At 69.3% G+C, this 41,132-nt stretch carries 41 protein-coding genes and 1 pseudogene; 36 read left to right on the forward strand and 6 right to left on the reverse strand.

Features of this window, described 5'->3' with window-relative positions; all coding sequences use genetic code 11:
• The 3 genes from QR77_RS28315 to QR77_RS28325 form a co-directional block, all read left to right on the forward strand.
• Positions 1-594, forward strand: a 594-nt coding sequence (locus QR77_RS28315) for a hypothetical protein (RefSeq protein ID WP_236710842.1), incomplete at its 5' end; no start/stop codon positions are given.
• A gap of 88 nt (positions 595-682) precedes the next feature.
• Positions 683-1,252, forward strand: coding sequence for a hypothetical protein (locus tag QR77_RS28320; protein ID WP_150130455.1), 570 nt, complete (start codon positions 683-685; stop codon positions 1,250-1,252).
• Between the two features lie 66 nt (positions 1,253-1,318).
• Positions 1,319-2,584: a hypothetical protein gene (locus QR77_RS28325; protein WP_150130456.1), complete on the forward strand. Its 1,266-nt coding sequence runs from the start codon at positions 1,319-1,321 to the stop codon at positions 2,582-2,584.
• Positions 2,585-2,644: 60 nt separating this feature from the next.
• On the opposite strand, the gene QR77_RS28330 is transcribed toward QR77_RS28325, so the two are convergent.
• Entirely contained in the window at positions 2,645-3,451 is an 807-nt protein-coding gene (locus QR77_RS28330; RefSeq protein WP_040024859.1) for an SAM-dependent methyltransferase, read from the reverse strand.
• 291 nt (positions 3,452-3,742) lie between these two features.
• On the opposite strand from QR77_RS28330, the gene QR77_RS28335 reads away from it, so the two are divergent.
• Together QR77_RS28335 and QR77_RS28340 are read left to right on the forward strand one after the other, a co-directional pair.
• On the forward strand, positions 3,743-4,342 hold the full coding sequence (locus QR77_RS28335; RefSeq protein WP_052489115.1) for a sigma-70 family RNA polymerase sigma factor: 600 nt from the start codon (positions 3,743-3,745) through the stop codon (positions 4,340-4,342).
• Positions 4,343-4,344: 2 nt separating this feature from the next.
• The gene (locus tag QR77_RS28340) at positions 4,345-5,043 is read left to right on the forward strand and encodes a hypothetical protein (RefSeq protein WP_078877256.1); all 699 of its coding nucleotides are present in this window, start codon (positions 4,345-4,347) and stop codon (positions 5,041-5,043) included.
• 21 nt (positions 5,044-5,064) lie between these two features.
• Here QR77_RS28340 and QR77_RS28345 read toward each other — a convergent pair whose 3' ends face one another.
• On the reverse strand, positions 5,065-5,847 hold the full coding sequence (locus QR77_RS28345; protein WP_040024860.1) for a VOC family protein: 783 nt from the start codon (positions 5,845-5,847) through the stop codon (positions 5,065-5,067).
• Positions 5,848-6,080: 233 nt separating this feature from the next.
• Here QR77_RS28345 and QR77_RS28350 point away from each other — a divergent pair, with 233 nt between their 5' ends.
• From QR77_RS28350 to QR77_RS28480, 27 genes are all read left to right on the forward strand, one after another.
• On the forward strand, positions 6,081-6,449 hold the full coding sequence (locus tag QR77_RS28350) for a nuclear transport factor 2 family protein (protein ID WP_052489116.1): 369 nt from the start codon (positions 6,081-6,083) through the stop codon (positions 6,447-6,449).
• A 106-nt stretch (positions 6,450-6,555) separates the two neighbouring features.
• Positions 6,556-7,593, forward strand: coding sequence for an aldo/keto reductase (locus QR77_RS28355; RefSeq protein ID WP_040024861.1), 1,038 nt, complete (start codon positions 6,556-6,558; stop codon positions 7,591-7,593).
• Positions 7,594-7,724: 131 nt separating this feature from the next.
• Positions 7,725-8,243, forward strand: a complete 519-nt coding sequence (locus QR77_RS28360) for a response regulator (protein WP_078877258.1) — start codon at positions 7,725-7,727, stop codon at positions 8,241-8,243.
• A 100-nt stretch (positions 8,244-8,343) separates the two neighbouring features.
• Complete coding sequence (gene nrtL, locus QR77_RS28365; RefSeq protein WP_040024862.1) at positions 8,344-9,429, forward strand: ArgS-related anticodon-binding protein NrtL; 1,086 nt, start codon at positions 8,344-8,346, stop codon at positions 9,427-9,429.
• 18 nt (positions 9,430-9,447) lie between these two features.
• Positions 9,448-10,839 carry a diaminopimelate decarboxylase gene (gene lysA, locus QR77_RS28370; RefSeq protein WP_040024863.1) on the forward strand — a complete coding sequence of 464 codons (1,392 nt, stop codon included), beginning with the start codon at positions 9,448-9,450 and terminating at the stop codon, positions 10,837-10,839.
• Positions 10,840-10,935: 96 nt separating this feature from the next.
• Complete coding sequence (locus tag QR77_RS28375; RefSeq protein ID WP_040028813.1) at positions 10,936-12,225, forward strand: homoserine dehydrogenase; 1,290 nt, start codon at positions 10,936-10,938, stop codon at positions 12,223-12,225.
• Positions 12,226-12,232: 7 nt separating this feature from the next.
• On the forward strand, positions 12,233-13,315 hold the full coding sequence (gene thrC / locus QR77_RS28380; RefSeq protein WP_040024864.1) for a threonine synthase: 1,083 nt from the start codon (positions 12,233-12,235) through the stop codon (positions 13,313-13,315).
• A gap of 307 nt (positions 13,316-13,622) precedes the next feature.
• Positions 13,623-14,540: a homoserine kinase gene (thrB, locus tag QR77_RS28385; protein ID WP_040024865.1), complete on the forward strand. Its 918-nt coding sequence runs from the start codon at positions 13,623-13,625 to the stop codon at positions 14,538-14,540.
• A 414-nt stretch (positions 14,541-14,954) separates the two neighbouring features.
• Positions 14,955-17,063, forward strand: a complete 2,109-nt coding sequence (gene rho, locus QR77_RS28390) for a transcription termination factor Rho (protein ID WP_040024866.1) — start codon at positions 14,955-14,957, stop codon at positions 17,061-17,063.
• Positions 17,064-17,271: 208 nt separating this feature from the next.
• On the forward strand, positions 17,272-18,372 hold the full coding sequence (locus QR77_RS28395) for an LCP family protein (RefSeq protein ID WP_040024867.1): 1,101 nt from the start codon (positions 17,272-17,274) through the stop codon (positions 18,370-18,372).
• A gap of 151 nt (positions 18,373-18,523) precedes the next feature.
• Positions 18,524-18,748: a 50S ribosomal protein L31 gene (rpmE, locus tag QR77_RS28400; RefSeq protein ID WP_040024868.1), complete on the forward strand. Its 225-nt coding sequence runs from the start codon at positions 18,524-18,526 to the stop codon at positions 18,746-18,748.
• A 213-nt stretch (positions 18,749-18,961) separates the two neighbouring features.
• Entirely contained in the window at positions 18,962-20,041 is a 1,080-nt protein-coding gene (prfA, locus tag QR77_RS28405) for a peptide chain release factor 1 (RefSeq protein WP_040024869.1), read from the forward strand.
• Between the two features lie 104 nt (positions 20,042-20,145).
• Positions 20,146-20,985 carry a peptide chain release factor N(5)-glutamine methyltransferase gene (gene prmC, locus QR77_RS28410; protein WP_201778893.1) on the forward strand — a complete coding sequence of 280 codons (840 nt, stop codon included), beginning with the start codon at positions 20,146-20,148 and terminating at the stop codon, positions 20,983-20,985.
• 167 nt (positions 20,986-21,152) lie between these two features.
• Positions 21,153-21,800, forward strand: coding sequence for an L-threonylcarbamoyladenylate synthase (locus QR77_RS28415; RefSeq protein WP_040024871.1), 648 nt, complete (start codon positions 21,153-21,155; stop codon positions 21,798-21,800).
• On the forward strand, positions 21,797-22,456 hold the full coding sequence (locus tag QR77_RS28420) for a low molecular weight phosphatase family protein (RefSeq protein ID WP_040024872.1): 660 nt from the start codon (positions 21,797-21,799) through the stop codon (positions 22,454-22,456). The genes QR77_RS28415 and QR77_RS28420 overlap by 4 nt, the downstream gene beginning before the upstream one ends.
• A 63-nt stretch (positions 22,457-22,519) precedes the next feature.
• Positions 22,520-23,791 carry a serine hydroxymethyltransferase gene (glyA, locus tag QR77_RS28425; protein ID WP_052489117.1) on the forward strand — a complete coding sequence of 424 codons (1,272 nt, stop codon included), beginning with the start codon at positions 22,520-22,522 and terminating at the stop codon, positions 23,789-23,791.
• A 101-nt stretch (positions 23,792-23,892) separates the two neighbouring features.
• Positions 23,893-25,218, forward strand: coding sequence for an MraY family glycosyltransferase (locus QR77_RS28430; protein ID WP_040024873.1), 1,326 nt, complete (start codon positions 23,893-23,895; stop codon positions 25,216-25,218).
• A 285-nt stretch (positions 25,219-25,503) separates the two neighbouring features.
• Complete coding sequence (locus QR77_RS28435) at positions 25,504-25,941, forward strand: hypothetical protein (RefSeq protein ID WP_040024874.1); 438 nt, start codon at positions 25,504-25,506, stop codon at positions 25,939-25,941.
• A 276-nt stretch (positions 25,942-26,217) separates the two neighbouring features.
• Complete coding sequence (gene atpB / locus QR77_RS28440; protein WP_040028815.1) at positions 26,218-26,988, forward strand: F0F1 ATP synthase subunit A; 771 nt, start codon at positions 26,218-26,220, stop codon at positions 26,986-26,988.
• 74 nt (positions 26,989-27,062) lie between these two features.
• The gene (gene atpE, locus QR77_RS28445; RefSeq protein ID WP_040024875.1) at positions 27,063-27,311 is read left to right on the forward strand and encodes an ATP synthase F0 subunit C; all 249 of its coding nucleotides are present in this window, start codon (positions 27,063-27,065) and stop codon (positions 27,309-27,311) included.
• A 37-nt stretch (positions 27,312-27,348) separates the two neighbouring features.
• A complete protein-coding gene (locus QR77_RS28450) occupies positions 27,349-27,906 on the forward strand; it encodes a F0F1 ATP synthase subunit B (protein ID WP_040024876.1) in 558 nt (185 codons plus the stop codon).
• Positions 27,903-28,718: a F0F1 ATP synthase subunit delta gene (locus QR77_RS28455; protein ID WP_040024877.1), complete on the forward strand. Its 816-nt coding sequence runs from the start codon at positions 27,903-27,905 to the stop codon at positions 28,716-28,718. Before QR77_RS28450 ends, QR77_RS28455 begins: the two co-directional genes overlap by 4 nt.
• A 168-nt stretch (positions 28,719-28,886) precedes the next feature.
• Positions 28,887-30,482 (forward strand): F0F1 ATP synthase subunit alpha, encoded by a 1,596-nt coding sequence (gene atpA / locus QR77_RS28460; protein WP_040024878.1) that lies wholly within the window; start codon positions 28,887-28,889, stop codon positions 30,480-30,482.
• 20 nt (positions 30,483-30,502) lie between these two features.
• A complete protein-coding gene (locus QR77_RS28465; RefSeq protein ID WP_040024879.1) occupies positions 30,503-31,429 on the forward strand; it encodes a F0F1 ATP synthase subunit gamma in 927 nt (308 codons plus the stop codon).
• On the forward strand, positions 31,429-32,883 hold the full coding sequence (gene atpD / locus QR77_RS28470; protein WP_040024880.1) for a F0F1 ATP synthase subunit beta: 1,455 nt from the start codon (positions 31,429-31,431) through the stop codon (positions 32,881-32,883). Before QR77_RS28465 ends, atpD begins: the two co-directional genes overlap by 1 nt.
• A gap of 120 nt (positions 32,884-33,003) precedes the next feature.
• Entirely contained in the window at positions 33,004-33,378 is a 375-nt protein-coding gene (locus QR77_RS28475) for a F0F1 ATP synthase subunit epsilon (protein ID WP_040024881.1), read from the forward strand.
• Positions 33,379-33,509: 131 nt separating this feature from the next.
• A complete protein-coding gene (locus QR77_RS28480) occupies positions 33,510-33,956 on the forward strand; it encodes a DUF2550 domain-containing protein (RefSeq protein WP_040024882.1) in 447 nt (148 codons plus the stop codon).
• Positions 33,957-34,066: 110 nt separating this feature from the next.
• Here QR77_RS28480 and QR77_RS28485 read toward each other — a convergent pair whose 3' ends face one another.
• The 4 genes from QR77_RS28485 to QR77_RS28500 form a co-directional block, all read right to left on the reverse strand.
• Complete coding sequence (locus QR77_RS28485; protein WP_052489740.1) at positions 34,067-35,845, reverse strand: glycosyl hydrolase family 18 protein; 1,779 nt, start codon at positions 35,843-35,845, stop codon at positions 34,067-34,069.
• Positions 35,846-36,147: 302 nt separating this feature from the next.
• Positions 36,148-36,720 (reverse strand): cob(I)yrinic acid a,c-diamide adenosyltransferase, encoded by a 573-nt coding sequence (locus QR77_RS28490; protein ID WP_040024883.1) that lies wholly within the window; start codon positions 36,718-36,720, stop codon positions 36,148-36,150.
• A 22-nt stretch (positions 36,721-36,742) separates the two neighbouring features.
• Positions 36,743-37,531, reverse strand: a complete 789-nt coding sequence (locus QR77_RS28495) for an ABC transporter permease (protein WP_052489118.1) — start codon at positions 37,529-37,531, stop codon at positions 36,743-36,745.
• Positions 37,532-37,610: 79 nt separating this feature from the next.
• Positions 37,611-38,393 carry an ATP-binding cassette domain-containing protein gene (locus QR77_RS28500; RefSeq protein ID WP_040024884.1) on the reverse strand — a complete coding sequence of 261 codons (783 nt, stop codon included), beginning with the start codon at positions 38,391-38,393 and terminating at the stop codon, positions 37,611-37,613.
• An 81-nt stretch (positions 38,394-38,474) separates the two neighbouring features.
• Between QR77_RS28500 and QR77_RS28505 the strand changes: the two genes are divergently transcribed.
• From QR77_RS28505 to QR77_RS49190, 4 genes and pseudogenes are all read left to right on the forward strand, one after another.
• Entirely contained in the window at positions 38,475-39,113 is a 639-nt protein-coding gene (locus QR77_RS28505) for a TetR/AcrR family transcriptional regulator (protein ID WP_040024885.1), read from the forward strand.
• Positions 39,114-39,282: 169 nt separating this feature from the next.
• On the forward strand, positions 39,283-40,131 hold the full coding sequence (locus QR77_RS28510) for a 3-hydroxyacyl-CoA dehydrogenase family protein (protein WP_040024886.1): 849 nt from the start codon (positions 39,283-39,285) through the stop codon (positions 40,129-40,131).
• A gap of 150 nt (positions 40,132-40,281) precedes the next feature.
• Positions 40,282-40,605 (forward strand): STAS domain-containing protein, encoded by a 324-nt coding sequence (locus QR77_RS28515; protein ID WP_040024887.1) that lies wholly within the window; start codon positions 40,282-40,284, stop codon positions 40,603-40,605.
• A 219-nt stretch (positions 40,606-40,824) separates the two neighbouring features.
• Positions 40,825-41,132 (forward strand): annotated as a pseudogene (locus QR77_RS49190) (ATP-binding protein); the annotation flags it as partial.

The following is a 41,132-nucleotide window of genomic DNA, read 5'->3' on the forward strand; positions in this document are numbered from 1 at the left end:
GCGGAACGGCCGCCGCGCCGGATGCGGCAACGCGCTGCCCGGGTGGCGGCCGTCGTGGTCGTCGCCGCCGGGGCCGGTACGACGGTGCTCACCGTCCAGTGGTCCGACTCGACGACTCGGTCCGCCAGGCCGCCGGAACTGATGCTGGATCAGTCGACGCCGGCCCCCTCGGCGGCAATGGCGCGGATCGAGGGCCAGGCGTGGGCGGCGGTCGGGGGGCTGGAGCACATCTACGCGCTCTCAGCGGCGGAACGTGACTACAGCGCCGCGTTCAAGGCCGGGGCCGACGCCACCTCCGACGCGCGGTTCCTCACGGCGATGGGCAAGCTGAACACCACATGCGACGGGCTGACCCGGGCGACGGAGCGAGCCGGCGCGTATTTCACCGTACCCAACCCGACCGGACAGCAGATGTGGTCGCGGATGCTGACCCGCCACCAGCAGTTGGCCACCGCGTGCCGGAAGCTCGCCACGCAGCCGAGCTCCGCGACCGCCGAGGCCGCGACGGGCGCGCACCAGGACGCCGTCGACTCGACGGACGCGATGATCTACTGGCTCGCCGAGACGGGCGCGATCCGCCCCAAAAAACCGTGAACGCCCGGGACGGGCAGCCTGACAGCGGGTTCATGGCAATCACACAGAATCGTGCTCCTCCCGCCACCGGCGCCGCTAAAGTCGCCGCATGACGGATGGTCGAGTGGATACCGCTCCGCTGCGTCGTCGGCGATTACAGGGCCTGGCCGGACGGGGCGCGGTCATCGTGCTGAGCGTGAGCGGAGCGCTCGCGCTGACCGCGTGCGGCGGCGGCGGGAACGGCGACAAGAACGGCAGCGCACAGAGCAAGAAACCGGTCGAGCGCCACACCGTCGTCCTGGAGGCCACCTCCGACTACGGGCGGCCGATCGCGATCAACTACTTCGGTACGGCCACCGGCCCAGAAGGCATGACGACGATCGGCAAGGAAGGCGAGGGGGAACTCTCGGCGGAATCGCCGTGGAAGGTCACGCTCACCGTGGACGGCAAGGACCCGTGGATCAACCTGTCGGCCAACGGGACCGGCTGCGTCGGCCGGGCGATCGGGGGCGACTCCTGCGAGAGCGGGGCCATCCCCAGCCGCGAGGACATCGCGGGGACCGGCACCACCACCTGCCAGATCACCATCGACGGCAAGGTCGTGGCGAAGGAGTCCTACACCTATCCCACGATCATCCCCGTGAGCTGCCTCACCCCGCGCGGCGGGCAACCCCAATGAGGAGAGCCCCAGTGAGGAAGCCCCAGTGAGGAAGCCCCGGCGAGGAAGCGAGCGAGGCGAGGGAAGATGACTGACGACCTTGCGCGACCCGTCCCACCGGAAGACCCGCCGTCCGCCGCCGAAGGCGAGGACAGCGAGGGGCGCGACCAGAACGCCGGCGACCACTTACCCCCACCCCCACCCCGCCGCAGACGGCGGCGCGCCGTGCTCATCGGACTGGGCGCGCTCGTCGTCGCCGTCGCCCTGCTCCTGTTCATCCTCAGAATCACCGACACCGGGCCGGGCGGCGACCGCGATTCATCCGTGCGCGACGACCTGGCCCGTTCCGCGGCGATGCTGCGCGGCGCTCCGGCGCTGCACTACACGGGCACCATCCGCGTCAAGGGCCACCCCGACGCCCGACCTGACCTGGTCGTCAGCAACCCCGGTGACGCACTGGGTACGTTGACGATGCCCGGGAGCCCCTCGCTCGACTACGTGGCCATCGACGGCAAGTCGTTCGTGCGGGGAAAACCCGAGGCGTGGCGGTCGTTCGGTATGGCGGAGAAGTCCGAGGTGCTCGCGGAACACCCCTCAATGGTGGCACCGGGCGTGTTGTTCTCCCAAGACCTCGCCGCGACTCTGGCGCCTCCGGCGCTGGCGAAGACCCTGCTGCTGGAGGACGTTCCCGACGAGAAGATCACCGTCGGCGACCCCGTCCCCGTAGGCGATCACTCCTGCACGCCGATCCACGCCGACGACCTGACCATTTGCCTGGGCCAGGAACTGAAGGGCGGCGCCCGGTTCGTCGACCGCGTCAGCTTCTCCGGCGGATCGACCGTCATCAACATCGAGGCGATGACGCGGAAGGCCGTGAACCAGTTCTCCGGCGACTTCCGGTCGAAGTTCACTATGACGCACGAGGCGGTCAACCCGCAGATCAGTGTGACCACCCAGATCCTGCACGACTACGAGGGCAAATGCGCCCCGACGGCCTGCACCTTCAGCGCGCGGGTGACCCCCACGTTTCTCGGTCCCACCTCGGCTCCGGAAGCCTCCGAAGCCGTCCAGGTGAACTACCTCTGGGTCATCGACCGGGACGGGGTGCCGGTGAAGGTCGGCCCGGACTGCTCCGGCGCCGTCCTGATCAAGCCGGGCAAGTCGACGGACCTGTCATGCACCGCCACCGGCCCCTCGGTTCCCGCCGACGGGCCGAACAGCGGCGAGTACCACGGTGAGATCCACACGTCCGATCTCGCGCTCACGCAGGCGGAGTACGAGCGCCTGGTCCGCCTGGCGGCGGACAACAGCAAGAAGGTCGCGGCCCTCCCGGACCTGCCGCGCCCCCGCTGACCGCGCCGGCGCCGATGCCGGGGCGGCGGGGCTCGTCCGTGTGTCCCGGGCGGCGGCGCGTCAGGGCTTGCGGGCCACTCCCGCGAACTGCGCCGCCTCCTTGGCCGTGACCTGGCCCTCCCGGTCCTCGGCCTCGGGGTGCCAACTGTTGCTGGGGGTCAGGCCCGGGTCGATGAGGTCCCAGCCCGAGAAGAACGCCTCGATCTGCTGCCGGGTGCGGGCCGCGACGGGTGTGCCGGCCGCGCCGTACGTCGAGACGATGCCCGCCACGCCCGGGGGGTCGAACTCGGCGGTGAGGTGCGTGAGGGTGAACGTACTGCCCGAAGGCAGCGCGCTCTTCAGCTCCTCGATGATGGCGGCGGCCTGCTCGTCGTCCGGTACGAAGTGCAGCAGTGAGTTCAGGCTCAGCGCGATCGGCCGGCTGAAGTCGAGGGTGTCGCGTACCTCGGCGGCTGTCAGCAGCGCCTTCGGCGTGGTGACGTCCGCGTGGACGTACGCGGTCCGCCCCGCCGGATCGCTGTGCAGCAGGGCGCGCGCGTGCGCCAGCACGATCGGGTCGTTGTCGGTGTAGACGACGTGCGCGTGCGGCACCTCGCGCTGGGCGATCTCGTGCAGGTTGGGCGACGTGGGGATGCCCGTCCCGATGTCCAGGAACTGATCCATGCCCTGTGCGGCGAGGACATGCGTGGAACGCTGCATGAAGCGCCGGGCGATCCGGGCCGTGGCCAGGATCGAGGGGAAGGCGGCCATGGCGCGGCCCGCCGCCTCGCGGTCGGCGGGGAAGTTGGTGGTCCCGCCCAGGAAGTAGTCGTACATGCGCGCCGAATGCGCCCGGTCGAGCTCCAGATCCACTGCGTCGTTCGACACCGTACGACCCCCCCTTTTTTTCGCCTTCGGCCCGATGTGTCCCCGCGTGTACCGCGCGGCCTTGGCCTGCCCATCCCGGCGACTCGGCAACCGTGCGAGCGTACTCAACACCCTTGAGGGGCACGGCAGTCGGGGGGTGGGGTAGCCGTTCGATTACTTTCCGCAAAAAAAGTGGATGGCGCGTTGCACAACAACAGGGCTTGTCGTATTGGCTTGTGAGGGAGAGACGGGACCTCTCACACCGACACCCTCCACCCCCGGAGCGGCGCGGTGCCAAGGAACGAGACGCCTGTGAAACTCGATCCGGAACGTGTGGTCGCCGGGAGAGCCGCGGTCGGCACCAAGGACCCCGGCGCACCGCGCCGGCGGCTGGCGTTGACCTTCGACGCATTCGACACCCACCACCACAAACTGTGGCTGCGCTACGCCCACACGCAGGTCGGCAAGCAGGCGGCGGCCGAGGCCGTGGTGGACGCCACCTGCGCCCGGCTGGTGCGGAACTGGCCGCATGTCCTGTTACAGGAATCCGTGCCGCAGTACGCCTGGGCGATACTCAAGGAGGAGGTGGCGCGCTGGCTCGACGACCACGGCAAGGCGCCCGTACTGGTCGACACCGCCGCGTTCCACTCCGCCGTCCGCAAGCTGCTGTTGCACGAGATGCGCGACCAATTCGCCGTTCTGGAAGGTGAGATCGGGCTGTACGCGGCGATCGCCAGGCTGCCCGAGCGGCAGTACGACGTGGTGGTCCTGCGCTACGTCCTCCAGGTGCCGGACGACGGTGTCGCCGAGTACCTGGGCATCGAGCTGGCGACCGTCCGCTCCCATGTGCGCCACGCCAGGAGACGGTTGGCCAAAGATTTGCAGATACGGGAAACGACGGGGGAAGAGTAGACATGCACCGCACCGGAGAACCCACGCCCATCGGGAGGCTGTTGGAGGGCGCCGAGATCCTCGCCGACACGTACGAGGACTACGACACCGAGGCTGCGCGGCTGCGCGTCACCACCCGGTGGGCGCCGACCGTGACACCGTTTCCCGCGCTGCCCAGTTACCCCTCCGCGCACGAACAGGCCGCGCACGACCTCGATCTGGCCGTCGCGCTCATCGTGGACGCGCCGGAGGCCGCGGCGGGGCTGGCGCGCCTCGCCGACCAGGACCGTATCGAGCCGGAGGGCGCGGTGGTCTTCGCGGCGCTGCTGCATCTCACCGGACACAAGGAAGCGGCACTGTTCTGGTGGCAGTTCGCCGCGGGCGGCGGCAGCAGGACGGCCGCCTTCTGTCTCTACCTCGTCCACCAGCAGAGGGCCGAGTTCAGGGACGCGGAGTACTGGCGCGGGCAGTCGCGCAGACTGTCGCGGCCCGGCCACGTACGGCTCGCGCCGGCGCCCTCGACTTCGTGCCCGCTGCTGCCCGAGTCGGTCAGGCACGACCTGATCAGCCAGTGCAGGAGCGGACGCCACCCGTCGCTGCCCGCGTCGCTGGAAGCGGTCATCAACCGGCTGCGCGTCGACAGCGCCGACGAGGACTTCGGCGAGGTGCCGCAGCCGGCGGCGACGCTGACCGTCGATCTGGCGGGGGAGCCGGCCGGTTGAGGCAGGCCGCCGGGCCGTAGGTCAGCCGGACACGGCTGCGACGACGGTGAACTGGGCGCCGTCCGGATCGCGCAGTGTCGCCTTGCGCTCTGTGCGCTCTGTGCGCTCCGCGTGGTCCGTGCGCCCGTCGCGCGTACCGGCGTACGCCGTGGTGGGGGGCGCCACGACCGTGCCGCCCGCCGCCTCGGCGGCCTCGGCCGCGGCGTCGGCGTCCGGCACGCGGAACGACACATGCCAGCGGGGCCGCACCTGCGGGTCGGGCGCGCTCTCCACGGCCCCGCCGCGCAGCGCCGCGACGACGTCCCCGTTGTCGACCACGAGCACCCGGTCCTGCTCGTACCGCACGTCGCAGCTCCGGCCGTCGTCCGTGGACGCCCATCCGAGGACCTCCGCGTAGAAGATCGCGGCGGCGAACGCGTCGCGCGTACGCAGCTCAAGCCCCGCGGGTCCGGCTCCCTGCCCCACGGACCAGCCCCGGACCGTCCGGCCCTCCCAGAAGCCGAAGACCGCGCCGTCCGGGTCGGCGGCGAGCACACCACGCCCCGGCGGCAGCGCGAGCGGCCCCACGGCGACCGTCGCGCCCCGCTCCCGGACCCGGGCGGCGGTCACGTCCGCACCCTCGACACCGAAGTACGGGATCCACGCGACCGAGACCCGCAGACCGGCGGCGAGCGCACCGATCCCGGCGACCGGCGAACGGCCGTCGAAGGCGACGGTGAACTCCTCGCCCAGCGTGGTCCGCCGGAAGGTCCAGCCGAGGACGGCCGCGTAGAAATCCCGGGACCTGTCCAGGTCGCGTGCCATGAGACTGACCCAGCACGGGGCCCCGGATTCCGCATGACGTGACGCCGACATGGTTGTTGTCCGCTCCATTCCTCCGGGTACACAGCTTGATCACACATTGCCCGTGCGTGCTTCGCCACGCGTGTGGCTCGCCGATGACTTGTCACCGGAGGCGCAGTCTTTCCCTGTGTGGGCCGTATACGGCGGCCCCGGCCCGTCTCGTTCCGTCCCGTCCCGCACCAGGAGGCCACGCAATGCCGCAGCCGAACGCCGAGCGCGCCCAGCACACCGAGAACGCCGACATCGTCCGTGCCTGCATGGAGAGCTACATCGCCCAGGACCGCGACACCGCCCTGCGCCTGATCGCCGACGACTACGCCTTCACCAGCCCGCAGGACGAGCACATCGGCAAGGACGCCTTCTTCGAGCGCTGCTTCCCGACCACCGAACGGCTGCGCCGGCAGAAGATCCTCCAGGTGCTGCCGACCTCCGGTGACGACGTCTTCGTCATGTACGAGTACGAGCTGAAGACCGGCGAGCGGTACCGCAACGTCGAGGTCAGCACCGTCCGGGAGGGCCGGATCAGGCAGACGCAGGTCTTCTTCGGGGGGCGGATCGGGTAGCGGCGGGAAGAGGCAGGTGGGGGTGACCTCGACGTAGAAAGCGCTTGCTAATACGTCCGCCGAGGCCTTTACTGAAGCGTTCACCGAAGATCGAACGGAGTGCACGATGACGGAGTACCGCCCCTTCGGACGTACCGGCGTGATGGTCAGCCCGCTGTGTCTGGGCACCATGATGTTCGGCCCCCGGGGGAACCCCGACCACGACGACAGCGTCCGGATCATCCACCGCGCCCTGGACTCCGGGATCAACTTCGTCGACACCGCCGACGTCTACTCGGCCGGCGAGTCCGAGATCGTCGTCGGCAAGGCGCTGGCGGGGGCCCGGCGCGACAACGTCGTGCTGGCCACCAAGTTCCACGGCGGCATGGGCGACGACCCGAACGAGCGCGGCAACTCCCGCCGCTGGATCATCCGCGAGGTCGAGAACAGCCTGCGCCGCCTGAACACCGACTGGATCGACCTCTACCAGGTCCACCGCCCCGGACCGGAGACGGACTTCGACGAGACCCTCGGCGCGCTGTCCGACCTCGTGCACCAGGGCAAGATCCGCTACATCGGTACGTCCACCTACCAGCCCTCCGAGATCGTCGAGGGCCAGTGGATCGCCGAGCGCCGCGGCCGCGAGCGGGTGGTCAGCGAGCAGCCGCCGTACTCCGTACTGGCCCGTGGCATCGAGCGCGAGATGCTGCCCGTCGCCCAGCGCTACGGCCTCGCCGTGATCCCGTGGAGCCCGCTCGCGGGCGGCTGGCTCTCCGGCCGCTACCGCAAGGGCGCCGCGCAGCCCACCTCCAGCCGCTCCGACAACCAGCGGGAGCGCTTCGACATCGACGCCGCCGAGAACGCGGCGAAGCTCGAAGCGGCCGACGCGCTCGCCGTACTGGCCGAGGAGGCGGGGCTCACCCTCGTACAGCTCGCGCTGGCCTTTGTGCTCGAACATCCCGCGATCACCTCGGCGATCATCGGGCCGCGCACGATGGAGCAGTTGGAGACGCAGCTCGACGCGGGCGACATCCGGCTGAGCAAGGACGTACTCGACCGGATCGACGAGATCGTCCCGCCGGGCACCAACTTGTCGACGCGCGACTCGGGTTACACCCCGCCCTCCCTCAACGACCCGTCGCTGCGCCGTCGTCCTTCGCACTGAGACGTACGATCGGTGTCCGCGCGGCGCCGCTGCGTGAGCGGCGCGGCGCGGACCGCGGTCAAGGGCCGGTCGCCGGGGCCCCGGAAGTCGGTAAAGCCCGGACGCGGCACCGGAACCCGACCTACTCTCGAATGGTGTCAGGCGCGCCCGGCCGGGTGCTCGTTGTCGACGACAACAGGGTCATCAGGCAGTTGATCAGGGTCAATCTCGAGCTGGAGGGCTTCGAGGTCGTGACCGCCGCTGACGGTGCCGAATGCCTGGACGTGGTGCACGAGGTGCGGCCCGACCTGATCACTCTCGACGTGGTGATGCCCCGGATCGACGGACTGCGCGCGGCGGCCCGGCTGCGCGGTGACCCGCGTACCAGGGCGGTGCCGATCGCGATCATCAGCGCCTGCACGCGGTACGAGGTGGAGAACGGCCTCGCGGTCGGCGTGGACGCCTTTCTCACCAAACCGTTCGAGCCGTCCGAGCTGATCAGGGTCGTACGACAGCTCACGCGCCGGGAGGGCCCGCCGTCGCCGGACGGTCTGGGCGGCGGTCCGGGCGGCCTCGACGGCCTGCGCGGCTTGGGCGGGCTGCACGGTGGCCTGGACGGCGGGCTGGACGGCAGATACGGCGCCGGGTGGGCGGAGAGCGCCCGGGGCTGACGGCTCGGGGCCATGCGGAGAGGGCCACGCGAAACCTGTTCGGAATCCGTTCGCGAAACCTGTTCGCGAAGAGGCCCCCCTCCTCCCATACGCTTAGCCCGTGACCCCCGCACAGCTTTCCCTCACCGTGCGGCACGCCATGTGCCGCGCGGTCGAGAGCGGCGCGCTGACCGGCGTGTCCGTGCCCGACCGGGTACGGGTCGAGCGGCCACGGGCCGGCGGCAGCGGCGACTGGGCGACCGGCGCCGCGCTGCCGCTCGCGCGCCCCGCCGGGCGTACGCCGCGGGAGGTCGCCGGCATCCTGCGCGACCACATCGGACTGCCCGACGGGGTCACCGCCGTCGAGATCACCGGACCCGGCTTCCTCAACTTCACCCTGGCCGGGGACGGCGGCGCCGCACTGGTCCGTACGGTGCTCGCCGCCGGTATCCGCTACGGCCACGGCGACGCCCTGGCCGGTACGGCGGTCTCCTTCGCGCCCGCCACGGAACTGCGTGCCGAGGTGTGGACCGGGACCGTCGTCGCCCTGCTCCGGAGCCAGGGAGCGACGGCAGCCGTCGCGCCGGGCGGCACCGAGACCCCGCACGTCGTGCCGGCGCCCTGCGGGGACGACCTCCTCGCCAGGCTCGGCACCGACGCGGCCCGCTGGGGCCTGCTGCGCCCGGCGGCCCACGACCGGCCGCTGACCGGCGCGAGCCTGCTCGTACAGCGGGAGAGCAACCCGCTGTTCCGGGTGCGCTACGCGTACGCCCGCGCGCGCGCCCTCGCCCGCAACGCGCGGGAGCTGGGCATTACCCCCGAGACCCACGAGACCCACGAAGCATCCGAGACCCTGGGCGCCCACGAGGCCCCTGAGACCCTCGAGATCCGCGAGACGTACGAGACCCGCGAGGCCCACGAGGTCACCGCCACCCCCAGCGCCCCCGTCCTCCTCGCCGCCCTCGGCGACCACCCCGCCGTCCTCGAATCAGCCGCCCGGCTCCGCGCGCCCGACCGGCTCGCCCGGCACCTCGAACAGACGGCGGACGCGTTCCTGCGCTTCCAGGAGAGCGGTGCTCTCCTGCCGCTCGGCGACGAGAAACCCATGGCCGCCCACAGATCCCGGCTCGCGCTCGCCGCCGCAGCCGGGACCGTGCTGGCAGGCGGCCTGTCCCTGCTCGGCGTCGACGCCCCCGAACACCTCTGAGAGCAAGAGAGCCACCCGATGAGTCGTTCCGCACACCCCGCAGGTCCCCGCCACGGCGAGGTCATCGCCGACGGGCACTACACGGCGCCCGCCACCGACCTCAACCTCCTCGACGCGAAGATCTGGTCGCACACGGTCGCCAGGAACGCGGACGGCGTCGCCACCGTCGCCGGCATCGAAGTGACCCGGCTCGCCGAGGAGTTCGGCACCCCCGCCTACTTCCTCGACGAGGCCGACTTCCGGGCGCGCTGCCGCGCCTGGGCCGACGCCTTCGGCCGTAACGCCGACGTGTTCTACGCGGGCAAGGCCTTCCTCTCCCGCGCCGTCGTGCGCTGGCTCGACGAGGAGGGGCTCAACCTCGACGTGTGCTCCGAAGGGGAGCTGGTCGTCGCGCTCGCCGCCGGAATGCCCGCGGGCCGTATCGCCTACCACGGCAACAACAAGACGACCGGGGAGATCGAGCGCGCCATCGGCGCCGGGGTCGGCCGTATCGTCCTCGACTCCTTCCAGGAGATCGCCCAGGTCGCGCACATCGCGCGACGCCTCGACAAGCGCCAGCCCGTACAGATCCGCGTCACCGTCGGCGTCGAGGCGCACACCCACGAGTTCATCGCCACCGCGCACGAGGACCAGAAGTTCGGCTTCTCCCTCGCGGCGGGACAGGCCGCCGAGGCCGTCCGCAGGACCCTGGGCCTCGACGGGCTCGAACTGATCGGCATCCACTCGCACATCGGCTCGCAGATCTTCGACATGGCGGGCTTCGAGGTCTCGGCCCGCCGCGTCGTGCGGCTTCTCGCCGACATCCGCGACGAGCACGGTGTCGAACTGCCCGAGATCGACCTCGGCGGCGGCCTCGGCATCGCGTACACCTCGGAGGACGACCCGGCGGAGCCCGGCGCCATCGCCAAGTCGTTGCTGGAGATCGTCACCCGTGAGTGTGAAGCTTCGAGCCTCACCACGCCCCGTATCTCGGTCGAGCCGGGCCGGGCGATCGTCGGGCCCACGGCGTTCACGCTGTACGAGGTCGGCACGATCAAGCCGCTTGAGGGCCTGCGTACGTACGTCAGCGTCAACGGCGGCATGTCCGACAACATCCGGACCGCGCTGTACGACGCCGAGTACAGCGTCGCGCTCGTCTCGCGCCGCTCCGACGCCGAGCCGATGCTGGTCAGGGTCGTCGGCAAGCACTGCGAGAGCGGTGACATCGTCGTGCGCGACGCCTACCTCCCCGGCGACCTCGCCCCCGGGGACCTGATCGCCGTACCCGCGACCGGCGCCTACTGCCGTTCGCTGGCGAGCAACTACAACCACGCGCTCCGCCCGCCCGTCGTCGCAGTACGGGACGGGGAGGCGCGGGTCATCGTGCGGCGCGAGACGGAGGAAGATCTCCTGCGGCTCGACGTCGGCTGACGAGACAGACGTCTCACTCACCGGACGGGCGGAAGAATCTCGCGTCCGGTGAGTGAGACTGGTCCACGTTCCTGCTCAACGAAACGAGGTCGGATGATGCGTACGCGTCCGCTGAAAGTGGCGCTGCTGGGCTGCGGAGTGGTCGGCTCAGAGGTGGCGCGCATCATGACGACGCACGCCGACGACCTCGCGGCCAGGACCGGGGCCCCCCTTGAGCTGGCGGGAATCGCCGTCCGCAGGCCCTCCAAGGTGCGCGAGGGCATCGACCCCGCGCTGATCACCACCGACGCGACCGCCCTGGTGCGACGCGGCGACATCGACGTGGTGATCGAGGTCATCGGCGGCATCGAGCCCGCCAGGGCGCTCATCACCACCGCCTTCGAGCACGGCGCTTCCGTCGTCTCCGCGAACAAGGCGCTGCTGGCCACCGACGGCACCACGCTCTACGACGCGGCCGCGCTGCACGGCAAGGACCTCTACTTCGAGGCGGCGGTTGCCGGGGCGATCCCGCTGATCCGGCCGCTGCGGGAGTCGCTGGCCGGCGACACCGTCAACCGCGTGCTCGGCATCGTCAACGGCACGACGAACTTCATCCTCGACCGGATGGACTCGGCGGGCGCCGGCTACTCGGAGGCCCTCGACGAGGCCACCGCGCTCGGATACGCGGAGGCCGACCCGACCGCCGACGTCGAGGGCTTCGACGCGGCCGCCAAGGCCGCGATCCTCGCCGGGATCGCCTTCCACACCCGCGTACGCCTCGACGACGTGCACCGCGAGGGCATCTCGGACGTCACGTCGGCCGACCTCGCCTCGGCGAAACGCATGGGCTGTACGGTCAAGCTCCTCGCCATCTGCGAGCGCGCGGCCGACGGCAGATCCGTCACCGCCCGCGTCCACCCGGCGATGATCCCGCTCAGCCATCCGCTCGCCTCCGTGCGCGAGGCGTACAACGCGGTCTTCGTCGAGGCGGAGAACGCCGGACAGCTCATGTTCTACGGCCCCGGCGCGGGCGGCCCGCAGACCGCCTCCGCCGTGCTCGGCGACCTCGTCGCCGTCTGCCGCAACACACTGAGCGGAGCGAAGGGGCCGGGCGAATCCGCCTACACCCAGCTCCCCGTCAGCTCCATGGGCGAAGCGGTGACGCGCTATCACATCAGCCTCGACGTGGCCGACAAGCCGGGCGTGCTCGCCCAGGTCGCGACGGTCTTCGCCGAGCACGGCGTGTCCATCGACACCGTCCGCCAGAAGGGAAAGGACGGCGAGGCATCTCTCGTCGTCGTCACCCACCGCGCGCCTGACGCCGCCCTCTCGGCGACCGTCGAGGCGCTGCGCAAGCTCGACACCGTGCGCGGTGTCGCCAGCATCATGCGTGTTGAAGGGGAGTAAGGGACCCATGACCAGCAATGGCACCCACCAGGGCACCCATCAGTGGCGCGGCATCATCGAGGAGTACCGGGACCGCCTCCCGGTGAAGGACTCGACGTCCGTCGTCACCCTCCGGGAGGGCGGCACGCCGCTCGTACCCGCGCAGCTTCTGTCCGAGGAGACGGGCTGTGAGGTGCACCTCAAGGTCGAGGGCGCCAACCCGACGGGTTCCTTCAAGGACCGCGGCATGACCATGGCCATCACCCGGGCCAAGGAGGAGGGCGCGCAGGCCGTCATCTGCGCCTCCACCGGCAACACGTCCGCCTCGGCCGCCGCGTACGCAGTACGGGCCGGCATGGTCTGCGCCGTACTCGTCCCGCAGGGCAAGATCGCGCTCGGCAAGATGGGCCAGGCGCTGGTCCACGGCGCGAAGATCCTCCAGGTCGACGGCAACTTCGACGACTGCCTCACCCTCGCCCGCTCGCTGTCCGACAACTACCCGGTGGCGCTGGTCAATTCGGTCAACCCGGTGCGGATCGAGGGCCAGAAGACGGCGGCCTTCGAGATCGTGGACGCGCTCGGCGACGCCCCCGACATCCATGTGCTGCCCGTCGGCAACGCCGGGAACATCACGGCGTACTGGAAGGGGTACACCGAGTACGCCGCCGATGGCCCCGCCACCCGCACCCCCCGCATGTGGGGGTTCCAGGCGTCAGGTTCGGCGCCCATCGTGCGCGGCGAGGTCGTCAAGGACCCGCACACCGTCGCCACCGCCATCCGGATCGGCAACCCGGCCTCCTGGAAGTACGCGCTCGCCGCGCGCGACGAGTCCGGCGGCTTCATCGACGAGGTGACGGACCGGCAGATCCTGCGCGCCTACCGGCTGTTGGCGGCCCAGGAGGGCGTCTTCGTCGAACCGGCCTCCGCCGCTTCCGTCGCCGGTCTGCTCAAGGCCGTCGAGGAGGGCAAGGTCGACCCCGGCCAGCGGATCGTGTGTACGGTCACCGGCAACGGCCTCAAGGACCCCGACTGGGCGGTCCAGGGGGCACCGCAGCCGGTTGTCGTACCGGTCGACGCGGTCGCGGCGGCCGAGCGCCTCGGGCTGGCGTGACTTCCCGGGTGCGCCCGGGTGCGGATTTCCCTGGTGTGGCACGGCGCACACGCCACAAACGCCTCTAAGGGCGACATAGGAGCACAGGCGGCCATGCGACACGCATCATGCGCCTCCTGTGCGCCCTATGTCGGATGAGAACCTTCCTTCGATAGGCTGTACCCAACCCGCCCCGCCCCACGAGCCGGGGTGTTGTGCCGCCCTCGCGACCCCCGGGGCGTTCCGTGGGTTTTCCCGTACCTCCTCGCAGGCTCGCAGCACAGCAGGCACAAGCAATCTCGCAGGCACAAGGAGAGTCGTCAGAGCGATGGCCGGTCCAGCGTTCCGCGCCGCCGCCGTACGGGTGCGCACCCCCGCCACCAGCGCCAACCTCGGTCCTGGCTTCGACGCCTTCGGCCTGTCGCTGGGGCTCTACGACGACGTGGTGGTCCGCGTCGCCGACTCCGGCCTGCACGTCGACATCGCGGGTGAGGGCGCCGGCACGCTTCCCCGCGACGAGGAGCACCTGCTCGTACGGGCGTTGCGCACCGCCTTCGACCTGCTCGGCGGGCAGCCGCGCGGCCTCGAAGTCGTCTGCGCCAACCGCATTCCGCACGGACGCGGGCTCGGCTCGTCGTCGGCCGCCATCTGCGCGGGCATCGTCGCCGCCCGCGCGGTGACCATAGGCGGCGACGCCCGGCTCGACGACCCGGCCCTGCTCGAACTCGCCGCTGAGATCGAGGGCCACCCCGACAATGTCGCCGCCTGTCTGCTCGGCGGTTTCACACTCGCCTGGACCGACGGGGGAGCGGCGCGCGCCATCAGGATGGAGCCCGCCCATTCCGTCGTTCCGGTGGTTTTCGTGCCCGGCAGGCCGGTGCTGACGGAGACGGCCAGAGGCCTGCTCCCGCGCACCGTCCCCCATGTGGACGCCTCGGCGAACGCCGGCCGCGCCGCCCTGCTCGTCGAGGCGCTGACCAGGCGCCCCGAGCTGCTGCTGCCCGCCACCGAGGACCGTATCCACCAGGACTACCGCGCCCCGGCGATGCCGGACAGCGTGGCGCTTGTCAACCGACTGCGTGCCGACGGCGTCCCCGCTGTCATCTCCGGTGCGGGCCCCACAGTGCTCGCGCTGGCCGAGGACGGTACGGCGGACAAGGTCGCACGGCTGGCGGGTGAGGGATGGGCCGCTAATCGGCTCGCCCTCGACATGGCGGGGACGAGCGTTCTTCCGCTGGGTTCTTAGACGTGTCGGTCGGACAGAGGATTGCCGGTGAATGAGAGGGGGAATGTTTGTTGGAGCCGGTAGTGTTAAAGTCAAGTCTGCAACCGACGTCTTTGTGGCGCGGTGCTCTGTGTCCCCCTTCGGGATCACCATTCTTCCGGGAGCCTCCCCAACTGCCTGAGCAGCCTGCCTGAGCAGTTTTGAGCACGCCTCGGAACCGGCACGACACCCCTCGCTTTTCCCAGGAGTGGGCCGAGCAGGGGGACCTCGGGCCGGACCCATCGCACGTATGCAGCTAACACATTTCTCCGCCGTACCCGGCGGGACCACCGCCCCGGCGTCGGTCACCGATCGAGAAGATCAGGGACCGCTGCCGGACAGCACAACCGGTCGCCGAGCCAGAAGGCCGACGTCCGCTCCAGGGAAGGACCCTTCGTGAGCGACACCACCGATCTGATGGGCGTGACTGCCGACAAGAACGTCGACACCAACGCGCCCGCCGAAGGTGCTGCCACTGGCACCACCGCACGGCGCCGCCGCTCCGGCACCGGCCTCGAGGGCATGGTCCTGGCCGAGTTGCAGCAGGTCGCGTCCGGCCTCGGGATCCGGGGCACGGCGCGGATGCGCAAGAGCCAGTTGATCGACGTCATCAAGGAGACGCAGGCGGGTTCACCGGCCGCGTCCAAGACCGCCGAAGCGGCCGGCGCGGACGCCGAGAGCAAGCCGAAGCGGCGCGCCACGTCCAAGGCGCGTACGGGCGACACGGCCGCCGCCGCCGAGAAGCCGGACGAGACGCCCGACAAGGCGCAGAAGGCCGAGAAGACCGCGGCGCAGCAGCAGATCGACATTCCCGGTCAGCCTGCCAGCGACGACCAGCCCGCGGGCGAGCGCCGCAGGCGCAGGGCCACCGCGCAGGCGGGCAGCCCCGAGACCAAGACCGAGGACCGGACGGAAGCCAAGGCCGAGGCCCAGCCCGACGCCAAGGCCGAGGCTGCGGTCTCCGCCTCCTCGCAGAACGGCGAGGCCGAAGGCCGGCAGGGCCGCCAGGACCGTGGCCAGGGCCAGCGCGGCGACCGTGACCGCGGTGACCGCGGCGGCGACCGCAGGGACCGGCAGCGCGACCGCCGTGGCAAGTCCGAGGACCAGCAGGGCCAGGGCCAGCAGCAGAACCAGCAGGGCCAGGGCCAGCAGAGCACCCAGCAGGGTGGCGGCGGCCAGCGCCAGCGGGACAACAACCGCCCCGAGCGCGACAATCGCGGCGGCGGCCAGAACAACGGCCCGCAGGACGACTTCGACGACGAGGCAGGTGGCCGGCGCGGCCGCCGCGGCCGCTACCGCGACCGCCGTGGCCGTCGCGGCCGTGAGGACTTCGGTCCCGGCGAGCCGCAGGTGGCCGACGACGACGTGCTGATCCCCGTCGCCGGAATCCTCGACATCCTCGACAACTACGCGTTCATCAGGACCTCGGGCTACCTGCCGGGCCCCAACGACGTGTACGTGTCGCTCGCCCAGGTCCGTAAGAACGGCCTGCGGAAGGGTGACCACGTCACCGGCGCCGTGCGCCAGCCCAAGGACGGCGAGCGCCGCGAGAAGTTCAACGCGCTGGTCCGCCTCGACTCGGCGAACGGCATGGCGGCCGAATCCGGCCGGGGGCGGCCCGAGTTCCAGAAGCTCACCCCGCTCTACCCGCAGGACAGGCTCCGCCTGGAGACCGACCCCGGTGTGCTGACGACCAGGATCATCGACCTCGTCGCACCCATCGGCAAGGGCCAGCGCGGACTGATCGTCGCCCCGCCGAAGACCGGCAAGACGATGATCCTCCAGGCGATCGCCAACGCCATCACGGTCAACAGCCCCGAGTGCCACCTGATGGTCGTCCTGGTCGACGAGCGTCCGGAAGAGGTCACCGACATGCAGCGGTCGGTGAAGGGCGAGGTCATCTCCTCGACCTTCGACCGCCCGGCCGAGGACCACACCACCGTCGCCGAGCTGGCCATCGAGCGCGCGAAGCGCCTCGTCGAGCTGGGTCACGACGTGGTCGTCCTGCTGGACTCCATCACCCGTCTGGGCCGTGCGTACAACCTCGCGGCGCCCGCGTCGGGACGCATCCTGTCCGGTGGTGTCGACTCGACCGCGCTCTACCCGCCGAAGCGCTTCTTCGGTGCGGCGCGCAACATCGAGGACGGCGGCTCGCTGACCATCCTGGCCACCGCGCTCGTCGAGACCGGCTCGCGCATGGACGAGGTGATCTTCGAGGAGTTCAAGGGCACCGGCAACATGGAGCTCAGGCTCGACCGGAAGCTCTCGGACAAGCGCATCTTCCCGGCGGTGGACGTGGACGCGTCCTCGACCCGTAAGGAAGAGATCCTGCTCGGCGGCGAGGAACTGGCCGTCGTCTGGAAGCTCCGCCGGGTGCTGCACGCGCTCGACCAGCAGTCCTCGATCGAGCTGCTCCTCGACAAAATGAAGCAGACGAAGTCGAACGCGGAGTTCCTGCTCCAGATCCAGAAGACGACGCCCGGCAACGGCAACGGCAACGACTGATCAGGACAGCGAACCCGCACTCAGCCGCCCCGGCGCTTCGGCGCCGGGGCGGTTTCGTGTGTCGTCCCGCCGCCGGCTTCCCCAGCGCGGAACACAGCGCGCTGTGTCACCCTTCAAGATGCTTCACCGTCCGTACAAGTGGCGACATACTTCGCCTTTCACCACGGCAGGGGGTAGCAGTACCAGCACCGAGTGACTGAGGGAGAACATGACCGACCGCAGGAGCAGGCGCCTGGGTGGCAACGGCACACGCAGCAGGACGCCGAGCAGGCGCCGCAGGGTGATGTTCATCGTTGTCTGGTGCCTCGTCGGCCTTGTCGTGCTCGCCGGGGGCGGCCTCGGCTTCGTGTATTTCAAGCTCAACGGCAATCTCAACGGCATCGACATCAACGCGCAGCTCGGAAACGGACGCCCCAAGAACGTCGACAACGGCTCGGAGGACATCCTCGTCCTCGGCTCGGACTCCCGCTCCGGCGCCAACGCGGGGTACGGGGGGAGCGCGGGCGGCACCGCCCGCTCCGACACCGCGATGATCATCCACGTCTACAAGGGCCACAAGAAGGCCAGCTTGGTGTCCGTACCGCGCGACACCCTGGTCCAGCGCCCCGCCTGCGCCGGCCCCAAGGGCAAGACGGTCCCGGCGCGGCAGGAGGCCATGTTCAACTCGGCGTACGAGGTCGGCGGCCCGGCCTGCACGGTGAAGACCGTCGAAAAGATGTCCGGCATCCGCATGGACCACTTCATCGAGGTCGATTTCACCGGCTTCAAGAAGCTCATCGACCAACTGGGCGGCGTGAAGATCACCACCAGCAAGGCGATCGACGACCCCAAGAGCCACCTCAAGCTGGCGAAGGGCACCCACACCCTGCACGGCGAACAGGCCCTCGGCCTGGTGCGGACCCGTAAGACCGTCGGCGACGGCAGCGACCTCGGCCGTATCCAGCTCCAGCAGGCCTTCGTCAAAGCGCTGATCAGCCAGGTAAAGAGCGTCGGCGTGTTCAGCAACCCGAAGAAGCTCTACGACCTCGCAGACAGCGCCACCAAGGCGATCACCCCGGACTCGGGGCTCGACTCGGTCGAGAAGCTGATCGGCTTCGCCGGCGGCCTGAAGGAGCTCTCGGCGGGGAATGTCAGGATGATCACGCTGCCGGTGCGCTACGACCCCGCCGACCCCAACCGCGTACTGCCCCTGCGCAAGGCCTCCCAGCAGGTCTGGACGGCCCTGCGGCAGGACAGGCCCATCCCGGCGTCGGCGACCAAGGACTCGGCCGGGGACAAGGGCACAGCGCACGGTGTGGTCACGGGCTGAGACCGGAATAGATCCGGACACCCCCCGGTTTTGGGAGATGCGGCCGGTCCTGGCAGACTGGTCCGTCGGCCCCGGTTCACGTACAAGCGATCCACGCGCGTACGACCCGGTGCGCACCCCGCCGAGGCGGGGTTGGTCCCTAGGAGACACCTTGAAGCGCGACATCCACCCCGCGTACGTCGAGACCCAGGTGAGCTGCACCTGTGGCGCGTCGTTCACCACCCGGAGCACCATCGAGTCCGGCACGATCCGTGCGGACCTCTGCTCCGAGTGCCACCCGTTCTACACGGGCAAGCAGAAGATCCTCGACACCGGTGGCCGCGTGGCCCGCTTCGAGGCCCGCTTCGGCAAGTCGGCTGCCGCCGCCAAGAAGTAGCGAGCACCCTGCGCCGGTCCGCGGCGCCCCTTTCACGGGGCGCCGCGACCGGCGCTTTGGCGTCCCGAAGCAGCCTGCGAGCACCTCGCGAGCTGCTTCGGAGGCAGCCTCGCGGCACCCCCGGGCACCTTCCGGTGAGCTTTCCGCGGTATTTCCCCGCAGCACCTTCGCAGCACCTTCGCAGCACCCTTCGTACCAACCCAGGAGCCCCCGATGTTCGAGGCGGTCGAGGACCTGATCGGCGAGCACGCCGATCTGGAGAAGAAGCTTGCCGACCCGTCGGTCCACTCGGACCAGGGATACGCCCGCAAGCTCAACAAGCGATACGCCGAGCTGACCCCGATCATCGGCACGTTCCGCTCCTGGAAGCAGACCGGCGAGGACATCGTGACGGCCCGGGAGTTCGCGGCCGACGACCCCGATTTCGCCGCCGAGGCCAAGGAGCTGGAGAAGCGGCGCGAGGAGCTGACCGAGAAGCTGCGCCTGCTGCTCGTACCGCGCGACCCCAGCGACGACAAGGACGTCATCCTGGAGGTCAAGGCCGGAGCGGGCGGCGACGAGTCCGCGCTCTTCGCCGGCGACCTGCTGCGGATGTATCTGCGGTACGCCGAGCGCGTCGGCTGGAAGACCGAGATCATCGACGCCACCGAGTCCGAGCTGGGCGGCTACAAGGACGTCCAGGTCGCCGTGAAGACCAAGGGCGGCAACGGCGCGACCGAGCCGGGACAGGGCGTCTGGGCCCGGATGAAGTACGAGGGCGGGGTGCACCGCGTGCAGCGGGTGCCCGCGACCGAGTCCCAGGGCCGCATCCACACCTCGGCGGCGGGCGTCCTCGTGACCCCCGAGGCCGAGGAGATCGACGTCGAGATCAACCAGAACGACCTGCGCATCGACGTCTACCGCTCGTCGGGGCCCGGCGGCCAGTCCGTCAACACCACCGACTCGGCCGTGCGCATCACCCATGTGCCGACCGGCGTCGTCGCCTCCTGCCAGAACGAGAAGAGCCAGCTCCAGAACAAGGAGCAGGCCATGCGTATCCTTCGTTCGCGGCTGCTCGCGGCAGCGCAGGAGGAGGCGGAGAAGAACGCCGCCGACGCCCGGCGCAGCCAGGTCCGTACGGTCGACCGCTCGGAGAAGATCCGTACGTACAACTTCCCCGAAAACCGGATCTCGGACCACCGCGTCGGTTTCAAGGCGTACAACTTGGACCAGGTGCTCGACGGGGAGCTGGACGCCGTGATCCAGGCCTGTGTCGACGCCGACTCCGCCGCGAAGCTCGCCGCCGCGCAGTAACGCCCAGCCATCCACTTACGCAGTCCGGAGGAACCAGCGTGCAGCCACATTCTGGGGGGCCCAGCGACCCTCAGCGGCTCCGCCGCGGGCCCGTACCCCGCAGTCTGCTGCTCGCCGAGGTGGCCAGGGCCACCCAGCGGCTGGCGGACGCGGGCGTGCCCTCGCCGCGCTTCGACGCGGAGGAACTCGCCGCGTACGTGCACGGCGTCAAGCGGGGAGAGCTGCACAACGTCAAGGACAGCGACTTCGACGCCCGCTACTGGGAGGCGATCGCCCGCCGCGAGGCCCGTGAGCCGCTCCAGCACATCACCGGGCGCGCGTTCTTCCGGTACCTGGAGCTCCAGGTCGGGCCCGGCGTCTTCGTACCGCGCCCGGAGACCGAGTCGGTCGTCGGCTGGGCCATAGACGCCGTACGCGCCATGGACGTCGTCGAGCCGCTCATCGTGGACCTCTGCTCGGGCTCCGGCGCGATCGCGCTCGCCATGGCGCAGGAGGTGCCGCGCTCGCGCGTGCACGCCGTGGAGCTGTCCGAGGAGGCGCTCACCTGGACGCGGAAGAACGCCGCGGGGTCCAGGGTCGCCGTGCACCAGGGAGACGCCCTGACGGCCCTCCCGGAGTTCGAGGGCCAGGTCGACCTGGTCATCTCCAACCCGCCGTACATCCCGCTCACCGAGTGGGAGTACGTCGCCCCCGAGGCCCGCGACCACGACCCGCAGATGTCCCTCTTCTCGGGCGAGGACGGCCTCGACACGATCCGCGGCATCGAGCGCACCGCGCACCGGCTGCTGCGGCCCGGCGGCCTGGTGGTCGTGGAGCACGCCGACACCCAGGGCGGCCAGGTCCCGTGGATCTTCAGTGAGGAGTCCGGCTGGGCCGACGCGGCAGACCACCCGGACCTGAACAAGCGCCCGCGCTTCGCGACGGCCCGCAAGGCCATGCCATGAGCGTGCCGAACGCCGTACGCGGCATGAACGCCACGAACGCCGTGAACGTCCTGAACGCTGTGAACGCCCGGAACGAGACGACCCCTGTGCGCCGTGCACAGAGTGTCCCCGCGCAAAGAGACCATGCGCAAAGCGACTGTGTGCGAAAAATGAGGGAGGGCCGTTAAATGGCCAGGCGATACGACTGCAACGACGCGACCGACCGCTCGACGGGTCTGCGTGAGGCCGCGTCGGCCGTACGCCGTGGTGAGCTGGTCGTCCTGCCCACGGACACGGTGTACGGGATCGGCGCCGACGCGTTCGGCGCCGAGGCCGTCGCTGATCTGCTGGAGGCCAAGGGGCGCGGCCGCAACATGCCCACCCCTGTCCTGATCGGCTCGCCGAACACCCTCCACGGCCTGGTCACCGACTTCTCCGAGCAGGCCTGGGAGCTCGTCGACGCCTTCTGGCCCGGCGCCCTGACCCTCGTCGCCAGGCACCAGCCGTCGCTCCAGTGGGACCTCGGGGAGACCCGTGGCACCGTCGCCGTCCGGATGCCGCTGCACCCCGTCGCGATCGAGCTGCTCACCGAGGTCGGTCCGATGGCCGTCTCCAGCGCCAACCTCACGGGCCACCGGGCCCCCGAGGACTGCGACGCCGCCCAGGAGATGCTGGGGGACTCCGTCTCGGTCTACCTCGACGGCGGCCCCACGCCCGGGATCGTGCCGTCCTCGATCGTCGACGTCACCGGCAAGGTCCCGGTACTGCTGCGGGCCGGCGCCCTCGACGCGGAAGAGCTCCGCAAGGTGGTACCCGACCTCGAGGTGGCCAATTGACCGCCCCTGAGGGGCGTGGCATAGCGGAAACCGCACAGCACATCAATACGTTCCGCATCCTCCACGTCAGTACCGGCAACGTCTGCCGCTCGCCCATCACGGAGCGGCTGACCCGCCATGCCCTGACCGTGCGCCTCGGCGCGGCGCTGACGGACGGGCTGATCGTGGAGAGCGCGGGCACCTGGGGCCACGAGGGCGCCCCGATGGAGGCGAACGCCGAAGCGGTCCTCGCGGACTTCGGCGCCGACGCCTCCGGCTTCGTGGGCCGTGAGCTGCTCGACGAGCACGTCATCAGGGCGGACCTGGTCCTCACGGCGACCCGCGACCACCGCGCGCAGGTCATCTCGATGGGCCACTCGGCCGGTCTGCGCACCTTCACGCTCAAGGAATTCACCCGGCTGGTACGGGCCATAGATCCGGCGACGCTGCCCGACCCCCTGGACGAGGGCGTGGTCGAACGCGCCCGCGCCCTGGTCCGAGCGGCCGCGGCGCTGCGCGGCTGGCTGCTGGCGCCGACGGCGGAGGCCGACGAGGTCTACGACCCGTACGGCGCCCCCATCACGTTCTTCCGGTCGATCGGCGACGAGATCAACCAGGCCCTCGACCCGGTGGTAACGGCCCTGACCGGGGTAAGCGGGCTGCGACAGCACCGGTAGGCGTTCCCGGTGGGTGCGGCCTAGATTGGAGGGGCAGGAAACCCCCCAGGCCCGGAGCCCGAGATGTCGGTCAGTGAAGCAGCCGCCCCTCACGCGCCGTACGCATCGTACGCACAGCAGTTCGATGTGCTCAGGCGGCAGGATCCCGAGCTGGCCGAGGTGGTCCTCGGGGAGACGCGTCGGCAGGCCGACAGCCTCCAGCTCACCGCCGCCGAGAACTTCGCCTCGCCCGCCGTGCTCGCCGCCCTCGGGTCCCCGCTCGCCAACAAGTACGCCGAGGGCTACCCCGGCGCCCGCCATCACGGCGGCTGCGAGCTGGTGGACGCCGCCGAGCGGATCGCCGTGGAGCGGGCCAAGGCGCTCTTCGGGGCCGGGCACGCCAACGTACAGCCGCACTCGGGCTCAGCCGCCGTGCTCGCCGCGTACGCCGCCCTCCTGCGGCCCGGCGACACCGTGCTGGCCATGGGGCTCAACCACGGGGGACACCTCACCCACGGGTCGCCGGCCAACTTCTCCGGCCGGTGGTTCGACTTCGTCGGGTACGGGGTGGATCCGGCGACCGGCCTCATCGACTACGCACAGGTGCGCGAACTGGCCAGGAGGCACAGTCCCAAGGCCCTCGTCTGCGGATCGATCTCCTACCCCCGGCACATCGACTACGCCGCATTCCGTGACATCGCCGACGAAGCGGGCGCGTATCTGATCGCCGACGCCGCCCATCCCATCGGGCTGGTCGCCGGGGGAGCGGCGCCCAACCCGGTGCCGTACGCCGATGTCGTGTGCGCGACGACCCACAAGGTGCTGCGCGGGCCGCGCGGCGGGATGATCCTCTGCGGTCCCGAGTACGCCGAGCGCGTCGACCGGGCGGTGTTCCCCTTCACCCAGGGCGGCGCGCAGATGCACACCATCGCGGCGAAGGCCGTGGGTTTTGGTGAGGCGGCGACGCCCGCCTTCACCGCGTACGCCCACCAGGTCGTCGCCAACGCCCAGGTACTCGCCCACGCGTTGGCCGCCGAGGGCTTCCCGGTCACCACCGGCGGCACCGACACCCACCTGATCGTCGCCGACCCGGCGCCGTTCGGTGTGGACGGCAGGACGGCCCGTGGCAGGCTCGCAGCCGCCGGACTCGTCCTGGACCTCTGCGGACTGCCGGACGCCGAGAGCCGAGGCATCCGTCTCGGCACAGCGGCGGTGACGACGCAGGGGATGGGGGAGTCGGAAATGGGGAGGATCGCCGGGCTGTTCACCGCCGCGCTGCGCAGCGAGGGCGGCAAGATCCACGGGGTACGCGCCGAGGTCGCCGAGTTGGCGGGTACATTTTCATCTGGCCGGTAGAGGTCCCCCATCGCGTCCCGCTCAGCGGAGCGGCCCGAGCAGCAGTGCTACGGTCTTACGTGTGGGGCTTGATCGACAAGCGATGATTCTGGGGCAGGCCCGTGCGTGATTACTTGCTGACGCTCTGTGTGACGGCTGCCGTTACCTATCTGCTGACCGGCCCGGTGCGGAAGTTCGCCATCGCCGCCGGGGCGATGACGGCCATTCGCGCGCGCGACGTGCACAAGGAGCCGACGCCGAGGCTCGGCGGTATTGCCATGTTCCTCGGCCTGTGCGCGGGGCTGCTGGTCGCCGACAACCTCCAGAACCTCAACGCGGTCTACGAACAGTCCAACGAGCCCCGCGCCCTGCTCTCCGGCGCCGCGCTGATCTGGCTGGTCGGTGTCCTGGACGACAAGTTCGAACTGGACGCGCTGATCAAGCTCGGCGCGCAGATGATCGCGGCCGGTGTGATGGTGATCCAGGGTCTGACGATCCTGTGGATCCCGATCCCCGGTGTCGGAAATGTCGCGTTGACCGCGTGGCAGGGCAATCTCCTCACCGTCGCGCTGGTGGTCATCACCATCAACGCGGTCAATTTCGTCGACGGACTCGACGGCCTCGCCGCCGGCATGGTGTGCATCGCGGCCGGCGCGTTCTTCATGTACGCGTACCGCCTCTGGTACGGCTACGGGATCGAGGAGGCCGCCCCCGCGACGCTCTTCGCCGCGATCCTGATGGGTGTCTGTCTCGGCTTCCTGCCACACAACATCGCCCCGGCCAGAATCTTCATGGGCGACTCGGGATCGATGCTGATCGGTCTGGTGCTCGCCGCCTCCGCCATCTCGATCACGGGACAGCTCGACCCCGACCGGCTGGGACTCTTCGCGGGATCCGAACGCGAGGCCACCCACGAGATGCTGCCCGTCTTCATCCCGTTGCTGCTGCCGCTGACGATCATCGCGATCCCGGTCGCCGACCTGGTGCTGGCGATCGTGCGCCGTACCTGGAACGGCCAGTCGCCGTTCGCGGCCGACCGGGGCCACCTGCACCACCGGCTGCTGGAGATCGGGCACTCGAAGACCAGGGCCGTGCTGATCATGTACTTCTGGTCGGCGCTGATCGCCTTCGGTGTCGTTCTCTACTCCGTGCACTCGGCGTCGACCTGGATCCCGCTGCTCGTCGTCGCGTTGAGCGCCGTCGGCCTCGTACTCCTGCTGCTGCCGCGCTTCAAGCCGCGCGCCCCGCGCTGGGCCGAGGCGTTCGTACCGCCGCGCTACCGTCGCCGGCGCCGCGCGGCGCGTGAGGCGGCGGCCCTCGGACTCGCCTCCGGAGCACCGGAGATGGCGCAGGAGCGTACGCCTGTTCCCGCCGGCGTCAACGGGGCGACAGCGATCGGCGCTCGTTCTGGTCTTCCCGATCGCCGTAAAGCCGGTTCGCCGCGCTGATGTTGAGAGTATTCGGGCCTTCTCGGGCATTAGCAGACATGTGGGACCGCTGTCTTGCACACACGCGCACCGTCACTCTCATGTGTGACAGTGAGCACACTTCCGAGGTAAAGACCTCATCAAATAGTTTGTGATATCGTTCACGAGACCCGGCGACAGAGCCGAAGGACCGTAGTACGCAGGTCCGTTGGCCCGAGGATTTATGACTCGGACCGGGCCTTACGCTCGTCCATGACGACACCACCATCTGCCCCATGCCCAACCCCAGTCAGCGGAGCTGCCGCCATGCCGTCCAACGACGTCCGGAACCTCCTCCACACCGCCGTGCCCACTGCTGCCGTCGGCGTGATCGCCGCTGTGGTCAGCGGATTCACCGCCGGTGGGAAGGGAGCTCTGGGTGCCGTGGTCGGCACACTCATCGTGATGCTCTTCATGGGCATCGGGATGGTGGTGCTCCAGCGGACGGCGAAATCGCTGCCACAACTGTTCCAGGCGATGGGGCTGATGCTGTACACCGCTCAGTTGCTGCTTCTCCTGATCTTCGTCGCCGTCTTCAAACGGACGACGCTGTTCTCCCCGAGGGCCTTCGCGATCACACTCATCGTCGCCACCGTGGCATGGGTGGCCGCTCAGGCCCGCGCGCATATGAAGGCCAAGATCTTCTACATCGATCCTGAACCGTCGAAGGCCGGGACGGCCCAGAAGACGGGGTCCGCGACGTGAGGAGTAGGGCCGGGATAAGCGCACGTCGGCTGTCCTGCTATCGTCCGATGCCAACTGCGGCATTGCGGGCGCGGGCATCCGAGCTGACGCCTGTTCTCAACGCGCGAGGCTCGAAGCCCGACCGCCGCCCCCAGACCTGTAAGACCAGTCCGGTGCCGAACCGCGGCCCTGTGCCGCACCGACACAACGAGGTTGCCGTACCTATGCGCCACTCTGAAGGAGCCCGCGGTGAGTGCTGACCAGACGACACTCGCCTTCGACTGGAGTTGCCGCATCCTGGCCAGCAACGGCTGCGGCTTCCCGTCCCCGGGCCTCCACTCCTTCCTCTTCAAACCGCTCTTCACCGTCGGCGGCTACCACTTCAACAAGACGATGCTCCTGGTGCTGCTCACCACGGTCGTCGTGGTCTGGTTCTTCTGGGCGGCCTTCAACAAGCCGAAGGTGGTACCCGGCAAGATCCAGATGATCGGCGAGGCCGGTTACGACTTCGTACGCCGCAACATCGTGTACGAGATCATCGGCAAGAAGGAGGGCGAGAAGTACGTCCCCCTCATGGTCTCGCTGTTCTTCTTCGTCTGGATCATGAACATCTGGGCGATCATTCCCCTCGCCCAGTTCCCGGTCGCCTCCGTGATCGCCTACCCGGCCGGTCTCGCGATCATCGTCTACCTGGTCTGGATGTCGGTCACCTTCCGCCGCCACGGATTCGTCGGCGGCCTGAAGAACCTCACCGGCTACGACAAGTCGCTCGGCCCGGTGCTGCCGCTCGTCGTGGGCATCGAGTTCTTCTCGAACGTCCTCGTCCGGCCGTTCACGCACTGTGTCCGGCTCTTCGCCAACATGTTCGCCGGCCACCTGCTGCTGGTGATGTTCACGGTGTCGAGCTGGTACCTGCTGAACGGCTTCCTGATTCCCGCCGCCGGGGTCTCGTTCGTCATGACGATAGTCATGATCCTTTTTGAGCTCTTCATCGAGGCGATCCAGGCCTACGTCTTCGTCCTCCTGGCGTGCAGCTACATCCAGGGCGCGCTCGCCGAGGAGCACTGAGCCGCCCTCCCCAACACCCCCATTCGTCCGGTGGCCAACCCCCACCGGTCCGTGAAAGAGAAGGAAGAATCGGCATGTCCGCTCTCACGAACCTCGCCGCAATCACCGGCTCCCTCAGCGCGATCAACTCCGTCGGATACGGTCTTGCGGCGATCGGCCCCGGCGTCGGCGTCGGCATCATCTTCGGTAACGGCACCCAGGCGCTGGCCCGTCAGCCCGAGGCCGCCGGCCTGATCCGCACCAACCAGATCCTCGGCTTCGCCTTCTGTGAGGCCCTTGCCCTCATCGGCATCGTCCTGCCGTTCGTCTACAACAACCTCTGATCGGCGACGAACAGCCCTTTCGACGGAAGGCATTGATGTGAACGCGCAGGTATTCCTGGCGGCCGAGGAGGGGACGCAGAATCCCCTCATCCCGCCGGGCCCGGAGCTGGTGGTCGGTCTCCTCGCCTTCGCCATCGTTTTCTTCTTCTTCTACAAGAAGCTCCTTCCGAGCATCAACAAGGTTCTGAACGAGCGCCATGACGCCATCGTCGGCGGCATGGAGAAGGCCGACGAGGCGAAGTCCGAAGCCGAGAGCGTGCTTGAGCAGTACAAGGCACAGCTCGCCGAGGCACGCCACGAAGCCGCGCGTCTCCGCCAGGAGGCGACCGAGCAGGGCGCCGCGATCATCCAGGAGATGAGGGCGGAAGGTCAGCGGCAGCGCGAAGAGATCATCGCTGCCGGCCACACCCAGATCGAGGCCGACCGCAAGGCCGCGGCCGCCGCGCTGCGGCGTGACGTCGGCAAGCTCGCCACCGACCTGGCGGGCAAGCTCGTCGGTGAGTCCCTCGAGGACCACGCCCGGCAGAGCCGTACGGTCGACCGCTTCCTCGACGAGCTTGAGGACGGCGCATCGAAGGCCGAGGCCTCGCGATGAACGGCGCGAGCCGTATCGCGCTGGCGGAAGCCCGGACGCGTCTCGACGCGCTGACCGACAGCTCGTCGGCCGACGCCGCGAAGCTCGCCGATGAGCTGGCCGCCGTCACCACGCTGCTCCAGCGTGAGGTGTCGTTGCGCCGGGTCCTGACCGACCCGGCGCAGGACGGCTCGGCCAAGGCCGAGCTGGCGGGACGGCTGCTGGGCGGACAGGTGGGCGGCTCGACCGCCGACCTGATCTCCGGCATGGTCCGCTCCCGCTGGTCACAGCCGCGTGACCTGGTCGACTCGGTGGAGGAACTGTCGGCCACGGCCGATCTGACCGCCGCCGAGCAGCGGGGAGCGCTCGACAACGTCGAGGACGAGCTGTTCCGCTTCGGCAGGATCGTCGAGTCGAGCACAGCGCTGCGGTCCGCACTGACCGACCGGTCGGCCACGACCGCCGCGAAGAGCGCGCTGCTGCGCAGCCTGCTCGGCGGACGTGCCGATCCGGTCACGGAACGTCTCGTCGTGCGCCTCGTCACGCAGCCCCGTGGACGTAGCCTGGAAGCAGGGCTCCAGACCCTGTCCCGGCTCGCCGCGGCACGCCGGGGCCGTGTGGTCGCCACCGTCACCTCGGCGGTGCCGCTCACCGACGTACAGAAGCAGCGCCTCGGCGCCGCACTGGCGAAGCTTTACGGCCGCACGGTGCACCTGAACCTGGACGTCGACCCCGACGTCGTCGGCGGAGTCTCGGTGCAGATCGGCGAAGAGGTCATCAGCGGCACCATCGCCGAGCGCCTCGAAGAGGCGGCCAGGCGGCTGGCCGGCTGAGGCAGGCACCGGTCGAGGTCATCGGCGGACCGTCAACAGAACAGTACGACCAGCGGCCCGGTTGGGCCGTGCAGAAATTGCGGAAGATTCCTGGGGGTCGCCCCCAGACCCTAAGAAGTCGGACCCCCCAAGAAACTTCGGGCCCAACAAGGAGAGCAGGGAACCCAGATGGCGGAGCTCACGATCCGGCCGGAGGAGATCCGGGATGCGCTGGAGACCTTCGTCCAGTCGTACAAGCCGGACGCGGCCTCGCGCGAGGAGGTCGGTACGGTCAGTGTGGCCGGCGACGGTATCGCCAAGATCGAGGGTCTTCCCTCGGCCATGGCGAACGAGCTGCTGAAGTTCGAGGACGGCACCCTCGGTCTCGCCCTCAACCTTGAGGAGCGCGAGATCGGTGCGATCGTTCTCGGCGAGTTCAGCGGTGTGGAGGAAGGCCAGTCGGTCACCCGTACCGGCGAGGTCCTGTCCGTCGCCGTAGGCGACGGCTACCTGGGTCGCGTCGTCGACCCGCTCGGCACACCGATCGACGGTCTCGGCGAGATCGCGACCGACGGCCGCCGCGCCCTGGAGCTCCAGGCTCCTGGCGTCATGGTCCGTAAGTCGGTGCACGAGCCGATGCAGACCGGCTACAAGGCTGTCGACTCCATGGTGCCGATCGGCCGTGGCCAGCGTCAGCTCATCATCGGCGACCGGCAGACCGGCAAGACCGCCCTCGCGGTCGACACCATCATCAACCAGCGTGACAACTGGCGCTCCGGCGACGTGAACAAGCAGGTCCGCTGCATCTACGTCGCCATCGGCCAGAAGGGCTCCACCATCGCGTCCGTACGCGGTGCGCTGGAGGAGTCCGGCGCTCTCGAGTACACGACGATCGTCGCCTCGCCGGCGTCCGACCCGGCCGGCTTCAAGTACCTGGCGCCGTACACCGGCTCGGCCATCGGCCAGCACTGGATGTACCAGGGCAAGCACGTCCTGATCGTCTTCGACGACCTCTCGAAGCAGGCCGACGCCTACCGCGCCGTGTCCCTGCTGCTGCGCCGCCCGCCGGGCCGTGAGGCCTACCCGGGCGACGTCTTCTACCTGCACTCGCGTCTGCTGGAGCGCTGCGCGAAGCTCTCCGACGAGCTGGGTGCCGGATCGATGACGGGTCTGCCGATCGTCGAGACGAAGGCGAACGACGTGTCGGCCTTCATCCCGACCAACGTGATCTCCATCACCGACGGACAGTGCTTCCTGGAGTCCGACCTCTTCAACGCCGACCAGCGCCCCGCGCTGAACGTCGGTATCTCGGTCTCCCGAGTCGGCGGCTCCGCCCAGCACCGGGCCATGCGCCAGGTGTCCGGACGCCTCCGCGGTGACCTCGCCCAGTTCCGTGAGCTGGAGGCGTTCGCTTCCTTCGGCTCCGACCTGGACGCGACGTCCAAGGCGGCCCTGGAGCGCGGTCAGCGGATGATCGAGCTGCTGAAGCAGCCGCAGTACACGCCGTACCCGGTCGAGGAGCAGGTCGTCTCTGTCTGGGCCGGCACCACCGGCAAGATGGACGACGTACCCGTCTCCGACATCCGCCGCTTCGAGAGCGAGCTGCTGGAGTACCTGCGCCGCGAGCGCAAGGACCTCCTGACCAGCATCGCCGAGGGCGGCAAGATGTCCGACGACACGATCCAGTCCATCGCGGATGCCATCAGCGCCTTCAAGCAGCAGTTCGAGACCTCGGACGGGCAGCTTCTCGGCGAGGACGCGCCGGCCGTCAACGTCTCCAAGTGACGACGGAAGGGACCTGACTCATGGGAGCGCAGCTCCGGGTCTACAAGCGTCGCATCAAATCCGTCACCGCCACGAAGAAGATCACCAAGGCGATGGAGATGATCGCCGCCTCGCGCATCGTCAAGGCGCAGCGCCAGGTGAGGGCCTCGTCGCCGTACGCGGCGGAGCTCACCCGGGCGGTGACGGCGGTGGCGACCGGTTCGACGACCAAGCACCCCCTGACCACCGAGGCCGAGTCACCGACCCGGGCCGCGCTGCTGCTCATCACCAGCGACCGCGGTCTGGCCGGCGGCTACTCCTCGAACGCCATCAAGGCGGCGGAACGGCTCACCGAGCGGCTCCGCTCCGAGGGCAAAGAGGTCGACGCGTACATCGTCGGCCGCAAGGGTGTCGCCTACTACGGGTTCCGCGAGCGCAAGGTCGTGGATTCGTGGACCGGCTTCACCGACAACCCGACCTACGCGGACGCCAAGAAGGTCGCGGCGCCGCTGATCGAGGCGATCCAGCAGGACACGGCCGAGGGCGGTGTGGACGAACTCCACATCATCTTCACCGAGTTCGTCTCGATGATGACGCAGACACCGGTCGCGAACCGGTTGCTGCCGCTCAGCCTCGACGAGGCGGAGACCGATGCGTCGGAGGACGGTGCGAAGGGTGAAATCCTTCCGCTGTTCGACTTCGAGCCGTCGGCGGAGGACGTCCTCGACGCCCTGCTGCCGCGGTACGTCGAGAGCCGTATCTACAACGCGCTGCTCCAGGCCGCCGCTTCCAAGCACGCGGCCACCCGCCGCGCGATGAAGTCGGCGACCGACAACGCCGGGGACCTCATCAAGAGCCTCTCCCGGCTTGCCAACGCGGCCCGCCAGGCCGAAATCACCCAGGAAATCAGCGAGATCGTCGGTGGCGCGAGCGCCCTGGCCGACGCGACCGCGGGGAGTGACAATTAATGACGACCACAGTTGAGGCGGCCACCCCGGGAAGCACGGCCACAGGCCGCGTCGCCCGGGTCATCGGCCCGGTCGTCGACGTGGAGTTCCCCGTCGACGCGATGCCGGAGATCTACAACGCACTGCACGTCGAGGTCTCCGACCCGGCCAACGCCGGTGAGAAGAAGACCCTGACGCTCGAAGTGGCCCAGCACCTCGGTGAGGGCCTGGTCCGCGCGATCTCCATGGAGCCCACCGACGGTCTGGTACGCCAGGCCCCGGTGACCAACACGGGCGAGGGCATCACCGTCCCCGTCGGTGACGTGACCAAGGGCAAGGTGTTCAACACCCTCGGCCGGATCCTGAACGAGCCCGAGGCCGAGTCCCAGATCACGGAGCGCTGGCCGATCCACCGCAAGGCCCCGGCCTTCGACCAGCTCGAGTCCAAGACCGAGATGTTCGAGACCGGCCTGAAGGTCGTCGACCTGCTCACCCCGTACGTCAGGGGCGGCAAGATCGGTCTGTTCGGAGGTGCGGGCGTCGGCAAGACGGTCCTCATCCAGGAAATGATCATGCGAGTCGCCAACCTGCACGACGGTGTCTCCGTGTTCGCCGGCGTCGGTGAGCGCACCCGTGAGGGCAACGACCTCATCGGTGAGATGACCGAGACGGGCGTCCTGGAGAAGACCGCGCTGATCTTCGGCCAGATGGACGAGCCGCCGGGCACGCGTCTGCGCGTCGCGCTCTCCGCCGTCACGATGGCGGAGTACTTCCGCGACGTGAAGAAGCAGGATGTGCTGCTCTTCATCGACAACATCTTCCGCTTCACCCAGGCGGGGTCCGAGGTCTCGACGCTGCTCGGCCGTATGCCGTCGGCGGTGGGCTACCAGCCGACCCTGGCGGACGAGATGGGTACGCTCCAGGAGCGCATCACCTCGACGCGTGGTCACTCGATCACCTCGATGCAGGCGATCTACGTGCCCGCCGACGACCTGACCGACCCGGCCCCGGCCACGACGTTCGCGCACCTCGACGCGACGACGTCGCTGTCGCGTCCGATCTCGGAGAAGGGCATCTACCCGGCGGTCGACCCGCTGGACTCGACGTCCCGGATCCTGGACCCGCGTTACATCGCGCAGGACCACTACGACTGCGCTTCGCGGGTCAAGCAGATCCTCCAGAAGAACAAGGATCTGCAGGACATCATCTCCATCCTCGGTATCGACGAGCTGGGCGAGGAGGACAAGCTCATCGTCCACCGCGCCCGTCGTGTCGAGCGTTTCCTCTCGCAGAACACGCACGCCGCCAAGCAGTTCACCGGTGTGGACGGCTCCGACGTGCCGCTCGACGAGACGATCACCGCGTTCAACGCGATCTGCGACGGGGAGTACGACCACTTCCCCGAGCAGGCGTTCTTCCTGTGCGGAGGCATCGAGGACCTGAAGGCGAACGCCAAGGAACTTGGCGTTTCCTGACCCACTCGGTACGCGGAGGGGGGCGGGTCTTCCTGCCCCCCTCCGACGCACCTCACGCCACCCCATAGAATTAGACCGACACCCGGCCGAACAGCCGGGTGGTGACCCGAGGAGCCACCCATGGCTGCTGAGCTGCATGTCGAGCTGGTCGCCGCCGACCGTAGTGTCTGGTCCGGCGAGGCCACCCTGGTCGTCGCGCGTACGACGTCCGGCGACATCGGCGTCATGCCCGGTCACCAGCCGCTTCTCGGTGTGCTGGAGTCGGGCCCTGTGACCATTCGTACGAGTGAGGGTGAGACGGTCGTCGCCGCTGTGCACGGCGGTTTCCTCTCGTTCGCCGACAACAAGCTTTCGCTGCTGGCGGAGGTCGCCGAACTGGCGGACGAGATCGACGCCCAGCGCGCCGAGCGTGCGCTGGAACGGGCGAAATCGGATGACGACGCGGTAGCCGAACGGCGCGCCGACGTCCGTATGCGCGCCGTGTCGGGAAGCTGAACGCCCGACCGGACGGTTTTACCCTCAGCCGCGGCTCGTTCCGGAATACTCCGGACCGGGTCGCGGCTGAGGCGATGCAGGTGGGGCCACGTTCGATCCGCGGTACTGGACAGTCGAGGAGGTGGGTGCTGATGATCCTCGCTCTGCTTGTCTGCGGACTGGTCGTCGTCCTGATTGCGGTGGGGCTTTTCGTCTTCGGCCTGCGGCGGCGGCTGATCCAGCGCTCGGGCGGGACCTTCGACTGCAGTCTGCGCTGGGACCTGCCGGAGGAGTCGGACATCTCCGGCAAGGGCTGGGTGTACGGCGTGGCCCGCTACAACGGCGACCGCATCAACTGGTTCCGCGTCTTCTCCTACGCCCCGCGCCCGCGCCGTACGCTGGAGCGCTCGGCGATCGAGGTGATCGCCCGGCGCGCGACCGAGGGCGCCGAGGAGATGGCGCTGCTGTCGGACGCCGTCGTGCTCTCCTGCGTACACCGGGGGACGCGTCTGGAGTTCGCGATGAGTGACGACGCGCTCACCGGATTTCTCGCCTGGCTGGAGGCGGCGCCGCCCGGCCAGCGGGTGAACGTGGCCTGAGGCCAGGGCCGGGACGGTTGAGCCGGGATGGCTGAGCCGGGGACGGCTGAAGGGGGCGGCGCCTGAGGCGCCGCCCCCTCCGTCATGCATGCCGCACGGTCGGCGGTCGGTTATCCGAGACCGCTGTTGATCGCGCTGACCAGCTCGCCGTTCGAGGTGTCACCGCTGAACTCCCAGAAGAACGCGCCTCCCAGGCCCTGCTGCTTCGCGTACGTCATCTTCCCGGCGATCGTGGCCGGGGTGTCGTAGCTCCACCAGTTGGTGCCGCAGTGCGCGTACGCCGTACCGGCGATCGTGCCGGTGACCGGGCAACTGCTCTTGAGGACGTGGTAGTCCTCGATGCCCGCCTCGTACGTGCCCTGCGCCGCGCCCGTCGCCGTACCGCCGGGGGCGTCCTGTGTCACGCCGGTCCAGCCGCGTCCGTAGAAGCCGATGCCCAGCAGCAGCTTGTTGGCCGGCACGCCCTTCGCCTTGAACTTGGCTATCGCCTCGGCGGAGTTGAAGCCCTGCTGGGGGATGCCCGGGTAGGAGGTGAGCGGGGAGTGCGGGGCTGTCGGGCCCTGCGCCGCGAAGGCGCCGAAGAAGTCGTACGTCATCACATTGTACCAGTTGAGGTACTGCGCGGCGCCCGCGTAGTCGGCGACGTCGATCTTGCCGCCGGTCGAGGCGTCGGCCGTGGTGGCCGCCGTGACGAGGTTGCCGGTGCCGAACTTGGCGCGCAGCGCCTGGGCGACGTTCTTGAAGGCGGCGGAACCGCTGGTGTCGCAGGTCAGACCGCAGGCGTTGGGGTACTCCCAGTCGATGTCGATGCCGTCGAAGACATCGGCCCAGCGGGGGTCCTCCACGAGGTCGTAGCAGGACTGGGCGAAGGCCGCCGGGTTCTTGGCCGCCTCACCGAAGCCGCCGGACCACGACCAGCCGCCGAAGGACCAGATGATCTTGATGTTCGGGTGGGCGGCCTTGAGCTTGCGCAGTTGGTTGAAGTTGCCGCGCAGCGGCTGGTCCCAGGTGTCGGCGACGCCGTCGACGCTCTCGGCCGCGGTGAACGCCTTGTCGTAGTCGGCGTAGCTGTCGCCGATGGCGCACTTGCCGCCGGTGACGTTGCCGAAGGCGTAGTTGATGTGGGTGATCTTGTCGGCGGAGCCCGAGGTGACCAGGTTCTTCACCTGGTAGTTACGGGCGTAGATGCCCCAGTCGGTGAAGTAGCCGAGCTTGACCTTGCCCGTGCCGCCCGGGTTCCCCGGGTCCGTTCCGCCGCCGCCTCCGGTGGTGTGCACCGCGCGTGCGCCGCTGACGGGACCCGTCTGGTCGGCGGTGTCACGGGCCTGGACGGTGTACGAGTAGTCGGTGCCGGCGGTCAGGCCGGTGTTCGTGTACGTCGTACCGGTGACCGTGGCGATCTTCGTACCGTCCCGCAGGACGTCGTAGTTCTTGATGCCCTTGTCGTCCGTCGCCGCGCTCCAGCCCAGCTTCACCGAGGTGTTGGCGATCTCGCTGGCGGTGGGCGTGCCGGGAGCGGAGGGCGCGCTGTCGCCGGGGACGGTGGTCCCGCCGTCGCAGGAGCCGCCGTTGAGCTTGCAGGAGGTGGGGGAGCCGGGGCCCGCGCCGTTGAAGCCGAAGCTGATCGAGGCGCCGGGCGCGAGGGTGCCGTTGTAGCTCTTGTTCTTGCCGGTCCAGTGGTTGCCGGAGCTGGTGACGTCGGCGTCCCACGCGGAGGTCACCGAGGTGCCGGAGGGGAAGTCCCACTCCACGGTCCAGGAGGTGAGGCCGGTGGTGCCGGTGTTCTTGATCGTCCACTTGCCGTCGAAGCCCGTTCCCCAGTCCGAGCCCTTGGAGAAGGTGGCGGTGGCCGAGGTGGCCGCCTCGGCGGGGGTGGCGAGGCCGACCATGGCGGCGAGCGGAAGCAGCAGCGCGGTCAGAGCCGCGACGGTTCTGGATCTGAAGCGCGGGCGGCGGAGGGCGGGTCTGATGTTCAAGGGTGCTCCTTGAGTGAGTACCGGACGAAACGGGGATGGTCCGTGCACTGCGCACCCTGCGGACGTCTCACCGCAGCGTGTGCCGTGAGATTAGAAAGGTCTGGACCAATCGTCAAGAGGTCCGGGCGGAAGGTGTGGAAAGGTGGATGAGGCATCCAATTCGGTTACCTGGACTGGCTCTTGGGCCGTGCGGCCCCCAGCGGTGGTCCCCGGCCTCAGCGCTCGCCGCCCGGCACCCACAGCACGTCTCCGACCTCCTTGTTGGCCACCCGCGCCAGGATGAACAGGAGGTCGGAGAGTCGGTTCAGATACGTCGCCGTCAGCGGGTTCATCGTGTCGCCGTGCTTCTCGTACGCCGCCCAGGTCGAGCGCTCGGCGCGGCGTACGACCGTGCAGGCCTGGTGCAGCAGCGCCGCCCCCGGGGTGCCGCCGGGGAGGATGAAGCTCCGGAGCTTCTCCACCTGTTCGAGGAAGAAGTCGCAGTCCGTCTCCAGCTTGTCGATGTACGGCTGCCGCACGCGCAGCGGCGGGAACTCGGGGTCCTCCACCACCGGGTTGCACAGATCGGCGCCGACGTCGAAGAGGTCGTTCTGGACGCGGACCAGGACCTTGACGATCACCCCGGGGAGCCCGCCGAGCGCGATCGCCGTACCGATGCAGGCGTTGGCCTCGTTGGCGTCGGCGTACGCGGCGATGCGCAGGTCGGTCTTGGCGGTGCGGCTCATGTCGCCGAGCGCTGTCGTGCCCTTGTCGCCGGTGCGGGTGTAGATGCGCGTCAGATTGACCATGCGACCAGCGTAAGCGAGGGCCTTACGCGCCGACCTTCCTGAAGACGCTGGTGCCGGCCGTCACGCAGACCACCGCGAGGCCCACCGCCACCGACGTCCCGTACAGCATGGCCTCTCCCGTGTACGCGCCCACATACGCGGCCCGCACCGCGTCCACCAGATAGCGGAACGGCACGAGGTGCGAGAGCACGTCGAGCCAGGCGGGCGCGAGTGCCATCGGCAGCATCAGCCCGGAGAGCAGCATCGCCGGCATGCTCACGGCGTTGACGGTCGGTCCGAAGGCCTGCGGGGTATCGACCTTCATCGCCAGCGCGTACGAGAGCGAGGCGAGCGAGAGAGACATGACGGCGACGAACCCGAAGCCGATGAGAACCCCGGCCACCGGCGCGCGCAGCCCCATCACCAGGGCGGCCAGGACCAGCAGCACCGACTGGAAGAGGATCAGTGCGACGTCCCGCAGCGCCCGCCCCAGGAGCAGCGCGAGCCGGCTGACCGGTGTGACGCGCATGCGCTCCACGACCCCGAGTTGCTTCTCGATGATGACGGTGAAGCCGGAGAACAGCGCGGAGAACAGGCTGAGCTGGAGCAGCAGACCGGGGACGAGGATCTGCCAGGAGTCGCCGGCTGAGCCGAGCGGCAGCCCGGTCAGCAGCGGCCCGAAGAAGAGCAGGTAGAGCAGCGGCATCAGGACGCCGAAGAGGATCTGCACCTTGGAGCGCAGGGTCTGACGGGCATAGCGGCCGAAGATCAGCGCGGTGTCGTGGGCGAGTGCGGTCAGTGGGGGAGGTGGCGCGTAGGCCGGTGCGGACATGGGTGCTCCTTTGTCTGTACGGCGGACAGGGCTGATGCGGATTGTGTGGTGACGGCTACGCGCGCGTCCCGCGCGGTCCCTACGCCGCCACCGGCGCCGCCCCGGCCGCCGCCAGGTCGCGCCCCGTGATCGCGAGGAACGTGTCCTGGAGCGAAGCCCCGGCTGAGCCGCCGTACGCGCGCTTCAGCTCGGCGGGCGTTCCCTCGGCCGCGACCACCCCCTGGTCGGTGACCACCAGACGGTCCGCCAGCGCGTCGGCCTCGTCCAGGTAATGCGTGGTCAGGAAGACGGTCGTGCCCTGCTCGTCGCGGATCCGCCGGATCAGGTCCCACAGGTTCGCCCGGCTGCGCGGGTCGAGCCCCGTCGTCGGCTCGTCCAGGAAGAGCACGGCCGGCTGGTGGGTGAGGGCCAACGCGATGTCGAGCCGTCGCCGCTGTCCGCCGGAGAGCGAGCCGCAGGTGCGGTCGAGCAGGTCGGACAGGCCGAGGTCGGCCGCCAGTTCGGCGGTACGGACCGCCGCCTGCCGCTTGGTGAGGCGGTAGAGCCGTGCCTGGGTGAGGAGTTCCTCCCGTACGGAGATCTGCGCGTCGACCCCGCCGGCCTGGGCGACGTACCCGATCTTCCGCCGTACGCCCGCCGGGTCGCCGGCCAGGTCGGAGCCCGCGACGGTCGCAGCGCCGCCGGTCGGTGGCAGCAGCGTGGTGAGCATCCGCAGCGTGGTCGTCTTGCCCGCTCCGTTGGGGCCGAGGAAGCCGAGGATCTCTCCCTGGCGCACGGTCAGGTCGATGCCGCGTACGGCTTCGACGGGTCCGTTCTTCGTGACGAAGGTCCGGGCGAGCCCGGCGGTGCTGATAATTGCCATGACTCCAGAAAAACAGAGGGGAACCAAAAATGCAATGACTCCAAGTTTGTGGAGAGGTCGACGGTGCCTAGGATGGGAGGCATGTCCGAAGGGCTCAGGGAACGGAAGAAGCGGCAGACCAGGCAGTACATCTCCGATGTGGCCACCGGCATGTTCCTGGAGCGCGGGTTCGAAGCGGTGACCATCGCCGAGATCGCCGAGGCGGCCGACATCTCCGTCAACACCGTCTACAACTACTTCCCGGCGAAGGAAGACCTCTTCCTCGACCGCGCGAGCGGCCTCACCGGCCGGCTCTCCCGGTTCGTACGAGGCAGGGAGCCGGGCGAGTCGGCGGCGGAGGCCGTGTTCGCGGGGCTGTACGAGCTGATCGAGGCGGTCTCGCCGACCACCGGGCTCGTCGAGGGCTACGACCTCTTCATGAAGGTCGTCCACGACTCACACACCCTCAAGTCCCGCCTCCTGTACCTCCAGCAGGAGATCGTGGACGACCTGGCCCGGACGCTCAGGGAAGAGACCGGCGCCGGGGACGACGAGATGCTCCCCACCCTGGTCGCCGGACAGCTCGCCTGGGCGAACGGGACGGTGATGGGCTGGATCGGCGGACGGATGGCGGCCGGTGGTGTCCCCGCCGAGGTGTCGAGGGAAGCTCTCGGACTTCTGGGCGAAGTAGAGGAACTGTTGAGCGAAAAGGTGCGCAAGTACGCGGTACGGGAGGCCTGATGGCCCGTCCCGGTGTGATGTCCGTCATGTGAGACGTGACGCGCATCTCTTCGCCGCCATCTGCGCGCCGGTGAACGCTAACCTCCGCCACAGAGCGGAAATGTAAGCACACGTTAAGGGCTACCGCCCTGGGCGGCAGCGGGAACACAGACGAATCGAGAGGTGTGTCGTGGCCAGGAAGCTCGCCGTCATCGGGGCCGGACTCATGGGGTCCGGTATCGCGCAGGTCTCCGCCCAGGCGGGCTGGGACGTCACCCTGCGGGATGTCACCGACGCGGCGCTGACCCGCGGACTCGACGCCGTCCGCGTGTCGTACGACCGGTTCGTCGCCAAGGGCAAGCTCGAAGGGGCGGACGCCGACGCCGCGCTCTCCAGGATCACCACGACCACCGATCTCGACGCCGTCGCCGAGGCGGACCTCGTCGTCGAAGCGGTGTTCGAGAACCTTGAGGTCAAGCACGAGATCTTCCGCGAGCTGGACAAGCTCGTACGGGACGACGCCGTCCTCGCCTCCAACACCTCCGCCATCCCCATCACCAAGATCGCGGCTGTGACGGAGCGCCCCGAGCGTGTCGTCGGCACACACTTCTTCTCGCCGGTGCCGATGATGCAGCTCTGCGAGCTGGTGCGCGGCTACAAGACCAGCGACGAAACCCTCGCCACCGCACGGGAGTTCGCCGAGTCCGTGGGCAAGACGTGCATCGTGGTCAACCGCGATGTGGCAGGCTTCGTCACCACACGGCTCATCTCCGCACTGATCGTGGAGGCCGCCAAACTCTACGAGTCGGGCGTCGCGTCCGCCGAGGACATCGACACCGCCTGCAAGCTGGGGTTCGGCCACGCCATGGGCCCGCTCGCCACCGCCGACCTGACCGGTGTCGACATCCTTCTCCACGCGACCGGAAACATCTACACCGAGTCGCAGGACGAGAAGTTCGCACCGCCGGAGCTGATGCGCCGGATGGTGGACGCGGGTGACATCGGCCGCAAGAGCGGGCAGGGGTTCTACAAGCACTGAGCCGCTTCCACCGTTTTGTTGTCACCCCGCGGGGGTGAATTCGGTATCGGTTCGCTCACGGACGGCAACTTCACCGGCTGCGGGACAGTCAGTGAAGGTGCCGAACCGTCGCAATGACAGACACGGAGCACAGCACTCACGGGAGCGCATATGCACATCAGGGGCGACCACGCCGAACTGGTCGTCGGGGGCCGCCTCGACGTACACAGCGCGGCGGACGCCCGTACGGTCCTGCACACGGCTGTCGACGACGGCGTCGGCGATCTGGTGCTCGACCTGACTTCCCTGGACTCCTGGGACGCCACGGGACTCGGCGTCATCATGGGAGTTCACCGGCGCGCGGGGCGGTGCGGGCGCAGACTTGTGCTGAGGGGTGTGCCGCCCCAGATGCAGCGTCTCCTGGTGGCCACCCGACTGCACCGCATCCTCGCGATCGAGGGCGGCATCGCCGCAGAATCGCTTCCCCGGGTCTGAGGGCGGGGGTGGCCGGCCCCGACAATCCTCATGAGACCGTGATCTCTCGGGCGGGGTGCCACCCCGGCTGTTCGTAGATACTGTTCGGGAGTCTACGGTTCGGCCGTCTGCCGATTGACGGACCCGTAGAGCAGACACCGGACCAGAGCGACAGATATGGGCGTGCGAGGCCGGGGGCAGCGGTACGCCACGATCTGGGGGACTTATCAGATGGACCCGATGAGCCGAGAACCGGAAGAGTACGGTCACGATCTTCGCGGCGGCGCCGAGCGCACCGACGAGAACGCGGACCAACTGCGTTTGCAGCGCGACGAGCTGCCGACCTCCCTCGGGCATATCAAGGGAGCGGGAGGCACCACCACCCCCGCGCCCGTCCGCACCGTCCAGTTGGTCTCGGGCGACTTCCTGCTCACGGTCAACCCCGTCGACGGCAGCGAGATCGAACCGTGCCCGCCGGGCCGGAGCACCGCCAAGCCGGCCCGGCGCTCACCCGCCGACCGCGCCGATCTCCGGCGCGCCGGCAGGCC

This window comes from Streptomyces sp. 150FB (assembly GCF_000818195.1).
GTDB lineage: Bacteria > Actinomycetota > Actinomycetes > Streptomycetales > Streptomycetaceae > Streptomyces.

Coding starts and splice junctions, on each gene's coding strand:
- QR77_RS28515 (WP_040024887.1), top strand. CDS start 40,282: ATGCACATCAGGGGCGACCACGCCGAACTGGTCGTCGGGGGCCGCCTC.
- QR77_RS28395 (WP_040024867.1), top strand. CDS start 17,272: ATGACCGACCGCAGGAGCAGGCGCCTGGGTGGCAACGGCACACGCAGC.
- QR77_RS28490 (WP_040024883.1), bottom strand. CDS start 36,720: ATGGTCAATCTGACGCGCATCTACACCCGCACCGGCGACAAGGGCACG.
- QR77_RS28345 (WP_040024860.1), bottom strand. CDS start 5,847: ATGGCACGCGACCTGGACAGGTCCCGGGATTTCTACGCGGCCGTCCTC.
- QR77_RS28500 (WP_040024884.1), bottom strand. CDS start 38,393: ATGGCAATTATCAGCACCGCCGGGCTCGCCCGGACCTTCGTCACGAAG.
- QR77_RS28435 (WP_040024874.1), top strand. CDS start 25,504: ATGCCGTCCAACGACGTCCGGAACCTCCTCCACACCGCCGTGCCCACT.
- QR77_RS28465 (WP_040024879.1), top strand. CDS start 30,503: ATGGGAGCGCAGCTCCGGGTCTACAAGCGTCGCATCAAATCCGTCACC.
- thrB (WP_040024865.1), top strand. CDS start 13,623: ATGGCCGGTCCAGCGTTCCGCGCCGCCGCCGTACGGGTGCGCACCCCC.
- atpA (WP_040024878.1), top strand. CDS start 28,887: ATGGCGGAGCTCACGATCCGGCCGGAGGAGATCCGGGATGCGCTGGAG.
- atpD (WP_040024880.1), top strand. CDS start 31,429: ATGACGACCACAGTTGAGGCGGCCACCCCGGGAAGCACGGCCACAGGC.
- QR77_RS28415 (WP_040024871.1), top strand. CDS start 21,153: ATGGCCAGGCGATACGACTGCAACGACGCGACCGACCGCTCGACGGGT.
- QR77_RS28320 (WP_150130455.1), top strand. CDS start 683: ATGACGGATGGTCGAGTGGATACCGCTCCGCTGCGTCGTCGGCGATTA.
- lysA (WP_040024863.1), top strand. CDS start 9,448: ATGAGTCGTTCCGCACACCCCGCAGGTCCCCGCCACGGCGAGGTCATC.
- thrC (WP_040024864.1), top strand. CDS start 12,233: ATGACCAGCAATGGCACCCACCAGGGCACCCATCAGTGGCGCGGCATC.
- QR77_RS28355 (WP_040024861.1), top strand. CDS start 6,556: ATGACGGAGTACCGCCCCTTCGGACGTACCGGCGTGATGGTCAGCCCG.
- QR77_RS28455 (WP_040024877.1), top strand. CDS start 27,903: ATGAACGGCGCGAGCCGTATCGCGCTGGCGGAAGCCCGGACGCGTCTC.
- QR77_RS28475 (WP_040024881.1), top strand. CDS start 33,004: ATGGCTGCTGAGCTGCATGTCGAGCTGGTCGCCGCCGACCGTAGTGTC.
- QR77_RS28350 (WP_052489116.1), top strand. CDS start 6,081: ATGCCGCAGCCGAACGCCGAGCGCGCCCAGCACACCGAGAACGCCGAC.
- QR77_RS28495 (WP_052489118.1), bottom strand. CDS start 37,531: ATGTCCGCACCGGCCTACGCGCCACCTCCCCCACTGACCGCACTCGCC.
- QR77_RS28480 (WP_040024882.1), top strand. CDS start 33,510: ATGATCCTCGCTCTGCTTGTCTGCGGACTGGTCGTCGTCCTGATTGCG.
- QR77_RS28340 (WP_078877256.1), top strand. CDS start 4,345: ATGCACCGCACCGGAGAACCCACGCCCATCGGGAGGCTGTTGGAGGGC.
- prfA (WP_040024869.1), top strand. CDS start 18,962: ATGTTCGAGGCGGTCGAGGACCTGATCGGCGAGCACGCCGATCTGGAG.
- QR77_RS28505 (WP_040024885.1), top strand. CDS start 38,475: ATGTCCGAAGGGCTCAGGGAACGGAAGAAGCGGCAGACCAGGCAGTAC.
- atpE (WP_040024875.1), top strand. CDS start 27,063: ATGTCCGCTCTCACGAACCTCGCCGCAATCACCGGCTCCCTCAGCGCG.
- QR77_RS28360 (WP_078877258.1), top strand. CDS start 7,725: ATGGTGTCAGGCGCGCCCGGCCGGGTGCTCGTTGTCGACGACAACAGG.
- QR77_RS28485 (WP_052489740.1), bottom strand. CDS start 35,845: ATGGTCGGCCTCGCCACCCCCGCCGAGGCGGCCACCTCGGCCACCGCC.
- glyA (WP_052489117.1), top strand. CDS start 22,520: ATGTCGGTCAGTGAAGCAGCCGCCCCTCACGCGCCGTACGCATCGTAC.
- QR77_RS28375 (WP_040028813.1), top strand. CDS start 10,936: ATGCGTACGCGTCCGCTGAAAGTGGCGCTGCTGGGCTGCGGAGTGGTC.
- QR77_RS28325 (WP_150130456.1), top strand. CDS start 1,319: ATGACTGACGACCTTGCGCGACCCGTCCCACCGGAAGACCCGCCGTCC.